Genomic DNA, 56,734 nt, shown 5'->3' with positions numbered 1-56,734 from the left:
CATGCGCATTCCGTTGACGGCTACAGCCGGAAGCGTGTGCCGATGATGTGCCGCGAAGGCGGTGACGCTGACCACCACAGGAGCGCCTGCAGGATCGTGCGGCCCAGGCATCCACGGTGTCAGCAGCGGTGCTCAGCGCGTCCCGGCGCACCGCGCTGGTCAATTGGGCAGAACACCACGATTGCGTGGTCATCGAGGACGACTACGACGCGGAGTTCCGCTACGACCGGGCACCCATCGGAGCGCTCCAGGGACTTGCGCCAGAACGAGTGGCGTACGCCGGATGCGCGAGCAAGATGCTGACGCCCGCACTGCGCCTTGGCTGGATTGTCTTGCCGGGCTGGCTTGTTCAGGATGTGGTTCGGGAAAAACTGCTCGATGACATGGGTACCACCATGCTCGAACAACTGGCGCTCGCGCGCTTCATTGAATCCGGCGGATTGGCTCGGCATCTTCGTCGTGTACGCCCGGTCTATCGCCGCCGACGCGACGCCACCCTCGAGACGCTCTCGACGGCGCTTCCGGGTGCGGTACCGACCGGCGTGGCAGCGGGCCTGCATTTGTACGCGCAACTGCCAAACGGGTGCGACGAATCGGGCCTCGTCGAGACTGCACGTCAGCGGGGCGTCCTCATAGAGGGAGCAAGCGAGCACTGGTCCGATCCACGTTCGGCGCCACCGGCGTTGGTGCTTGGCTACGGTTCGATCGCCGAGTCCGCGATCCGCGACGGGCTGGCGACCCTCGGGTCGGTCTACCGCGCCATGACGTAGTCGGGCAGATCAATCGAATCCGCGGTGGCGAAGAACTTCCTGGCCGCGTACGAGCGGAACGGCCAGCGTTGCATCCACCGCATCACGGCGGCGGTGATCGCGATGTCCGATTTCGACATCGGTGCGTAGCCGTCGAGCCCTGCGGGCAGGTCCTGGCACTTGCCGACGTAGGGCCGCATCACTGTCGCGTACCGCGCCAGCGCGTCGTGCACCCGGCCCGTCGGGAGTCCCGTCTCAGCCGCACCGAGTTCACCGGCCAGCACGTACGCGCCGACCAGAGCCAGGCTGGTGCCCATTCCGGACAACGGCGACGCGCAGTAGCCGGCGTCGCCGCACAGCGTGACCCGGCCGCTGGACCAGGTGTCCATGTGTACCTGCAGGAAGGCGTCGAGGTAGAAGTCATCAGCCTGCGATGCGGCGGCGAGGAGTTCGTCGCTGTGCCACCCCGCTCCTGCGAACCTCTCGGTCAGCATCCGGCGCTGAGACTCGAGGTCGCGACGGTCGTAGTCCAACGGTTCCGATCGGAATGCCAAGCCGGCCTTGCCGATCGCGGGATCGTGCGACGGCCGCATCGACGCGTTGAGTCCGCCCGGCGCCTGGTACATGAGGTACCAGCCGGCCAGCCCGATGTCGTCGGGTGCGGTGAACCACGCGTGGTAGCCGCCAAGCGGTCTGACGAACTGCTCCTCCGGGCCGAACGTCAGGCGTCGCACCGCAGAGTGAGGGCCGTCCGCACCGACCACTAGGTCGGCGCGCACACGGGTGCCGTCGCTCAACTTAGCGTCGACTCCGTCGTCATCCTGGTCGAGTTCTGTGATGCGGGTGTCGAACCGATACTCCGCGCGGTCCTTCGTCGCCTGATAGAGCACGTTAACGAGATCGCCCCGGAGGATCTCGAGCTTGGACACAACGCCGTTGCCGTCGAACGCCTCGACGGGCATCTGCGCGCGCCTCGTCCCGTCGGATCGCACCCAGGCGATGCCGCGCTGGTCGAGTGAGCGATCGACCATCTCGTCCAGCAGACCCATTCGCTCGACGACGCTCCTGCCGGCTCCCCGTAGGTCAACCGTCTGGCCGCCGGGCCGGATACCTGGTGCGAGTTCGACAATCACCACGCGATAGCCGTTGGCGGACAGCCAGTGCGCGAGCGCGGGGCCGGCGATCCCGGCCCCGCTGATCAGAACGGTCGATTCACTCATGGCAGCGAGCGTATGTGCTGAGAATTCGGGTGGCGACGCACGTGCGGCGGGTCGCCGTACGGCTATGCAGTGTCGCGGACGAATCCGGCGATCACCTCGCCGAGTTCCTCACCGCGCTGCTCCTGGACGAAGTGGCCCGCGCCCGTGATCGTGTGATGGCGCATTCCGCGGGCGCCGGGCACCCGGTTCTGAAACACCGTCTCCCAGCCACGCGTGGCGGGGTCGCCGTCCGAGTATGCGGTGAGGAACGGACGGTGCCACCGTTCGAGAGCCGCCATGGTGGCTCGCCCGATCGCGGCGCCCGGGTCGTTGCGCGTGAGTGGCACCAGGGCCGTCATCTGGCGCAGGCCTGCCTGGTGCGCGCGATCGGGGAACGGTGCGTCGTAGGCGGCGAGCACCCCGGCATCGAGCGGCCCGGCCACGGCGTTCAGAAACAGACTGGGGGTGATGTCGGGGGAGCGCTGGTAGAAGCTGATGTAGTCGAGCAGCGTCTCGGAGTGCAGCACCTGATCGGCACCGACGCCGTGGTGTGGCCACGCGAGCTGACCCGCGAGTGCGGGGTCACACGTGTGCAGGATCGTGTTGGTGGCGACGACCCCGGCGAACCTCGAGGGATCCCGGGCGAGGACACTCAACCCCAGTGGGCCGCCCCAGTCCTGGACCACCAGGGTGACCTCCCGCAGGTCCAGCCGGGACACCAGGCAGCCGAGCCAGTCGACGTGGCGCGCGAACGTGTAATCGGTTGGCTCCGTGAGCTTGTCGGATCGACCGAAACCGATGTTGTCGGGCGCGATGACGCGCAGACCCGCTCCGGTCAGCGCGGGAATCACGCTGCGATACAGATACGACCACGTGGGCTGGCCGTGCAGAAGCAGGACGACCCGACCGTCGGACGGGCCCGTGTCGACGTAGTGCATCCGCAGTGGCGCGATCCGACGAGTCTCGACCTCGAGGTAGTTCGGCGGGAAGGGGTAGCCCGGCAGATCCGTGAAGCGATCCTCTGGGGTCCTCAGCACGCTCATGTACCCGCTCCTCGCAGTGGTGTCGCCGAGTCGGCTACGACTCGAGCGCCTGATAGGTCCGCTTGACCCACTTGGGCTGCGCGGACTGCAGCTTCAGCATCGACGTGTTGCCTGCGACGGCCGCGGCCGCGGAGTCCGGGCTGAGGTCGGGCATGTTCTGGACGAGGTAGATCATCACGCGGTCGACCGAGGGGTCGGCCTGCCACCAGGTGCCGTACGCGCCGGGCCAACCGAATGTGCCGAGCCCACCGGGACCGAACAACTGGCGGGACTGCGCCGGATCCGTGACCACCGACAGGTTCAGCCCGAAGCCGCGCCCGCGCCAGAACGGCATCCCCAGGAAGGGGTGGCGCTTCTGCTCGGTGGTGAGCCGGTCGGTGCGCATCAGGTCGACGGACCTCTCCGAAAGGACCCGGACCCCGTCGAGTGTTCCGCCGGCGAGCAGCATCCGTGCGAAGGCCAGGTAGTCGTCGGCGGTGGACCACAGTCCCGCGCCACCGGCGCAGAACGTCGGCGGTGTCACCGGAGCCGGGCCCATGACATCGTCGCGGAGCGTGCCATCGGCTTCTATCTTGTACATCGTGGCGGCCCGTCGACGGCCCTCGTGGCTGACTGCGAAACCGGTGTCGGACATACCGAGGGGCTCGAAGATCCGGGTGGCCAGGACGTCACCGAGGGGCTTGCCCTCGATACGGGACAGCGCGATGCCGAGGACGTCGGTGGCGTGGCTGTAGGTCATACGCTCGCCGGGCTGGTGGGCCAGCGGCAGCGCTGCGAGCTCGGTGAGCCAGCGGTCCTGGTCCTGGCGGAACATCAGTTTCCCGTACGCCCGGCTCAATGGCGCTCCCACCGAGAACGCGTATGCCAGCCCGCTGCGGTGGGTCATCAGATCGTCGAACGTGATGGGCCGCTGCGCGGGCACGGTCCGTTCCAGCGGTCCGGCAGGGTCTGCCATCACCCGCATGCCCGCGAGTTCGGGTAGCCACTCGGTGACGGGGTCCGACAGCGTGAACCGGCCCTCCTCGAGCAGCGACATCGCGGCGGCCACCGTGACGGGCTTGCTCATCGAGGCGATGCGGAAGATCGTGTCGCGCTGCATCGGCAGTTTCGCGGAGACGTCGCGGTGGCCGAGTTCGTTGACCTGCAGCACGCTGCCGCCCTGCCACACCATCGTGACCGCGCCGGCGAGCAGCCCTGCGTCGATCACCTCTTGGATGGATGCCTGGTTCCCGTCGAGCTTCATTCGGCTCAGCGTAGCCAGCGTTCCCGCGGCGGTGGCCTCGGCCGGGGTGCGCCCGCGCTGGTGATAGAGTCTGCCGCAGTTTGGCATCCTTTAACGATCCGTCCGGTGAGGCGGAGAAGGAGGTCCGGGTCAACCATGTCTGGCTCAGTCACCCCCAGTCCCGACCGGGAATTGTTGTCCGCGTCGGATGTGAGCCGGACCGTCTCCCGCATCGCACACCAGATCATCGAGAAGACCGCCCTCGACGGCGCCGACGCGCCTCGGGTGGTCCTGCTGGGCATTCCGACAAGAGGCGTGACGCTGGCGACACGGTTGGCGCGCAACATCACCGAGTTCTCCGGTGTCGAGGTCTCCGCCGGGGCACTGGACGTGACCCTCTACCGTGACGACCTGATGTCCAAGCCGCCAAGAGCGCTGGCCGTGACGACGATCCCCGACGGTGGCATCGACGGCTCGATCGTCGTACTCGTCGACGACGTGCTCTACTCCGGGCGCACCGTGCGAGCCGCACTGGACGCGCTGCGCGACGTTGGCCGGCCACGCGCCGTGCAACTTGCGGTGTTCGTGGACCGCGGGCACCGCGAGCTGCCGATCCGCGCCGACTACGTCGGCAAGAACGTCCCCACCTCCCGCACCGACAACATCATGGTGCGGCTGGCCGAGCTGGACGACCAAGACGGGGTGTGGATCGCGAGTACCGGAGGTCCGACGAGATGACCAGACACCTGCTCGCTGCGGGCGACCTGACACGCGACGAGGCCACCGCGATCCTCGACGACGCCGACCGGTTCCGCGAGGCGCTGCTGGGCCGCGAGGTCAAGAAGCTGCCGACGCTGCGCGGCCGCACCATCATCACGATGTTCTACGAGAACTCGACTCGCACGCGGGTGTCATTCGAGGTCGCGGGCAAGTGGATGAGCGCCGACGTGATCAACGTCAGTTCCTCGGGCAGCTCTGTCGCCAAGGGAGAGTCGTTGCGCGACACGGCACTCACGCTGCGTGCGGCGGGCGCGGACGCCCTGATCATCCGCCATCCCGCATCCGGTGCGGCCCAGCAGTTGGCTGAGTGGACGGCCGAGCCGGACGGCCGGCGGGCAGGAGCGGAGCGACTCGGGGAATTGACCGGGGGGCCTGCGGTGATCAACGCAGGGGACGGCACCCACGAGCACCCGACGCAGGCGCTGCTCGACGCACTGACCATCCGCCAGCGCCTGGGGTCGATCGAGGGCAAGCGGGTCGTCATCGTCGGCGACGTGCTGCACAGTCGGGTGGCGCGGTCCAACGTGCTGCTGCTCGCGACGCTGGGCGCCGAGGTGGTGCTGGTCGCACCGCCCACCCTGCTTCCGGTCGGGGTGTCGTCCTGGCCCGTGACGGTGTCGCACGATCTCGATGCCGAACTGCCTGCCGCCGACGTCGTGCTGATGCTGCGGGTACAGGCCGAGCGTATGAACGGCGGCTTCTTCCCGTCGGCACGGGAGTACTCGGTCTTCTACGGGCTCTCGGACAAACGGCTTGCCACGCTGTCCGAGGGGGCAGTGGTCCTGCACCCCGGCCCGATGCTGCGCGGTATGGAGATCGCATCGTCGGTCGCCGACTCCTCGCAGTCCGCGGTGCTCCAACAGGTGTCCAATGGTGTCCACGTCAGGATGGCGGTCCTGTTCCATCTGTTGGTGGGCGCGGGCAGTGAAGCGGTAGAGGTGAGTGCATGACGTCTGACAATCCCGGGTCGCCGGTGCCGCTCCTGATTCAGGGCGTCCGCTTGTACGGCGAGGGTGACGCGGTCGACGTGCTCGTCGACGGCGGTCAGATCGCGGAGATCGGCCCCGACCTGTCGGTGCCCGACGGCGGCGTCGTCGTCGACGCGCACGGCCAGGTGCTGCTGCCCGGCTTCGTCGACCTGCACACGCATCTGCGCGAACCCGGCCGCGAGTACGCCGAGGATATCGAGACCGGTTCTGCCGCAGCGGCACTCGGTGGATACACCGCCGTCTTCGCGATGGCCAACACCGACCCCGTCGCCGACAGTCCGGTGGTCACCGACCACGTGTGGCACCGCGGCCAGCAGGTCGGCCTCGTCGACGTGCACCCGGTCGGAGCCGTCACCGTCGGATTGGCGGGCAAGCAGCTCACCGAGATGGGCCTGATGGCCGCGGGTGTGGGCCGGGTCCGGATGTTCTCCGACGACGGCATCTGCGTGGACGACCCGCTGCTGATGCGACGTGCGCTGGAGTACGCCACGGGCCTCGGGGTGCTCATTGCCCAGCACGCCGAGGAGCCGAGGCTGACCGTCGGCGCCATCGCCCACGAGGGTGCCAACGCGGCCCGCCTGGGTCTCGCGGGCTGGCCGCGGGCCGCCGAGGAGTCGATCGTGGCGCGCGACGCGCTACTGGCCCGCGACGCCGGAGCCCGCGTGCACATCTGCCACGCATCGACGGCGGGCACCGTCGAACTCATCAGATGGGCCAAGGAACAGGGCATCTCGATCACCGCCGAGGTGACGCCGCACCATCTGCTGCTGGACGACACACTGCTGGGGAGTTATGACGGACGCAACCGGGTCAACCCCCCGCTGCGCGAGTCCAGCGACGCCGTGGCGCTGCGGCAGGCCCTCGCTGACGGCGTGATCGACTGTGTGGCAACCGATCATGCGCCACACGCCGCACACGAGAAGATGTGCGAGTTCGCCTCGGCTCGGCCCGGCATGCTGGGTCTGCAGACGGCGCTGTCAGTGATCGTCGAGACGATGGTGGCGCCAGGCCTGATGACGTGGCGCGACGTCGCCCGGGTGATGAGCGAGGCCCCGGCCGCGATCGTGGCGCTACCTGATCAGGGCCGACCGCTGGAGGTGGGCGAGCCGGCCAACCTGACCGTCGTCGATCCCGACGCCACCTGGACGGTCAGCGGCGCCGACCTGGCCAGCCGTTCGGACAACACGCCGTACGAGACCATGACGCTGCCCGCCACGGTCACGCTGACGGTGTTGCGCGGCAAGGTCACTGCGCGGGATGGGAAGAGTCCGGCAGCGACCGGGGGTTCAGCACAGTGAACACCCCGACGCTCGTCATATCGCTGATCATGGCCGCGGTGCTGGTGCTGCTGATCGCCTTCTTCATCCGGCAGATGATGCGCGGCTGGCTGCGGCGCGCCCAGCGGCAGGTCGAGATGATCGGTGCGTTACCGCCGCTTCCCGACACGGTCGGCCCGGCGATCATCCCGGCGACTCGGGGTCTGTACGTCGGCAGCACCATCGCGCCGAGCTGGCAGGACCGCATCGCGGTGGGCGATCTCGGCTTCCGCAGCAAGGCCGTGCTCACCCGCTACCCGGAGGGCATCATGGTGCAGCGCACCGGAGCCGGCCCCATCTGGATTCCCGACGAGTCGATCACCGCGCTGCGCACCGAGCGCGGTATCGCAGGCAAGGCACTCACCTATGACGGCATCCTGGCGATTCGCTGGAAGCTGCCGTCGGGCACCGAGATTGACACTGGGTTTCGCAGCGATGACCGCCGTGAACTCGCCAACTGGATTCAGGAGGAGACAGCGTGACGGCCAGCGGGCAGCGAAGCGCATCGCGCAGAGGTGGAGTGGCCGTACTGGTCCTCGAGGACGGCAGAGTTTTCACCGGCACCCCGTTCGGTGCGATTGGGCAGACTCTGGGCGAGGCGGTGTTCTCCACCGGTATGTCCGGCTATCAGGAGACGCTGACCGATCCGAGCTATCACAGGCAGATCGTGGTCGCCACGGCACCGCAGATCGGCAACACCGGATGGAACGGTGAGGACAGTGAGAGTCGCGGAGACAAGATCTGGGTGGCGGGCTACGCCGTGCGCGACCCGTCGCCGCGGGCGTCCAACTGGCGTGCCACCGGCACGCTGGATGACGAACTGATCCGCCAGGGCATCGTCGGCATCGCCGGTATCGACACGCGTGCGGTGGTACGCCACCTGCGCACCGCCGGATCGATGAAGGCCGGTGTGTTCTCCGGTGACGCCCTGGCACCGACCGACGAGCTGCTTGATCGGGTGCGAGACCAGGCGTCGATGCTCGGCGCCGACCTTGCAGGCGAAGTCAGCACCGACGACGTCTATGTGGTGGAACCCGAAGGCGCCCAGCGGTTCACCGTCGCCGCGCTGGACCTCGGCATCAAGACCAACACACCGCGCAACTTCGCCCTCCGGGGTGTCCGCAGCCACGTGCTGCCGTCGGCGGCAACGTTTGACCAGATCGCCGACCTCAAGCCCGACGGGGTGTTCCTGTCCAACGGTCCCGGTGACCCGGCGACCGCCGACCACGTCGTCAGCGTCACGCGGCAGGTGCTGGAGGCGGGGATTCCGTTGTTCGGCATCTGCTTCGGCAACCAGATCCTCGGTCGGGCGCTTGGCCGGTCCACCTACAAGATGGTGTTCGGCCACCGCGGCATCAACATTCCCGTGATGGACCACACCACCGGCAGGGTCGCCGTCACCGCACAGAACCACGGTTTCGCGCTGGAGGGTGAGGCGGGCGAGGAGTTCGACACGCCGTTCGGCCGTGCCGTCGTCAGCCACACCTGCGCCAATGACGGTGTCGTCGAGGGCATCAAGCTCGTCAACGGCCGGGCCTTCTCGGTGCAGTACCACCCGGAGGCGGCTGCGGGACCACACGACGCGAACTATCTGTTCGACCAGTTCGTCGACCTCATGGCAGGAGAGAAGTAGATGCCACGTCGCCCAGATCTCAACCACGTCTTGGTGATCGGTTCGGGACCGATCGTGATCGGACAGGCCTGCGAGTTCGACTACTCGGGCACCCAGGCCTGCCGCGTGCTGCGCGCGGAGGGCCTGCAGGTCAGCCTCGTCAACTCGAACCCGGCGACCATCATGACCGACCCGGAGTACGCCGATCACACCTACGTCGAGCCCATCACGGCCGAGTTCGTCGAGAAGGTCATCGCCCAGCAGGCCGAGCGCGGCAACAGGATTGACGCGGTGCTGGCCACGCTCGGCGGCCAGACGGCCCTGAACACCGCCGTCGCACTGTACGAGGGCGGCGTGCTCGAGAAGTACGGCGTCGAGATGATCGGCGCAGACTTCGACGCCATCCAGCGCGGCGAGGACCGACAGAAGTTCAAGGACATCGTTGCCAAGGTCGGTGGCGAGTCCGCCAAGTCGCGGGTCTGCTTCACGATGGACGAGGTCCGCGACACCGTCGCGGAGCTGGGCCTGCCGGTCGTTGTTCGGCCCTCCTTCACGATGGGTGGGCTCGGCTCGGGCATGGCGTACAGCGTGGAGGACGTCGAGCGGATGGCAGGCGAGGGCCTGGCCGCATCGCCCACCGCCAATGTGCTCATCGAGGAGTCGATCTACGGCTGGAAGGAGTTCGAGCTCGAGCTGATGCGCGACCACCGTGACAACGTCGTGGTGGTCTGCTCGATCGAGAACTTCGACCCCATGGGCGTGCACACCGGCGACTCGGTGACCGTCGCGCCCGCCATGACGCTGACCGACCGCGAGTACCAGAAGATGCGCGACCTGGGCATCGACATTCTGCGTGAGGTCGGCGTCGACACCGGCGGCTGCAACATCCAGTTCGCGATCGACCCGGCCGACGGTCGACTGATCGTCATCGAGATGAACCCGCGGGTGTCGCGCTCGAGCGCGTTGGCATCCAAGGCGACGGGCTTCCCGATCGCAAAGATCGCCGCCAAGCTGGCGATCGGCTACACGCTCGACGAGATCGTCAACGACATCACCAAGGAGACGCCGGCCTGCTTTGAGCCGACGCTGGACTACGTCGTGGTGAAGGCGCCGCGGTTCGCGTTCGAGAAGTTCCCCGGCGCCGACCCGACCCTGACCACCACCATGAAGTCGGTGGGCGAGGCGATGTCGCTGGGCCGCAACTTCATTGAGGCGCTCGGCAAGGTGATGCGGTCGCTGGAGACCGACCGCGCCGGGTTCTGGACCGGCGCCGACCCCGAGGGCACGGTCGACGATCTGCTGCTGCGTCTGCGCACGCCCACCGATGGCAGGCTCTACGACATCGAGATGGCGCTGCGGCTGGGCGCCAGCGTGGAGCAGGTCGCTGAGGCGTCCGGCGTCGACCCGTGGTTCATCGAGCAGATCGACGGTCTGGTGGGGCTGTGGGCCGAGCTTCGGGACGCCCCTGTGCTCGACGAGGATCTGCTGCGCAGGGCCAAGTACAGCGGACTGTCCGATCGTCAGATCGCCGCGCTGCGTGCCGAGCTCGCCGGTGAGATGGGTGTCCGTTCGCTGCGCCAGCGGCTCGGCATCCACCCCGTGTACAAGACGGTGGACACCTGCGCCGCTGAGTTCGAGGCCAAGACGCCGTACCACTACAGCACCTACGAACTCGATCCCGCCGCCGAGACCGAGGTGGCCCCGCAGATCGAGAGGCCCAAGGTGCTGATCCTGGGCTCCGGGCCGAACCGGATCGGTCAGGGCATCGAGTTCGACTACAGCTGCGTGCACGCCGCGACGACGTTGAGCGAGGCGGGTTTTGAGACCGTCATGGTCAACTGCAATCCCGAGACGGTGTCGACCGACTACGACACCGCCGACCGGCTGTACTTCGAGCCGCTCACCTTCGAGGACGTGCTTGAGGTCTACCACGCCGAACAGCGCTCCGGCGCAGGCGGTCCCGGTGTCGTCGGGGTGATCGTGCAGCTCGGCGGACAGACCCCACTGGGTCTGGCGCAGCGACTGGAGGACGCAGGGGTGCCGATCGTGGGCACGCTGCCCAAGGCGATCGACCTGGCCGAGGATCGCGGCGCGTTCGGCGAGGTGCTCAACCGGGCCGGGCTGCCCGCGCCGCGGTTCGGCACCGCGACGAGCTTCGATCAGGCCCGCAAGATCGCCGCCGAGATCGGCTACCCGGTGCTGGTCCGGCCCTCCTACGTGCTCGGTGGGCGCGGTATGGAGATCGTCTACGACGAGGCCACGCTCGAGGGCTACATCACCCGGGCCACCCAGTTGTCGCCCGAGCATCCTGTGCTTGTCGACCGCTTCCTCGAGGACGCCATCGAGATCGACGTCGACGCACTGTGCGACGGCAGTGAGGTCTACATCGGCGGCGTGATGGAGCACATCGAGGAGGCGGGCATCCACTCCGGTGACTCCGCGTGTGCGCTGCCGCCGGTCACACTGGGCCGCCAGGACATCGAGTCCGTGCGACGGGCCACCGAGGCGATCGCGTTCGGCGTCGGCGTGGTCGGCCTGCTCAATGTGCAGTACGCCCTCAAGGACGACGTGCTCTACGTGCTGGAGGCGAACCCGCGCGCGAGCCGCACCGTGCCGTTCGTGTCGAAGGCCACCGCCGTGCCGCTGGCCAAGGCGTGCGCCCGCATCATGCTCGGCGCCACCATCGCCCAACTCCGCGAGGAGGGTGTGCTGGCGAAGACCGGTGACGGCGCCAGCATCGCGTCCAATGCCCCGATCGCGGTGAAGGAGGCGGTGCTGCCCTTCAACAGGTTCCGCAGGACCGACGGGTCGCAGGTCGACTCGCTGCTGGGGCCCGAGATGAAGTCGACGGGCGAGGTCATGGGCATCGACCGCGACTTCGGCACCGCGTTCGCCAAGAGTCAGACCGCGGCGTACGGGTCGTTACCCTCCACCGGCACGGTGTTCGTCTCGGTGGCCAATCGGGACAAGCGCTCGCTGGTCTTCCCGGTCAAGCGGCTGGCCGACCTGGGGTTCCGGGTGTTGGCCACCGAGGGCACCGCGGAGATGCTGCGCCGCAACGGCATTCCGTGCGACGAGGTGCGAAAGCACTTCGAGGAGGCGACACCGGATCGGCCCGCGATGTCGGCCGTCGAGGCCATCCGAGCCGGTGAGGTCGACATGGTGATCAACACGCCGTACGGCAACTCGGGGCCTCGCGTCGACGGCTACGAGATCCGTTCCGCGGCGGTGACGATGAACATTCCCTGCGTCACCACCGTTCAGGGTGCATCGGCGGCGGTGCAGGGTATCGAGGCCGGCATCCGCGGAGACATCGGCGTGCGGTCGCTGCAGGAGTTGCACAGCGCACTCGGCGCAACGAAGTGAGCGGGTTCGGGGCGCGACTGGCCGCGGCGGTCGCCGATCGTGGGCCACTGTGCCTCGGCATCGATCCGCACCCCGAACTTCTGGTGGCGTGGGGGCTGAGCGCCGACGCCACCGGCCTGCGCACCTTCGCCGAGATCTGTGTCGAGGCCTTTGCCGGGTTCGCCGTCGTCAAACCGCAGGTCGCGTTCTTCGAGACGTATGGCGCGGCGGGGTATGCCGTGTTGGAGGACACCATCACCGCGCTTCGCGCCGCGGGGGTTCTGGTGCTCGCCGACGCCAAGCGTGGGGACATCGGCACGACCATGGCGGCCTACGCCGCAGCATGGGCCGGTGAATCGCCGCTGGCGAGTGACGCCGTGACGGCGTCGCCCTATCTGGGCTTCGAGTCGCTGCGTCCGCTGCTGGACACCGCGGTGGCCAATGACCGCGGTGTGTTCGTGCTGGCCGCCACGTCCAATCCGGAGGGTGCGCAGGTGCAGCGCGCGATCTCCGATGGGCGGACGGTGGCGCAGACGATCGTCGACCAGGTCGCGGGCGAGAACCGGGGCGCGGGTGCGGGATCGGTGGGTGTCGTGATCGGAGCAACACTGTCCGACGTGCCCGACCTGGCAAACCTGGGCGGGCCGGTTCTGCTGCCCGGCGTCGGGGCGCAGGGGGGACGGCCCGAGGGGCTGGCCGGCCTCGGCGGGGCCGCCCCGGGAACCCTTTTGCCCGCGGTGTCGCGCGACGTGCTGCGGGCCGGCCCCGACGTCGCTGCGATCCGGGCCGCGGGGGAGCGGATGCGCGACGCCGTCGCTCACCTCTGCCCCTAGCGCAACGGTGGGCGGACCGCCCACGGGCGACCCGCCGCACCGTGTTCGCCCTCTCTACAACGGGATCCACGTACCGAGGAACCAGAAGCCCCACCCCTGGCCGTTTCCGTCGCGCATCGGATGGACCTGCTGACCGTTCCAGTTGAACGGTTCGTGGTCCCGGCGTGCCTGATCGATGCCGCGGCCCTGCCAGTTCCCCTCGGCCTGAGCGGGGCCGCGATCGCCGCGATCATCGCGGTGCTGCTCGCAGGCGGGGGTGCCCGGCCGACCGCAGCCGGGCCCCGGCTCGGCGCTCGCTGTTGTGAGGCCCAGACCGAACAGACCGGCGAGTCCGATGCCTGCGGCAATCGTCGACGCGCATACGGCTCGTGTCGTTCTGGTCCTCGTTGTCGTTCGTGTAGTCGTTGTCGAGGTCATTCCCGTACTCCACATCTCATCGATGCAGCCGGACGGCCACATCGCACCGACGCTATGGCGGTGCGATGGGACGGCTCTGTGGCGGCGATGTGTGCGGGCTGTGGAAGCGATAACGGAACGAAATCCATTGACCATCAAGAAGATTGCGGCAGGCGTGCGGCCAGGAAGGGCACGGCGAACGGCAGCGTGAGTGCGATGGCCAGCATGACGTCGCCGCCAGCAGGGTGCTTGCCCTCCGCGGTGGAGTGGGTCAACTTCCCTCGCGTTGCCTCGCGCGTCTACTACGGGACGTCGTTGAGTCGGTGGTGGTCGGCAATGACGTGCGGCCGGCGATGTCGCCATCACCGGCCGCACGTGCCTCATTCAAGTTCGGGTCAGGCCGACTGCCGGGGCGGCCCCGTCGGGACCCGTCAGGACCCCGTGGGTCCGGGAACGACCGCTTGGCCCGGGGGAACAGCGGAGACCACCCGCCAGGCCAGCTGCGGCCCTCGTGGAGGGTCGGGACGGTGTCCTGAGACCGATCGACCCGACAGGCGCACGCTATCCAGCGGGGCTGTGGAACGGCTTTGGCCAGCGTGTGAGATCTCCGCGAGTGACCAGAGTGACGCATGTAACGGGAGTGGCAGGCGTTGTGTAGCGGATTGGTCGGTGAAGCGTCACGACACGCCCGACACGCGGTGACCAGCGAAAATTTCTCGACAGCACCCCCGAACCGGGCCCGCCGCTGGCTGTGAATGTCCCGGTCGTGGACTTCGGCAGCCGCCCGGTTGCGCGAAAACCCGCCGTATGCAGGCACATCAGAGTTCCGCCTGCTGGACGACGCGAAGCCGGGCCCCGGGATCGAGCGCGAGGCGGTCTCCCTCGCGGGCACTACACGCTGGGGATTCAGCCCGATAACGCGGGGGTGGGGTTAGCTTTCGTCAGCCAGCGTGGGTACGGTCGTCGACGCTGGCTGGTTCTACCAGTCAAGACACAACAAGATGACGGCGAGAGACGGAGGAAACCCGTGGCCCTTCCCCAGTTGACCGACGAACAGCGCGCGGCAGCGTTGGAGAAGGCTGCTGCCGCACGTCGAGCACGAGCTGAGCTCAAAGATCGGCTCAAGCGCGGCGGCACCAACCTCAAGCAGGTCCTCAAGGATGCTGAGTCCGATGAGGTCTTGGGCAAGATGAAAGTCTCCGCACTTCTGGAGGCCCTTCCCAAGGTCGGCAAGGTCAAGGCGCAGGAGATCATGACCGAACTGGAGATCGCTCCGACCCGCCGCCTTCGCGGCCTCGGCGATCGCCAGCGAAAGGCCCTCCTGGAGAAGTTCGACTTCACCAGCGATTAGGCACAGAGTTTGAATGCCGGCCGAGGGGCCGGACGGCGATGACGCGTGTCGTCGTGCTGTCCGGTCCCTCTGCCGTCGGCAAATCCAGCGTGGTGCGATGTCTCCGCGATCAGATTGCTGACCTGCACTTCAGCGTCTCCGCCACGACCCGGTCGCCAAGACCGGGCGAAGTGGACGGAGTCGACTACTTCTTTGTCACACCAGAGCAGTTTCAGCGGTTGATCGACGACGGTGAGCTGCTGGAGTGGGCTGAGATCCACGGTGGACTGCATCGATCAGGCACCCCTGCCGGCCCAGTCCGGGAAGCCGTTCGGGCCGGGCATCCGGTTCTGATCGAGGTCGACCTGGCCGGCGCGCGGGCGGTCAAAGCCGCGATGCCGGAGGCACTGAGCGTGTTCCTCGCCCCCCCGAGCTGGGAGGCGCTCGAAAGCCGACTCGTCGGCCGCGGCACCGAGAGCGCCGAGGTCATGGCACGTCGACTCGACACCGCAAGAGCCGAGCTGGCCGCCCAGGACAGCTTCGACACGGTGGTTGTCAACGCTCAATTGGAGTCAGCGTGTGCCGAATTGGTATCCTTGCTGGTGGGCCACTGATCATCCGGGCGCCAGCGGACACCCGGACCCCACCCGAAACATCCAGCCCCAAATGAAATGCCAGGAGAATTCTTCGTGAGCACCCCTGTCGAGAGCCTCGACTCCGACGCCACCATTGCCTACGACACACCGTTGGGTATCACCAACCCCCCGATCGATGAGCTGCTCGACCGCGCATCGAGCAAGTACGCCCTGGTCATCTACGCGGCCAAGCGTGCACGTCAGATCAACGATTACTACAACCAGCTCGGCGACGGCATCCTCGAGTACGTCGGACCGCTGGTCGAGCCGGGTCTGCAGGAGAAGCCGCTGTCGATCGCGATGCGTGAGATTCACGCCGACCTCCTCGAGCACTCCGAGGGCGGCGAGGGCTAGGTCCCGCGCGCAGGTGACTGGCCTCCTGGGCGAAGAGCGCACATGACCGAGCAGAAGCGGATCGTCGTCGGCGTCGCCGGAGGTATCGCGGCCTATAAGGCGTGCACGGTCGTCCGCCAGCTCACCGAGGCGGGTCACTCCGTCCGGGTCGTCCCCACTGAGTCGGCGCTGAAGTTCGTCGGTGCCGCCACCTTTGAGGCGTTGTCCGGCAACCCCGTGCACACGGGCGTCTTCGAGAACGTCGACGAGGTACCGCACGTCCGCATCGGGCAGAACGCCGACCTCGTGGTCGTCGCACCGGCCACGGCGGATCTACTTGCCCGTGCCGTCGCCGGACGTGCCGATGATCTGCTGACCGCCACGCTGCTGACGGCGCGCTGTCCGGTGATGTTCGCCCCGGCGATGCATACCGAGATGTGGTTTCACCCCGCCACCGTCGACAACGTGGCCACGCTGCGTCGCCGGGGTGTCGTGGTGCTCGAGCCGGCGTCGGGACGGCTCACAGGCGCCGACAGCGGCGCAGGTCGTCTGCCGGAGGCAGAGGAGATCTCCACCCTGGCGCACCTGCTGCTGGAACGCGGTGACGCTCTCCCGTACGACATGTCGGGTGTGAAGGTCCTCGTCAGTGCCGGTGGCACCAGGGAGACGATCGACCCGGTCCGGTTCATCGGCAATCGCAGTTCCGGCAAGCAGGGGTATGCCGTGGCGCGCGTCGCCGCACAGCGCGGCGCCGACGTCACCCTGATCGCCGGTAACACCGCGGGCCTGGTGGATCCCGCCGGCGTCGAGGTCGTGCACATCGGCTCGGCCAGCCAGATGCAGGACGCGGTGTCCAAGCATGCACCCGACGCCCACGTCCTGGTGATGGCCGCCGCGGTCGCGGACTTCCGGCCCACGCACGTGGCCACCAGCAAGATCAAGAAGACCCATGACCCCGGGACGGCCTCGGATGCGCCGATCATCGAACTCACGCGTACCGACGACATTCTCGCGGGGGCGGTTCGGGCGCGCTCGGACGGACAACTTCCGAACATGCACGCGATCGTCGGCTTCGCGGCCGAGACGGGTGACGCGAACGGTGACGTGCTGTTCCACGCCCGCGCCAAACTGCAGCGCAAGGCCTGTGATCTCCTCGTCGTCAACGCGGTCGGCGAGGGCCGGGCATTCGAGGTGGACAGCAACGACGGCTGGCTACTGGCCTCCGACGGCACCGAGGTTGCGCTGGAGCACGGGTCGAAGACGTTGATGGCCAGCCGCATCGTGGATGCGATCGGAGCTTTCCTGCAACATCGCGGCGGGTGACCAGACGCACCGAACATCCCGCGGCTAAGGGTTGCGCGTCACACCTGCGCACGCTTGGCTGCAACAAGGCACAGATATGATTTGCCTAACTAAGTATCGGAAAGGGATTAGACAGTGAGCAAAGCCCGGCTGTTTACCAGTGAGTCGGTCACCGAAGGCCACCCCGACAAGATCTGTGACGCCATCAGCGACTCGGTGCTCGACGCGCTGCTCGCTCAGGATCCCAAGTCCCGCGTTGCGGTGGAGACCCTCGTCACCACCGGCCAGGTTCACGTCGTCGGCGAGGTGACGACGTCGGCCAAGGAGGCCTTCGCCGATATCACCAACACTGTGCGGGAGCGCATCCTCGAGATCGGGTACGACTCGTCCGAGAAGGGCTTCGATGGCGCAACCTGTGGCGTCAACATCGGTATCGGTGCGCAGTCGCCCGATATCGCCCAGGGCGTGGACACCGCCCACGAGACTCGCGTCGAGGGTACTGGCGACCCGCTTGACCTGCAGGGCGCCGGCGATCAGGGCCTGATGTTCGGCTACGCCATCAGGGACACCCCCGAACTCATGCCGCTGCCAATTGCGTTGGCCCACCGGCTGTCCCGCCGGCTCACCGAGGTCCGCAAGAGTGGCGTGCTGGACTACCTGCGCCCGGACGGCAAGACGCAGGTCACCGTGCAGTACGACGGCGTCACGCCCGTCCGTCTGGACACCGTGGTGCTGTCCACACAGCACGCCGACGGAATTGACCTACTCACGACCCTCACCCCCGACATTCGGGAGAAGGTCGTCAACACCGTCCTGGCCGACCTGAACCACGACACCATGGACACCTCCGACTTCCGGCTGCTGGTCAACCCGACCGGGAAGTTCGTTCTCGGCGGGCCGATGGGTGACGCCGGCCTGACAGGCCGAAAGATCATCGTCGACACCTACGGCGGCTGGGCCCGCCACGGTGGCGGCGCCTTCTCCGGCAAGGATCCGTCGAAGGTGGACCGTTCCGCGGCATACGCGATGCGCTGGGTGGCCAAGAACGTCGTAGCGGCCGGCCTGGCCGAGCGCGTCGAGGTTCAGGTGGCCTACGCCATCGGCAAGGCCGCCCCCGTCGGCCTGTTCGTTGAGACCTTCGGCACCGAGACTGTCGATCCGGCCCGGATCGAGAAGGCCATCACCTCGGTCTTCGACCTGCGTCCCGGCGCTATCGTCCGCGACCTCGATCTGCTGCGTCCGATCTACGCGCCGACCGCGGCCTATGGCCACTTCGGTCGCACGGACATCGACCTGCCGTGGGAGCAGCTGAACAAGGTCGACGAGCTGAAGGCCTCCGTCTAGCCCCTTCTGCCGAGCAGTCGCCTAAGCCCCTGAAACCCTAGAGTTTCAGGGGCTTTTGCGACTGTTGGCGCGATTCAGCGTCTGCTCGCCGCTAGGCCTCCAGCCTGGCCCGGATACTTGCCAGCCGTTGTCGGAGCTCGGCTTCGTCGATGACGCCGCGCTGCATCAGCGAGTGCGCCAGGGCCATCAGTTGGTTCTCGGGGTAGGGCAGGCTGGCGTACTTGGTCGCCGATAGCTCGTCCTCCTCATCGCGGCGCTCCTTGAAGGTGAAGTCGAGCTGATCGTCTGTGCTGCAGGAGCGATCGAGCGCGTCGCAGAGTCCGTCCAGGCTGCTCTTCCAAGGCGGTAACGGGTTCTCGACGCCGTACTTCTCGGCCATGATCGGCCAGGATTGGTTGCGCTCCACGATCTCCTCGAGCACCTCGACAGAGGTGCTCTCCGCCGAGTGGGGCTTCCTCTGTGCAGTCATGATGTCGTCTCGGTGATCACTCGACGACCGGACGAACGGCCGGGCGAGTCACCGTGGTGACGTTGGTGGTGACGCCGGGCTTGGGCAGAGCGACTCCGATCAGGCTGTCCCGAGTGACGATCTCGGTCAGCTGGTCCTCAGTCCAGCCGTCGGTGCCCTCCGGACGCATCGGCATGACCATGAAGCGGTGCTTCTGGTTGGAGTCCTCGACCCGGACTTCGACGTCGTTGGGCAGTTCCAGGCCGAACTCGGCGAGCACCGGCCGTGGCCACCGAACGATGCGACGGCGATAGTTGGGGGTGCGATACCACTCTGGGGAGTTGCCGAGAATTGGCCGCGGATAGCATGAGCACAGAGCGCAGACGATCACGTTGTGCACCTCGGGGGTGTTCTCCAGAACCTTGAACGCGTAGAAGTCACTGGGAGTGCCGAACCCCGTCGGTTCCAGCCAGTCGACGCCGACCTCCTTGCTGGCGGCGAGGGCGTCGCTGAGCACCAGCTTCTTGTACTCCGGGTCCAGCCACGATTTGGCGACCATCCGGGCCCCCGGGGTTGGCCCTATCTGCTCGGAGTACTCGGTGAAGGCGCGATGCTGCTCTGCGGTGAACAGACCCTTTTCGATGCACAGCTCGCGCAGGGCAATCTCGAGAACCTCGAAGTCGGTGATCTCATCGACCATTGGCTTGACGGTGCGATCGTGATCGTGATCGTGATTGTGGTCAGACATGAGTTCGGTGTATTCCTTTCGGGCTGAGCATGATTGGGTGCCAGCAGGGTGGATCAGCCGGCGGCCTGCAACCAGCGCTCGGGGATCTCGGTCTGCAGGGTGTCCCTGCTCGGCCCGCTGTAGTTGTCCCACAGGTCGGACTGTTTGAACCGGACGATGTAGAACCACTCCGCCGGGACGTCCTCGCGACCCCACGTCTCATCCTCTGGGGCTGGGCTCTCATAGCTGACGTTCGCGATCACCCCTTCCGCTCCCCGCACGTATTCCGGTGTGCGGGTGTAGAACAGCGCCGGCAGCTCCCGTACTTTGACCCGGTCGCCGCGCTTGAATCGGGCCTCGCCGGCGGTGCCGGCATACATCCCCGGATCGCCCTTGCCGAGCGCCTCGACGTGGTTGCGGTTGCGCGCGACATTGGAGCCGTCACCAACGAACTTGGGCTGGGCGTCGGGAACGCGCCCGTTGAGGCCGCCCTCGTAGCGGTCGGATACCTCGGCCAGGCGATCGGTGAGTTCGCCCCACGTGATGTATCTCTTCTCGATCAGCAGCTTGCCCACCGACCACAGCCAGCGGCAGTAGTAGGGAAGGCCCAGGTAGATCGGAAGTCCCACGTCGACGTTGGCGATTCGCCTGCGCTCCTCGGAGACCCAGATGCCGCCCCAGCCGAGAACCTCACAGAGCACGTAGGTCATTAGCTCCCACTGCTCTTCTTCTTTGTTCGCAAACGTCTCGGGCACGTTCAGCTGGCCACCCTGATCGTGATTCGTCTTCATGTACGCGAGAAAATGCTCATGCGTAACCATGTCCGGAGCGGGCCACTCCGGGACCTCCGGATACGTCGCCTTGAGCCTGGAGATCAAGGCCAGTCGCTTCTCCCGCTCCGCGGCACTACTCATGAGGAGTCCTTTCGTAGCGTGTTCAATTTTTAGGCCATCTAGAGACGGCTCCGGGCCTCATGGGTCGGGCGTCCCGAACACCATTCACCCGCAACGCGTTTCGTTGAATGGCTCGGCATCGTCCCAGAGCACGTACTGCAACCCCAAAATCTTCCTACCACTCAACCCAGCCGACTATCGCCGAATCACTGAGCCGGCATACCGGAGGCCACCCCGTCACGGGTCCGGGGGCGGGGCTACGCGCTGAACTCGTAGTCCCGGATCGGGAACCGTCGACTCCGCACGTAGGCCTCCATCGTGGTGGCCGGCCGCAGCGGGACGTCGCCGTGCTTGTCGAAGTAGTAGCTGTTGGCGAGCTGGCAGCTGTCCTGCCAGAAGATCTGCCGGTGCCGCTTTCTCATCATCTCCGCGAAGTACCGGTCGTTGGCCTCCTGCGACACCTCGACGCGTGTGGCCTGCTCGTCGGCGGCACGGAGCAGACACCGCACGATGTGGTGCGTCTGGTACTCGATGAGCGCGAAGTACGACCCTCCCACGTAGCCGTAGGGTCCCATGACGGTGAAGAAGTTGGGGAAGCCCGGGACGCTGACGCCCTCGTAGGCCTGCATCCGGTTCTGGTCCCAGAAGTCGGCGAGTGAGCGGCCGCCGCTGCCGGTGACCTCGAACGTCAGCGCGTCGACGTCCATCACCTTGAACCCTGTGGCCAGGATCAGCACGTCGACGTCGTGGGTGGTGCCGTCGGTGGTGGTCACGCCCGATGCGGTGACCCGGTCGATGGGCTCGGTGACCAGGTCGACGTTGTCACGGTTGTACGTCGACAGATAGGTGTTGTGGAAGCCTGGGCGCTTGCAGCCCACGGCATAGCGCGGCGTCAGCTTGTCGCGGGTGACGGGGTCTGCGACCTCGCGCCGCAGGTATGACCGGCCCAGTTTCTCGGCGCGATCGGCCAGCGGCAGGACTCCGTAGTACTGCCCGGCGATCGGGAACGTGATCTCGACGTAGGCCTGGCTGATCAGCCGCTGGATGATCTTGCCGCCGGGAATCCGCATCGCCCAGCGCGCGGGGGTGGGGATCGGCACGTCGAGCTTGGGGAAGCACCAGATGGGGGTGCGCTGGAAGACGGTGAGCCGCTCCACGTTGGGCGCGATCTCCGGGATGATCTGCACCGCGGACGCGCCGGTGCCGATGATGGCCACCCGTTTGCCGGTCAGGTCCTGATCGTGATCCCACCGCGCGGTGTGCATCGTGATGCCCGCGAAGCTCTCGACGCCGGCGATGTCGGGCGGCTTCGGCACGGTCAGCACACCGCTGGCGTTGACCAGAAAGCGTGCCGTCAAGGACTCGCCGGTCTCGAGATCGATTCGCCAGCAGTCGGTCTCATCGTCGAACACCGCCGCGGCCACCTGCGTGTCGAACCGGATCCTGCGGCTAAGTCCGTACTTGTCGACGCAGCGATCGGCGTACGCCTTGAGTTCACGGCCTGGCGCATAGGTCCGGGACCAGTCATCGCTCTGCTCGAAGGAGAACTGGTAGGAGAACGACGGGATGTCCACGGCGATACCGGGATAGGTGTTCCAGTACCAGGTGCCACCGGGCTCGGCGCCGGCCTCGATGATCAGATAGTCGTGCAGGCCCGCGCGGTCCAGCTGGATCGCGGTGCCGATACCCGAGAATCCGGCGCCGACGATGATGGTGTGGTAATCCGGTGCTGCTCCCGGCTCGAACCCTGATGTCGCCACGAGCTGCCTCCGTGTCCGTCGATCATGCTCAACCTCCGCCGTTCGGAGAATATCCAGTACCGCGGGTATCGCAGGGCCGTTCGGCGATCTTTGATCGACTACGCAGGGTGCAGCGCGGCCCTCAGCGCGGCCAGGCCGCGATCGGTGGCCTCCGCGGCGACTGGGGACGCCAGCGCCAGGCTCATGTAACCGTGCACCATCGTTGGCTCGTTGCTCAGCTGCACGGGAACACCTGCCGCGACGAGCAACTCGGCGTAGCGGGCACCGTCATCGCGCAGTGGATCGTGCTCGGCGGTACTGATGAACGCGGGCGGCAGGCCTGCGAGCGTTTCGGCGTTGGCGGGCGCGAAGTCGGTGGGCAGCGAGCCCGGTTGCGTGGTGTCCAGATCCGGCACGTACCAGGTCAGGAACGCCGAGATCACGTCTGGATTGAGGATTGGGGCGTCGGCGTTCTCCGTGAACGACGGGGCCGTGGTGTCGCCGACCACGCAGGGGTACCACAGCAGCTGGAAGACCAGCGGGGGACCGCCGGCGTCACGCGCCCGCAGCGCCATGACGGCAGACAGGTTGCCGCCTGCCGAATCGCCTGCCACGGCCATGCGCGACGCGTCGCCGCCGAGTTCGGCCGCGTTCTCGCCGACCCACTGCAGCGCCGCCCAGGCATCGTCGACACCTGCCGGGTATGGGTGCTCGGGGGCCAGGCGGTAGTCGACAGACACCACGATGGCCTCGGCGCCGATCGCATGCGCCCTGGCGACGTGGTCGTGGGTGTCGAGATCGCCGAGCGCCCAGCCGCCGCCGTGGTAGAAGACCACGACGGGCAGGTTCGTGTGGTCGTCGATGGGCGGCCAGTAGATGCGAACCGGTATGTCGTCGAGGTCGCCGTAGCCCACCGTGCGTTCTTCGATTCGCATGTCGGGCAATATCTCTCGCGGCGGTTGCACCGCGCGCAGTTTCTCCCGGGCGACCTCGACGCCATCGGCGATGGTGAACTCCAACGGCATGGCGTCCAGCAGCGCCTTGAGCGCGGGGTCTATGTCGGGCCGTGCTGTCGGGTCATCCGCCATGTGTCCTACGTTAGCGCGGTACGCAATGCGTCGAGGGCACGTTTGACAGCCTCGGTGGCCGCGGGCACGACACCGTCGTAACCGATGTAGCCGTGCACCAGGCTCGCGGCATTGTGCACCTGCACCGGCACGCCCTCCGCGGCCAGCAGTTCGCCGTAGCGGGCGCCGTCATCGCGCAGCGGATCGTGGCCCGCGACGGCGATATAGGCCGGTGGCAGGCCCGCGAACGACTCAGCGCGTGCGGGTATCAGGGTCGGGGGCGCGGTCTTGAGGTCGACGTGGCCTGCGTACCACCGGGAGAAGCCGCCAACGGATGCGGTGCTCAGGATGGGCGCGTCCGCATTCTCGGCGAACGACGGCAGGGAGGTGTCCCACGTCGTCGCGGGGTACCACAGCAGCTGGAACCGCAGTGCGGGCGCTCCGGCGTCACGTGCCATCAGGGCGACGACGGCCGCCAGGTTGCCGCCTGCGGAGTCACCGGCCACCGCAAGGCGGGTCGGGTCGGCACCAAGCTCGGCGGCGTGCTCGGCGACCCACTGGGTGGCTGCCCACACGTCCTCGACGGCGGCCGGGTACGGGTGTTCGGGGGCGAGTCGGTAGTCGACCGAGACCACCAATGCCCCGGTCCCCACCGCGTGCTGCCGGCCAGCGCTGTCGTAGGTGTCCAGATCGCCGACGACCCAACCGCCGCCGTGGAAGAACATCACCACAGGGGGTGCCGGTTCGGCAGGCTCCGGTGGCCAGTACAACCGGATCGGGATCGGACCTGCCGGACCGTCGATCGTCCTGTCCTCGGTGCGCACCTCGGGGTAAAGCGGTACCCGTGGGACGTCGCGGAACCGCTGGCGGCAGGCGTCCGGGCCACCTTCGGTCGTCAACTGGAACGGGACGGCTTCGAGAACCTTCTCCAGTATCGCGTCGAGGGGTTCCGGGCTGGCGAGGGCGTCGTCGGCAGACATGAACTCACCGTACGCAAGCGCCGGACCGCACATCCCCACCGCCATGCGAGGACGGCAACCGGTGTCCGCATAATCTGGAACCCGATGCCGTCGCCGACCCGAAATCCGCTCCGTGTCTGCGTGGGCGTTGCGGGCGTCGTCGCTGCGTTGGCCGCCGCAGCGGGGGTGTTGGCGCACTTCTTCGGGCCCGTGAACACGATCGTCACGCTGACCGCAGCGTTCACGCCCCTCTTCGTCCTGCTTGCGGTGGCGGCGGTCCTGATGCTGGTCGCGGCCCGCCTCTGGGTGGCGGCTGGTGGCGCGTTGCTGGTGGCAGTGCTGGGAGCGGGCACCCAACTGCCGCTCTACATCGGCGAGGACCCGCCGACGGCCACGGACGCGCCGACGCTGAAGCTGCTACAGGCCAACATCCTCTACGGCGGTGCCGACGTTGGCGCGCTGGTGGACCGGGTGCGCCGGGACGGCGTGGACCTTCTCACCGTCTCCGAGCTGACGGTGGCGGCGCGCGACCGACTGGAGGCGGCGGGTGTGTCGGAGTCGCTGCCGTACTCGTACACGAGCGCGCGAAGCGGCGGTTCGGGTGAGGGCATCTACTCGCGGCACCCGCTGCGGGAGACCGAGGAGTTGTCGGGTCTGCCGTTGGCCAATCTGCGTGCCACTGTGGATGTTCCCGGTGCCGTGCCGTACGCCGTGTACGCGCTGCACCCGACGCCCCCGTACCCGGGCCCGGTGCGGCAGTGGGCCGCCGACCTGGATCGGCTGCGCGTGGTCCTGGCTAATGAAACGAGGCCGTTGCTTGTCGGAGCGGACTTCAACGCGACCTACGACCACGAGCGGTTCCGGGCGCTGCTAGCGGCCGGAGAGCGTGACGGTTCGGCGCTGGTCGACGCCGCCGAGTTCACGGGTTCCGGAATCGTCACGACCTATCCGGCGGACCGGAGGTTTTCGGCCGTGGTGGCGATCGACCGGATCCTGACGCGAGGGGGTACGCCGCTGTCGTTCGAACGCGTGGAGATTCCCGGGTCCGATCACCACGGTGTCATGGGCGAGGTGCTGCTGGCCGCGTCGGCGCATCGCTGACGTGGATTGCCGCACCCGGTTTAGTACGTTCGTCCGATGACGACGATTGACGGCCCGGCCACCTCGAGCGTGCACCGGGCCCGCCGACTCTGGATCGCGGCCGCCGTGGTCGCCGCGGCCTACGGCGTCTTCCTCATCGTCACCGCGGTGCGTGTGCCGTCCGGTGCCGAACTCACCGGTCAGTTCGCGCTGCAGCCCGCGGTGAAGGCGTTGACGGCGGTGCTACTCGCGGTCGCTGCGCTCGGTCACCCGATCCGACGGGAACGTCGCTGGTTGATCGCCGCACTGCTGTTCTCCGCGGCGGGGGACTACCTGCTCGCGATGCCATGGTGGGAGCCGTCGTTCGTGCTCGGGCTCGGCGCCTTCCTGATCGCCCATCTGTGCTTCCTTGCCGCGCTCATTCCGCTGGTGCGGCGCAGTACGGGGCGTCTGGCGGGTTGTGCGGTGCTGGTCGTCGCCACGCTCGGCCTGCTGATCTGGTTCTGGCCCCGGCTGATCGCCGAGGGTATGGCCGTGCCGGTGACGCTCTACATGGCGGTGCTGGGTGCCATGGTGTGCGCGGCGCTGCTCGCCGACCTGCCCACCAAGTGGACGGCGCTCGGAGCGGTCTGCTTCGCGGTGTCGGACGGCATGATCGGCATCGGCAAGTTCGGCCTGGCCGCCGGCTCCAACCCGGAGGCGCTCGCGGTGGCCATCTGGTGGGCCTACTCCGCCTCGATCCTGTTGATCACCGCGGGATTTCTGTTCGGCCGCGAGCCGTCGGCGTCGGTCGGTACTGCTAAACCGGCTCAGTGAGCACCACCAGGGAGGCCGCCGAGCACGAGCCGATCGCGCGCGTGCTGCCGATGCTGTCGGTGCCTCATCTGGACCGCGAGTTCGACTACCTCGTCACCACCGAGCAGTCCGACGACGCACAACCCGGCGTCCGCGTCCGGGTGCGCTTCCATGGACGTCTCGTCGACGCCTTCATCCTCGAAAGGCGTTCCGACACCGATCATGTCGGCAAGCTCGGCTGGCTGGACCGGGTGGTGTCGCCCGAGCCGGTGCTGTCCGTCGACGTGCGACGCCTCGCCGAGGCGGTCGCCGCGCGCTACGCGGGCACCCGACCCGACGTGCTGCGTCTTGCGGTTCCACCGCGACACGCCAACGTCGAGAAGCAGGTGGTCGTCACCCCGCCGCCGGCTGTCGCGGTGGCGGTCGATGACACCGCCTGGTCGGTCTACGGGCGTGCCGCGGGGTTCCTCGCCGCGCTCGGTGAGGGTCGCGCCGCACGCGCGGTGTGGCAGGCGTTGCCGGGGGAGCAGTGGGCCGATCGGCTCGCCGAGGCCGCCGCCGTGGTGGTGAACTCCGGTCGTTCGGCGCTGGCCGTGGTCCCGGACCAACGTGACGTCGATGCGTTGTACGCGGCCGCCGCGCGCCACGTCGACCCCACCGCGGTGGTGGCGCTGTCGGCGGGTCTGGGGCCCGCGGAGCGCTACCGCCGGTGGCTGGCGGTGCTGCGGGGACACGCCCGCTTCGTCATTGGCACCCGCAGTGCGGTCTTCGCGCCGGTGGCCGACCTCGGCCTGGTCATGGTCTGGGACGACGGTGACGACACCCTGGCCGAGCCGCGGTCGCCCTACCCGCATGCCAGGGAGGTCGCGATGCTGCGGGCACACCAACTGCGCTGCGGGGCACTGATCGGTGGCTACGCCCGCACCGCGGAGGCCCAGGCGCTGGTGCGCACGAGGTGGGCGCATGACCTCGTCGCCACGCGTCCGACCGTGCGCGGCCGGACACCACGGGTCACCGCCATCGATGACAGCGCGTTCGAGCAGGAGCGTGACGCCGCGTCGCGCACCGCCCGGATGCCGTCCATGGCGTTGGACGCCGCCCGGGCGGCGCTGCGCGCCGAGCGGCCGGTCCTCGTCCAGGTGCCGCGCCGTGGTTACGTGCCGGCGTTGGCGTGCGGCCGGTGTCGGAACATCGCCAGGTGCCGACACTGCACCGGGCCGCTGGCGCTGCACGAACGCGACGCCGCCGGCGCGGTGTGCCGGTGGTGTGGTCGCGAGGAACTCGGGTTGCGCTGCGCGCGGTGCGGTTCCGACGCGGTGCGCGCCGTGGTCGTCGGCGCGCGGCGCACGGCGGAGGAACTCGGCCGCGCGTTTCCCGGCGTCGCCGTGGTGACCTCCGGGGGTGACGCGGTGCTCGCGCAGGTGCCGGGCACCCCCGCGCTGGTGGTCGCCACGCCGGGTGCGGAGCCCATCGCCGAGGGGGGCTACGGCGCGGCGCTGCTGCTCGACGGCTGGTCGCTGCTCGGCAGACAGGATCTGCGCGCGGCCGAGGACGCGCTGCGCCGCTGGATGGCCGCGGCCGCCCTGGTGCGCCCGAGGGGCGATGGCGGCATCGTCGCGGTGGTCGCCGAGTCCGCGATCCCCACCGTGCAGGCCCTGATCCGGTGGGATCCGGTCGCGCACGCCGAACTGGAGTTGGATGCCAGAGCCGAGGTCGGGCTGCCGCCCGCGGTGCACATGGCCGCGCTCGACGGCAGCGGACGGTCCGTGGCCGCGCTGCTCGACATCGCCGACGTGCCGGCTGGGGCCGACATCCTGGGGCCGGTCGACCTGCCGCCGGGGGCACGACGTCCCGCAGGCGAACCGAAGCCCAGTGTCGCTCGGGCCAATGCCGCCGCCGGGGCTGCTCCGCCCGACGACCCCGTCATCCGGATGCTGGTGCGGGTGCCCCGCGACGGCGGTCTGGCTCTGGCCGCGGCGCTGCGCAAGGCGACGGGTGTGATGAGTGCACGCCACGATCAACAACCAGTTCGTGTGCAGATCGACCCCTTGCACATAGGGTAGCCGGCAATCTATCTCTGACCGCTCATAGTCCCTGTGCTGCAACAGCTTTCGCGATCCGCCGTTGCGCTCACCAATCAACTCCGCCTAGGCCGCAATCCGACTATGCTGCTAGGCCAGGTAGGTGAAGGGGTGGGCGGCAACGATGGTATGCAATTTTCGACCGAATCTGGCACGATCTTTAGTCTGCGTACTTGTAGTCGTGGGATTTCTCGTCCCTGGATGCGGAATATTTCGGAATGGCGTGGAAATTACCCGTGACGATCAAATTTCCGGTGGTATGGAACTAGTATCCCAGCACCGGGAGCCTGCTCAACTCCGGAGCCTGACGAATTTTGATTGGGATCAAGTTCATCAATTCTATATGTATGCTCCTGACGAATATATACACGAGGTTGTGGGTGTGCGAATAGACACTGGCCCATATTACGCAGCGTCGTTTAGCATGCTTGTATTTAAGAACAAGGGCCACGTGGTCAAGGCTGTCGCTATCGATGTCGATAGGGGTAACCTGGATTACCAGGATGGGCAGACATGGTCAGCCGATGTGTGGTTGGTGCCAGGGGAAAAGGGCGATCCGGGGCGTGGCCTGCGCCTCATGGAACCGCCATTGTCAAACCATTGAACTTCCCAGGTAAATGTTAGACGACTTGGCTGGGTTGCATAGCCCACGGCCCTGAACGTCAATTATGGCGACGCAAATTGAATCGCTGGTAGAAGGCGGCAACGATGGTACGCAAAATTCGACCGAATCTGGCACGATCTTTAGTCTGCGTATTTGTAGTCGTGGGATTTCTTGGCTCTGTATGCGGAATATTTCGGAATGGCGTGGAAATTACCTTTGATGATCCAATTTCCGGGCGCATGGAACTGGTATACCAGAACCGGGAGCCTGCCCAACTTCGGAGCCTGACGAATTTTGATTGGGATCAGGTTCATCAATTCTATAGGTATGCTCCTGGCGAATATATACACGAGGTTGTGGGTGTGCGAATAGACACTGGCTCAAATTACGTAGCGTCAGATAGCCTGCTTGTGTTCAAAGGCAAGGGTCACGTGGTCAAGGCTGTCGCTATCGATGGTGGCCGCCTGGAGTACCAGGATGGGCAGACATGGTCAGCCGATGTGTGGTTGGTCCCAAGGGAAAAGGGCGACCCGTGGGGTGGTCTGCGCCTCATGGAACCACCATTGTCGAACCATTGAACTTCTCAAACCCGCTTTTTCGGCTCCGTAGATGCATGCTTCAACGAGACTTGGTGCGCCTCGGTGGAGTTCCATTCGATCCTGGCGGTGGCTTTTAGCGGGGACCTCGGCTTGTCCAAGCACCAGCCAAGATCCTTCACCTACCTCGGCCCAAAACACCCAACAACAAACTCCAGGTCATCTTTGCCCTTCCCATGACAGGCCTTGCCTCAAGCTCATCCAGCCGGGCCCGTAGCTCTGGATGCATGGGCCGAATCCGGGCAAGTAGCTTGCGCGCCTTCGACACCTTGATGCTGCCGTACAGGTCGTAGGCGGCGGCCTCGATGGCGGCCAGCACGGCTGGCTGCGACTGCGGGGACCGGCTCAGCCGGTCCAGGATGGGTGCCTTCTCTGGCCACGGCACTGGACCTGAGAATGGCAGCAGATGGGCCAGCCGGGCGTCGTCGGCATCAGCGGTCATCGCACGCCACGCCTCAGCAGCCTCAGCTGGGCTGTCCTCGAAGGGGCCGCGCCACAGCCAGTACAGCACCGGATCCCGCAACCGCTGATCCGGCTCGTCCAACAAAGCACGCAGCTCCGCCCAGAACTGCGGACCCGATGCCCAATGTTGCACGTACATCAGGTTGGCGTAGCACGGCATCACCCGGTACAGCCGGAACGCCAGTGGCAGATCACCTTCCACCAAATCGGAAAGCTCATGGGGCACATCAACACAACCAGCTGACCGCTCGTCGGGCGCGTCGAGGAGCGTCCCAGTGCCCGCAGCCGTCGCCCAGGCGTACTCGCACGCACGCTGAAAGCAATCGGCTCTCACATGGTCGACCAGGTCGGCTAGCTGCACTCCGCAGACAGTACGCACTGACCAGTTCGAGGGGTGCCGCGTGCGTCGCGTGGGTCGATGATCGCATCGAACCGCCCGCGGCCACTGTGGAGTGGCGCCAACAACGGTGGTCCGCGGCCCCATCCACCACCGACCCAGACCTGCCGGGTCTTAATCAAGTCGGTCTCGTGGAGACCGTCAATCGTCATGGCGAGTGAAGCGCTCCGGTCTTGGCCTAGGACCCCGTGTTGCGTGGTCACTGAGGTCAGCAGTCGTCCCGCCCGCCCGGTAGTCATCGACTGTTGCAACTGATCCAGCCAGGCGGGCCCTGGCGGACCGTCGAGCAACGTGTCTCTAATGACCCATTTGAGTAGGTAGAGCCCAGTTCGTGTGCAAATCGATCCCTTGCACATAGGGTAGGGCGAATCCCAGGCGACCTGGGACGACGCGGATCCGGTCCAGGTGAGGCCGAGCCGATCGAGGGGTGACATGCGGCGGGTAATCGGCTGGTTGATTCTGGTGGGTCTCATCGCCATCGGGCTGCTGTGGCCGCTCGTCGGCGGCGGCGCATCCGCGGCCGGGCCGGCCAATGATCCGGTGGTGATCACCAACTTCGACGCTGACTTCGCAGTCACCGAGGACGGCACCCTTGACGCGGTCGAGACGATCACCGGTGAGTTCCCCATCGGCCGGCACGGCATCTTTCGTTACTGGGATGTGGCCAACCAGAACAGCCCCCATGTCCGGCAGACCCCGGAGATCACATCGATCCTGATGGACGGCGAGCCCGCCGGCTACCAGTTGCTGTGGGAGGACGGCGAACGCTTTCGGGTGGCCAAGATCGGCGACCCCGACAGCACGCTGACCCCCGGCGAGCACACCTACGAGATTCGCTACACCATTGCCGGCGTGCTCGATCCCGGTAGCACCGGCGAGGACCGGCAGTTCGCGCGTTCCGTTGGTGAGCCCAACTCGGTGTCGACGTTCTACTGGAATGTCATCGCACCGTCGTGGAACAACTGGATCGAGCGGGCGCACGTTCGCCTCACTCTGCCCGCCGATGTCACCGGTGCGCAGTGCTCGGTCGGGTACGGCGTCGGAGACGCCTGCGCCGGTCTCAGCGTCGACGGAAACACCGTCGAGGTCACCGCCACGGACCTGGCACCGCGCACACCGGTCACGCTGCGCGCCGGGACCGACCTGCCGACACCCGCGCGCACGAGCCTGCCGTGGTCGTGGACCTGGGACCGGATCCTGGGTCAGTCGGTGATCACCGTGGTCTGGCTCCTCGCGCTGTCCGTCGCCGGAGGCGCGATGGCCTACCTGTGGTACCGGACCACCGTCGAACCCGAGCCCGGGTTCCCGGTGCAGTACGCCCCACCGGCCGGCCTCGGCCCGGTGCAGATCGAGTACATCCGCACCGAGAGCGTGCCGAGCAACGGCCTTACCGCGACGTTGCTGTACCTGGCCGAACGCAAACTGGTCGACCTCAAGCAGACAAGCGCCGACCAGTGGGCCATCCGTGGGATCGCGCAGCGTAGCGCGTGGGCGGATGTGGATCCCGTCAGCATCGCCGTCGGCTCCGCGCTGAAGGTGATGAGTTCGGGCGCCGAGTTCGAGGCCAAGCCGACAAAGAGGGCCGGCGAGAAGCTCAGCAAGGCGAAGTCGGACATGGCGGCGGCGGTGAAGAAGTGGGCACTCGACGACGGTCTGATCGTGAAGCGCAAGAAGGAACTGTTGGTGCGCACGGCCAACGCGCTGGCACTGATCCTGGCCGTCTTCGGATTCCTCCGGTGGGGTTTCCCGACCACCCTGTGGGGCCTGCCGTTCGCGGTGTTCTTCGCCTTCACGGTGAAGTCGTGGGCTGACGGCGTGGGCATGCGGCGCACTGCGGCGGGACGCCAACTCTGGTCGCAGGCCGGGGGATTCCACCGACTGCTGTCCACCGACTCCGCCGAGACGCGATTCGACTTCGCGGCCCGCAAGGACCTGTACACCGCCTACATCCCGTTCGCGGTCGCCGCGGGCGCCGCGGCACTGTGGGCCAAGAAGTACCAGGATGCGACCGGCGCGGTTGCTCCGCAGCCCGATTGGTACGGTTCCTCGTCCACTACCAGCTCGAGTCTCTCCGACCACTCTGGTGGGCCTGACTTCGACAGCTTCGACTCGGCGCTATCGTCGTCGATCGGTGCCTACACCGCGTCGCAGGCATCATCGTCATCCTCGAGTGGGGGCGGCGGGTCCAGCGGTGGTGGTGGCGGTGGCGGTGGTGGAGGAGGAGGTGGCTCGTGGTGACCTATCTGTTGGTTCTGGTACTGGTGCTCTTGGTACTGGTCCTGATCGGTTTCGTGCTGGGCTACAACAAGATTCGCACGGCCGACGTGCGGGTGTCTGAGGCGCTGTCCGGTATCGACGTGGAACTGACCCGTCGCGCCTCGCTCATCCCGAGCCTGGTGCACACAGTTGAGACCTTCGCCGGACACGAGAAGGGCATCCTCGACCACGTCACGAACGCGCGAGCAGCGTTGACGTCGGCCACGGGTGGGAAGTCCGTCGCGCAGCGCAGCGTCGCCGCGAAGGATCTCGACACCGCCGTGGGGCAGGTGCTCGCGTTGGGGCAGAGCTATCCGCAGCTGAACTCCTCGAACAACTTCCTCAACCTTCAGGACAACCTCGCAGACACCGAGAACAAGCTGGCGTTCGCCAGGCAGTACTACAACGACGCGGTCGCCACGCTCAACCGTCTCGTCAGCACCATTCCGTGGATGTTCGTCGCGCCGCTGGCCAGGGTGCCGGAGCGCGAGTACTACCAGATTCCAGGCTGAGGTCTATTTTCGTGCGCATTGTCTTCGCGGGCACCCCCGAGCCGGCACTTCCGTCCCTGCAGCGGCTGATCGACTCGCCGCATCATGACGTGGTGGCCGTACTGACGCGGCCCGACGCCGCGTCGGGCCGGCGCGGCAAGCCGACGCCGTCACCGGTCGCCTCGCTGGCCCTCGAGCAGGGCATCCCGGTGCTGAGGCCGGCCAAGCCCAACGGTGACGAATTCGTCGCGGAGCTGGCCGAACTCGCGCCGGACTGCGCTGCAGTGGTGGCCTACGGCGCCCTGCTGCGTGACGGCCTGCTCGCAGTTCCCCGCCTCGGCTGGATCAACCTGCATTTCTCGCTACTGCCCGCATGGCGTGGCGCCGCGCCGGTGCAGGCGGCCATCGCCGCGGGCGACGCCGTCACCGGCGCGACGACGTTCCAGATCGAGCCCAGTCTCGACTCCGGCCCCGTGTTCGGTGTCGTCACCGAGACGATCCGCCCGACCGACACCGCGGGCGATCTGCTGGAGAGGCTGTCGATATCGGGCGCCATGCTGCTCGAGACCACTCTCGACGGGGTGGCCGACGGCTCGCTGACTGCCGTGCCGCAGCCATCCGAGGGTGTGACGCTGGCCCCGAAGATCACCGTCGAGGAGGCTCGGGTGCGGTGGGATCTTCCCGCGCACGTCGTCGATCGGCGAATCCGCGCGGTCACTCCCAACCCGGGCGCGTGGACGACGATCGGCGACCTGCGGGTCAAGCTCGGCCCCGTGACCGTCACGGATTCGGAACCGTTGCCCCCCGGCACTATTCGCGCCGGGCGTGACGGCGTGCTGATCGGCACGGCGACCACACCGGTGGCCCTGACCCTCATCCAGCCGCCCGGCAAGAAGGCGATGGCGGCGGCGGACTGGGCTCGCGGAGCCCGCCTCGACGAGACGGCGGTGGCATCGTGAATCGACCCCAGAATCGACCCCAGAATCGGCGTGGACCACGCCGGAAACCCCTTGACCCGGCCCGGCGGGCGGCGTTCGACGTGCTCCGCGCGGTGACGGAGCGCGACGCGTACGCCAACCTGGCGTTGCCCGCGTTGCTGCGGGAGCGCGGGATCACGGGACGCGACGCCGCGTTCGCGACCGAGCTGACCTACGGCGCGTGCCGCAGCCAGGGCCTGCTCGACGCGGTGATAAGCAGCGCGGCCGGCAGGCCCACCGACCAGATCGACCCCATCCTGCTGGACCTGTTGCGACTAGGCGTCTACCAACTGCTGCGCACCCGCGTCGAGCCGCATGCCGCCGTGGACACCACAGTGGAGCAGGCGGCTATCGAATTCGACTCGGCGCGAGCCGGTTTCGTGAATGGTGTGCTGCGCAACGTCGGCGCACGCGACGAGGCGTCCTGGGTTGCCGAACTCGCGCCGTCTGCCACAAGCGATCCGGTGGGGCATCTGGCATTCACCCACTCACATCCGCGCTGGATCGCCCAGTCATTCGCCGATGCGCTGGGTGCGGACGCCGGCGAACTGGGAGCGCTGCTGGCAAGCGATGACGAACGACCACAGGTGCACCTGGCCGCACGGCCGGGGGTGTTGACCGCGGCCGAGTTGGCCGCGCAGGTGGACGGCACCCCCGGGCGCTACTCGCCGTACGCGGTCTACCTGTCCGGTGGTGACCCCGGCCAACTGGCGTCGATACGCGACGGCTCTGCTCAGGTGCAGGACGAGGGCAGCCAGCTGGTCGCGCGGGCGTTGACACTGGCGCCCGTCGACGGTGACGGGGGCCGCTGGCTTGACCTGTGCGCCGGTCCTGGCGGCAAGACGTCGCTGCTGGCCGCCATCGCCGCCGACACCGGTGCCCGGGTCACGGCGATCGAGCCCGCACCGCACCGCGCGGATCTGGTCGAGCAGAACGTCCGAGGGCTCGACGTCGAGGTGTTGCGCGTCGACGGCCGCGAGAGCGGGCTGCCCGCCGCCTCCTTCGACCGCGTGCTGGTCGATGCGCCGTGCACCGGACTCGGGGCACTGCGACGTCGACCCGAGGCGCGGTGGCGCAGACAGCCCGGCGATGTGCCCGCGCTGGCGAAGCTGCAGCGCGAACTGCTGGCCGCGGCGATCGCGCTGGTGCGGCCGGGCGGGGTGGTGCTGTACGCGACGTGCTCGCCGCACCTGGCCGAGACGGTCGGGGTGGTCACCGACGCGGTGCGCCGTCATCGCGTTGAGGCGATCGACACCCGGCCGCTGTTCGACCCCGGCCTCGACACCGTGCCCGATCTCGGCGCCGGACCGCACGTGCAGCTATGGCCCCACCGGCACGGGACGGATGCAATGTTCGCCGCGGCCCTGCAAGTAGGCTGATGGCCATGGCTCGACCGCTGATTGCACCGTCGATACTGGCTGCCGACTTCGCTCGGCTTGCCGACGAGACCGCCGCGGTGAAGGGCGCCGACTGGTTACACGTCGACGTCATGGACAACCACTTCGTACCCAATCTGACCCTCGGCATGCCGGTGGTCGAGAGCCTGCTTCGGGTCACCGACATTCCGATGGACTGCCATCTGATGATCGAGGACCCCGCCCGATGGGCACCGCCGTACGCCGAGGCGGGCGCCTACAACGTGACATTTCACGCCGAGGCGACCGATGATCCGCGCGCCGTGGGCCGCGATATCCGGGCGGCGGGCGCGAAGGCGGGTCTGGCCGTCAAGCCGGGTACGCCGATCGACCCCTACCTGGAGATCCTGCGTGACTTCGACACACTTCTGGTGATGTCGGTTGAGCCCGGTTTCGGTGGGCAGAAGTTCATCCCGGAGGTGTTGGCCAAGGTGGGCATCGTTCGGCGGCTCGTCGACGCCGGTGAACTGACGATCTTGGTGGAGATCGACGGTGGCATCAACGCCGACACGATCGAGGCCGCTGCGGAAGCCGGTGTGGACTGCTTCGTCGCGGGCTCGGCGGTCTACAGCGCGTCGGACCCGGCCGCGGCCGTGGAGGCGCTGAGGCGGCAGGCTGCCGCGGTGTCCCCGCACCTGTCGTGATCACGCCCGAGGCCGCCATGCGGTTGGCCATCGACCTGTCCGATCAGGTCAAGGGCACCACCTATCCCAACCCGCCCGTTGGCGCGGTAATCCTGGACCGCGACGGTGACGTCGCAGGCGTTGGAGCGACGGCGCCGCAGGGTGGCCCGCACGCCGAGGTACTCGCGTTGCGTCGGGCGGGGGAGCGGGCCGTGGGCGGCACCGCCGTCGTGACGTTGGAGCCGTGCAATCATCACGGTCGTACCCCGCCGTGCGTGGATGCCCTTCTCGCCGCCGGTGTCTCGGCCGTCGTGTACGCCGTGGCCGATCCGAACCCGCTGGCCGCAGGCGGTTCCGCGAGGCTGACCGGCAGCGGTGTCGACACCGTGTCGGGCGTGCTGGCAGACGATGTGACCGGCGGCCCGCTGCGCGAGTGGTTGCACAAGCAGCGCACCGGCCGCCCCCACGTCACGTGGAAGTACGCGACGAGCGTGGACGGGCGCAGTGCCGCGGCAGATGGCAGCAGCCAGTGGATCACCAGCGAGGCCGCACGCGCCGACGTGCACCGGCGGCGAGCGGTGGTCGATGCGATCGTGGTCGGCACCGGCACCGTGCTGTTCGACGACCCCACGTTGACGGCGCGACTACCCGACGGCAGCCTGGCCGAACGTCAGCCGCTCCGCGTTGTCGTCGGCGAACGCGAAATATCCTCGGATGCAAGAGTTTTGAACGATGACTCGCGGACGATGGTGATCCGCACCCGCGACCCGCACGAGGTGATCCGGGCCCTGTCGGACCGCACCGATGTGCTGCTCGAGGGAGGCCCGACCCTGGCCGGCGGATTTCTGCGGGCCGGCGTGATCGACAGGATCCTGGCCTATGTGGCGCCCATCCTGCTGGGTGGACCGATCGTCGCCGTCGATGACATCGGGGTGCCGAGCATCACCCACGCCCAGCGGTGGCGTTTCGACGGCACCGAACGGATCGGCCCCGACCTTCGGCTCAGCCTGGTGCCCGGCTGAGCCGCTTGGGTGAGATCTGGAATTCCTCTCCGCGCCAATGTGACTGGCGTCACGCATATTCAGCGTCCGTTGGGTGACTCGTTACCGGTTTGAGACGTCGAGCGCGGGATGGAGGCCGGTCTGGGCGGGCGGGCGCCCGTAGAATCGAAGACATGTTCGGGCCATTGGAGCCCGTCACGCGTATCGCGCCTTACCAACGACGTTCGCGCGCAGGTAAGCACGAACAAAGGACAGGAACATGACTGCCCTGCAGGACTGGCTCGGTATTCGCCCAGTCGATCAGAGCACCATCAAGGAAATGGTCTGCCGGCCGCTGCGTGCGGTGCTGAGTGGCCCCGGCCCCAAACGCCACGAGTTCAGATTGCAGACGCCCGGTATCGAGCGCTGCTGAGAGGGCCGGCCGGGTCTACCGGTTGGCCTCGATGACCTCGGCCGGATCGGGATCGGGATCGGCGTCGGGAGCATCGGCGACCTCATGCCTGCCGCTGATGAACAGCCCCAACAGCGCGCCCACGATGCACACGATCGCCGTGATGCCGAAGATCTCGCCGTACTGAAGTGCGTACGCCTCGACGGACGCCTTCGCCACACGCGTGACTCCGGCAACCAACTGGCCGCCAGGTGTGTCGGCCGACGGCGCAGGCTGCGCTGCCAGGCGCTCCGCCAGGTGTTGATTGAACCGATAGATCCCCCACGCGGACAGTGCCGCCACACCGACGAGCATTCCCGTCATGCGAGCGACCACCACTGCCGACGAGGCGATGCCGTGCTGTATCGACGGAACCACGCGCAGTGCCGCCGAGGTGAGTGGGCCGATCACCAGGCCGAGACCGATTCCGGCCAGGGCGAGATCGGTGTCCATCGCGGGCAGCGTGAAGATGCCCAGATCGTGACGCGCTGCCAGCAGGTCGACGGGCCAGTGTGAGATGAGCCAGTACGCGTACGCCGCGATGAGTAGTCCGACGAACGCGACGATGCGGTCACCGACCCTGGTGGCGACCCAGCCGCCCACTAGGGCGCCGATGGGCAGCGCGACCAGGAAGCGCATCAGCAGGAAGGCGGCCTGGTTCTGGTCGAGCCCCAGCACCGCCTGGCCGAAGAGCTCGACGTTGACGAGCGTCACCATGAGTGCGGCGCCTGCGGCGAACGAGGCACCGAGTGCGCACAGGAACGGTCGGAAGTGCACGCCCGCCGGGTCGATGAGCTTGGTCTTGGCGAACTTCTCCCACGTGAAGAAGGCGACTGTGGCAACCGCCGCCCCGCATAGCAGTATCCAACCGCCCTCCGGAAGCACGTGCTCGCCGTCCGGGGCGGGGTTGTAGAGACCGAACACCACGAGCACCAGGACCAGCGCCAGCAGAAGTCCGCCGACGACGTCGACCTTCTCGGCCGGGCCCTCGCGCTTCTGCCGCGATGGGATGCTGAAGTGGATCATCACCATGGCGATGATGGCCATGGGGACGTTGATCCAGAAGACGTCGCGCCAGCTGTTGAGCGCCCACACCACCGCGATGCCGTACAGCGGGCCGAGCACGCTGCCGAGTTCCTGCGCGGCACCGATACCGCCGAGCACGGCAGCGCGTTTGCGCTCCGACCACAGGTCGGCGGCCAGCGCGAGCGTGACGGGCAGCAGTGCACCGCTGGCGATGCCCTGCACGATGCGGCCGATCACCAGGACCGTCAGATCGCCCGACATCGCGGTGATGATGGATCCGACGGCGAAGCCGACGAGGCTCACCTGCAGCAGCAGTTTGCGTCCGAACCTGTCTGACGCACGTCCCAGAAGTGGCATCGCCGCGATGTAGCCCACGAGATAGCCGGTGATGATCGGCGCGACCTGCTGGATCTGGTTGATCGGGATCTGAATGTCGATCATGATGTCGCGGATGATCGTGATCACGACATAGGTGTCGAGGGCGCCGAGCAGCACGGCGAGACCGCCCGCACTGATTGCGATCCGACGGCTGTTGGCCGAACCTGTTGAGGTCTGCGACATCTGGTGTGTCCTTACACCGCGGGCTTGGTGACGGTGACGGGCTTACCCCAGTCGGACATCGTCATCTGGACGGTGTTGCCGGGTGTCGGCTCCAGCTTGGCCTGGATGAGCTGATGGTCACCCTCCTCCTGGATCCAGGCGGTGGCGGGCACGGGGCCGGTGGCGCCGATCTGCGGAGCGATCTTGTTGACGGCGTCGGCGCTGACGGTTCCGGTCACCTTCACGGTGTCCACGCCATTGACGTTCTCCCGCCCCTCGGCCTTGGGGTCGGAGAAGTTGGCGACGATGTTGGCCAGCCCGGTGTCGGGCTTAAGGATCGCCGCCACGTCGTAGATGTCGACGGCGGGACCAAAGTCCTGCCAGCTGCCCGGCGTGATGGCGCCCCACAGCGTGTCGTCAAGCACGACGAACTCGACACCCTCGAGCTTCTGGCCGAGGAAGATGATGTCGGCCTTGCCGGAGGCCGCGACCGCCGGAGTCAGGGTCAGATCACCGGTCAGCGAGGCGATGGGCAGTGCCTTGATCTCGCCATTGACCGACAGCTGCAGGTGGACACTCTTCTGGGCCAGTGTGGTCTTCGTCGCGTCCGCCACCAGCGTTGCCGCGTCGGGCAGCGGTTCGGTCGACTCCTTGCTGGACGAGGAGCATCCCGCGACCAGCACGGTGGCGGTCAGGATTGCTGTAAGGGCTGATACGAGGACGGCAAGCCGGGGGCGCGTCTGCATGATTTGCATCGTAGAGGGTGTCGCGGGGTGGACCGCGGGTCCGGTGGGCTGGAATCGGTCGACTCGTGGTTTCTGACCTTGACATTCTCGCGAAAAAGGTTCATCGGGGTGTCGCTGTTTCGCTGGTGAGGGCGGCGCGCGGGACGACCGGCGGGCGCTCGGGCGGTGGCAAGGGTGGCGTCGTAGCCTTGTTCGGTGTTCACCGGAATCGTTGAAGAGCTTGGTGAGATCGTCGGCAAGGAGGATCTCGTGGATGCCGCGCGATTCGTCATCCGCGGTCCACTCGTCACCACGGACGCCGGGCATGGCGACTCAATTGCCGTGAACGGCGTGTGTCTCACCGTGGTGGACGTGCTGCCCGACGGTGCGTTCACCGCCGACGTGATGGCCGAGACCCTCAACCGGTCCAGTCTGCGCGGTGTTGACGTGGGTAGCCGGGTCAACCTGGAACGCGCCGCGGCCGTCAACAGCCGGCTCGGCGGACACATCGTGCAGGGCCACGTCGACGGCACCGGCCACGTGATCTCTCGGGCCCCGTCGCAGAACTGGGAGGTGGTGCGCGTCGCACTGCCCCCGGAACTGGCTCGCTACGTCGTCGAGAAGGGGTCGGTCACGGTCGACGGTGTGTCGCTCACGGTGTCCGCGCTCGGCGTTGACAATTCCGGGGACGACGCATCGGGGGACTGGTTCGAGGTGTCGCTCATCCCGACCACGCTGGAGATGACGACCCTGGGCCGCGCCGCTGTCGGCACCCCGGTCAACCTGGAGGTGGACGTGATCGCCAAGTACGTCGAGCGGCTGCTTTTACATAAAGACGGCGGCGACGCCGACCCAGCGCCCACTGTGTAGCCGCTACGGACGCGTACCTCCCTGCGGCTGTCCGGGAATCCACACCAGAAGATCCTGAACACCATCGTTGTAGACGACGCTGTTCGGCACAGGGCCGACGACGTCGAAGAAGATCGTGCCGGGCACCGAGCCGCCGATAACGGGGTAGATCGCCCCGTCCTGCGCGCGGGCGTTGAAGAACGGCATGAACGGATTCCCGCCCTCGACGGTCACATTTGCTTCATACAACTGGCCGTTGTGCGGTACCGGGGCGGAACTCGGATTCAGCCCGTGAACGATGTAGGTGACCTGCGGGGCACCGTTAGGGCCGATCAGTGTCTCCGGCTGACCGAACGGTTTGATGTTGCTGGCCGCCGACGCAGGTCCAAGCGTGCTGGCAGCGACGCCGACCGCGACCGCGACGATGCCAATCGATGTCGCTAGCTTGTTGAGCTTCACCTTGACTCCCCTCGTGTGACAACGTTGTCCACAGAGCGAAATTCCCCTCCGAATCGCTGGTGAAACGCGAAATCGCAGCACCAAGGCGTCGGCGTTCCAGAATTTGAGCCCATGCCCGGAAGCAGGCCCAGATTGCCGTCACCCATTTCATTCGCGGCTTGAACGCCACGGCGGTTTACACGCATTTGCGCACCGCCTGCCCCGCTGGTCGGGAGCGGGCAATAACCCGGGCGTCAGCGTGGTTCATACTGAAGTCGATTGATTGGTCCCCGGCGAGTTCGAGCGCTGACCCGCGATACGCGTGGTCGCGCGCACCGAAATCGCCTACCTGGAGTAGGTGGCAAACAGATGACGAGGCTTGATTCCGTCGAGCGGGCGATAGCCGACATCGCCGCGGGTAAGGCCGTCGTCGTCATCGACGACGAGGACCGCGAGAACGAGGGCGACCTCATCTTCGCCGCCGAGAAGGCCACGCCCGAGTTGGTGGCGTTCATGGTGCGCTACACCTCGGGATACCTGTGCGTACCGCTGGATGGCGATGTCTGCGACCGACTGGGCCTCCTGCCGATGTATGCGATCAACCAGGACAAGCACGGCACCGCCTACACCGTCACGGTCGACGCGAAGGCCGGCGTCGGAACCGGCATCTCGGCGTCCGATCGCGCCACGACGATGCGTCTGCTTGCCGATCCCACGGCCGTCGCCGGCGACTTCACCAAGCCCGGCCACGTCGTGCCGCTGCGCGCCAAGGACGGTGGCGTGCTGCGCAGGCCCGGACACACCGAGGCCGCCGTCGACCTGGCGCGGCTCGCCGGTCTGCAGCCTGCGGGCGCGATCTGTGAGATCGTCAGCCAGAAGGACGAGGGCTCGATGGCCCAGACCGACGAGTTGCGCGTCTTCGCCGACGAACATGACCTCGCACTGATCTCCATCGCCGATCTCATCGAGTGGCGTCGTAAGCACGAACGTCACATCGAGCGGATCGCCGAGGCGCGGATCCCCACCCGGTACGGCGAGTTCCGCGCCGTCGGCTACACCAGCATCTACGACGATGTCGAACACGTCGCGCTGGTCCGCGGCGATCTCTCGGGCACCGAGGCCGACGGCCACGATGTGTTGGTCCGGGTGCACTCCGAGTGCCTCACGGGCGATGTTTTCGGTTCCCGCCGCTGCGACTGCGGGCCCCAGTTGGACGCCGCGATGGCCATGGTCGCGCGCGAGGGCCGTGGCGTTGTGCTCTACATGCGGGGGCATGAGGGCCGGGGGATCGGCCTGATGCACAAGCTGCAGGCCTACCAGCTGCAGGATGCCGGCGAGGACACCGTCGACGCGAATCTCAAGCTTGGCCTGCCCGCCGACGCGCGCGACTACGGTATCGGCGCGCAGATCCTGGCCGACCTCGGCGTCAAGTCGATGCGCCTGCTCACCAACAACCCGGCCAAGCGGGTCGGGCTGGACGGCTATGGGCTGCACATCATCGAGCGGGTGCCGTTGCCCGTGCGCGCGAACTCCGAGAACATCCGCTACCTGATGACCAAGCGCGACCGGATGGGTCACGACCTGGCCGGGCTGGATGACTACGAAGAGGCGGTCAAGATGGACGGCTACGACGAGGCCGTCTATCTGCTGGGTGATCGGCTTCCACCGACCGCCGACGAGCCCGGCGGCGCGTCATGAGCGGCGCGGGCGTTCCGGACTTCCCGGTCGTTGACGCCTCGGGTATCCGCCTGGCCATCGTGGCGAGCACGTGGCACGACCGCATCTGCGACGCGCTGCTCGACGGTGCGCTGCGCACCGCGAAGGACTGCGGTGTCGAGTCGCCCACCGTGGTGCGCGTGCTGGGGGCAATCGAGATTCCGGTGGTGGCACAGGCATTGGCTGCGCAGTACGACGCGGTGGTGGCGTTGGGCGTGGTGATTCGCGGCGGGACCCCACATTTCGACTACGTGTGCGATGCCGTCACCCAGGGGCTCACCCGGGTGTCGCTGGATGAGTCCACCCCGGTGGCCAACGGCGTGCTGACGGTCAACGACGAACAGCAGGCCCTCGACCGCGCCGGCTTGCCGGGGTCTGCGGAGGACAAGGGTGCGCAGGCCGCCGCGGCTGCCTTGGCGACGGCGCTGACGCTCCGCGATATCGCGAACTCATGACCACATCGGCGGAGTGGGATCTGGAGGTGCGGCCACACCTCACGCCGTACTTCGCCTACGGCGCGGCGTTTCTCATCGCGGCCGCTCACATCGCGGTCGGCTTCCTGCTCAAGGTCGGGTCCAGCGGAGTGATCTTCCAGACCTCCGACCAGGTGGGCATCGGCACCCTGGGCGTGATCATCGCCTGCGTTGTGCTGCTGTTCGCGCGGCCGCGGCTTCGGGTCGGGCCATCGGGGATCGCGGTGCGAAATCTATTGGCATACCGCCTGATCCCGTGGTCCGACGTCGTCGACGTGTCGTTCTCCGACGGCGCCCGGTGGGCCCGGGTCGACCTACCCGACGACGAGTACATACCCGCCATGGCCATCCAGGCGGTGGACAAGCAACGCGCCGTCGACTCGATGGACCGGGTCCGCGAACTCATGCAGCGGTATCGCAGCGACGTCAGCTGACGACCAGACGCATCGTGACCTCGCCGTCGCGCCTGCGGGCCGCGGCGGGATCCACGGCGAACCCGAGGCCCTCATAGACGCTGCGGGCGGCGTCGTTGCCGGTGTTGACGCGCAGCGTGACGGCCTTCACCCGCTCGTCGCGAGCCCATGTCACCGCCGCCTCCAACAGGTGGTGTGCCAGACCGCGGTGCCGCACGGCGGGCTCGAGCCACAGCGAGTACAGGTACACCGAATCCAACGTCTCGCGCTGAGCCCCGATCAACCCCACCATCCGGTCGTCGACAAGCAGCGCGAACTGGGCGTGCTCGCGCAGCCTGCGTCGCCATTGCGCGGCCGTGAACGTGACCTCGTGCCGGTACTGGGAATCGTCGCCGCCCAGCGTGTCCTCGAGCGCGCGCAACCTCAGCATCGCGAACGCGCGCCACTGCGATTCGCTCACCCTGACTACCCTCGGTGCGCTCATGCGGTATCTGATGGCTCCTCGCGCAAGCGCTCGTCGGTGAGTAGCGGGCCCATTCGTCGCGTGCGATAGAATGCCCTGATAGTGACCGATTTTCGCATGGCAGCGCCGTCGCCGACGTTGGACGTTTCGCCCACGGACGATGTGCCCACGCCGACACACGGATTACAGGGAATCGATACTCCGCTTCTCCCTGTGACGCAAGTCATCACACGCCCCGGGGGCAACCCGACGATCACCCTGCCCATCCGCACTGGTGTCGCGCCCGACGTCGAGAGCCTCTGGCACTACCTGGCCGAACCCGCGGAGTTCTTCGGTATCCCGATGCCCGACCGGTCAGCCCTTCGCGACGCGGTGGCCGACTTCCGGGGTGCGGTGTCCGCCGCCGCGCCACACGCCGTCGCCGCCGCCGCGGTCACGGTGCTGGACGTCGACGATCGGGCCCGCGTCGTCGTGACCGGCGATGTGATCCGACCGGTGCGCCCCGAGGCCGTTCGTGTGGCGGGCACCGACGCACCCCTGCCGACAGCCCGGTCCGGCGACCCGCACTGGCGGCGGATGGCGGCCCGCACCACCAGCAAGGGCCAGGCCGATCAGGTCCAGCGGTGGCTCGCCGGCCAGGGCTGTGCCGACACCGTCACGATCCGAACGGGTCGCCGGGGGATTCCGTTCCTCGGTGCGCTGGTGTTCGAGACCGCCGGTGGACTCCGGGGTGTCGACAATCGCGAACCCGTCTCGATCCTCGATCAGATGCTGGCGTGCGGGCTGATCGACGCCGTTGAGCGGGTGGATGAGTGTCCCGCCGACGCTGCGCGCGCGTGGTGGATCTCACCGCACTTCGAGACGCACCCGGTGCTCGGCATCGACGGAACCGACTACCCGGTGGACACTTCGGTGAACCCGCCGTTCACGAGGCAGCCATGACCGAACCCTTCGCACCCGAGCAGTACCGGGTCTTCACCATCGACGGCTATGACCTCGTCGACGGACGATTCGCCGCGCACTACGCGCTGCGCGGCACGGATCCCGCCGCCGATGTGACCTTCACCGAGACCGTCGACTTCGGGTCGGACCTGGCGCGCGTGCCCGACGACCGGCTGTTGCGTCTATTGGCCCTGACCTGCTCGCCGAGCTACTACAAGGCCGCGGCGCCGCCGCGCATCGAGATCGCCTTCCCGACATTCGATTTCGAGAAGGACTACCTGCGCGAGCTGATCGCCGGCGGCCTGGGCGAGTTCGCGTACCGTGCCTCACTGCCCGCCGCCCTGACCCCCGAGGTGACGGGGCCGACGGCGGCTCCGGACGGCGCAGCTGCACCCGAGGACTTCGACGAGAACCGTCCACCGCTCGTGCCCGTGGGCGGCGGCAAGGACTCGGTGGTGACCATCGAGGCGCTCAAACGCCACGGATTCGACCCAGTGCTGTTCAGCGTCAACAAGTTCGACCCCATCGACCGGTGCATCGAGATAAGCGGCCTGACGAGCACGCGGGTCACCCGATCGATCGACCGCGGCCTGATCGAGGTCAACGCGAGGGGCGCGCACAACGGCCACGTGCCGGTGACCGCGATCAACAGCGTCATCGGGCTGATCGTCGCCGATGCCCGCGGCCTGGGACCGGTGGTCTTTTCCAACGAGCGGTCGTCCAACGTCGGCAACGTGTCGTGGATGGGTCGCGACGTCAACCACCAGTGGTCCAAGAGCATCACCTTCGAGACCCTGCTGCGGAACACGTTGGCGCAGCACGGTATGAACCCCGGTCGATACTTCTCACTGCTGCGCGGTCTCTCGGAGTCCGAGATCGCCGACCGGTTCCGCGCGTGTCCCGAGTACTTCGACGCGTTCATCAGTTGCAACCGGCCGTTCGCGATCGACGCGGGACGCCGCGGCGCGACGTGGTGCGGGCACTGCCCGAAGTGCCTCTTCGTGTTCCTGCTCATGGCGCCGAGGCTCGGGCGTACCCGCCTCGAGGAGATCTTTGGCCAGAACCTGTTCGCGGTCGGCGACAATCAGCCGGGTATCGAGGACATCGTCGGGTTGGGCGTGCACAAGCCCTTCGAGTGCGTCGGTGAGTACTACGAGGCGGCCGAGGCGCTCCTCGCGGTCCTCGATGACAGGGAATGGCAGGGCCTTCCGATCGTCGAGGCGCTGCGTGCGCGCCACGACGAACTGATGGCGGTCGCCGCCACAGACGATCAGACCGGCACCGCGGTCCACTACGTGCCCGCGCGGTACGCGGTGAGCCTGGAGGAGCTGGACGAGCTGGATGACCAGAATCGTCGGGATGACCGTGCCCCAGCCTGATCTCGCGGGACGGGTCGTCGGCATCTGGGGATTCGGCCGCGAGGGTATCTCCATGGCGCGCACCGCCGCTGCTGCCGGTGCCGCGCGCATCGACGCGGTCGACGACGTCGGTCGCAGACCGTTCGAGACGCCCGACGGCATCGAGGGTCTCACGGTGTTCCGTGGCCCGGAGCACCTCGGCCGACTGAGCGAATGCGACATCGTCTTCGTCAGCCCCGGGGTGCCGTGGCACCAACCCTTCTTCGCCGAACTCCGGCAGTCCGGCGTCCGAATCTCCAGTGCCGCAGACTGGTTCGTATCCCGGTGGGGTGCGCAGACGATCGGCGTGACAGGTACCAAGGGTAAGTCGACCACCGCGTCGTTCATCGGTCACCTCCTCGGCTCGATGGGCGTCAAGGCCGTTGTGGCGGGCAACATCGGCACCCCGCTGTCAGATCTGTCACCTGATGACGATGTGGTGGTGGTCGCCGAACTGTCCAGCCAGCAGGCGGCGTTGCTCACCGCATCGCCCGCGGTTGCGGTCATCACCAACCTGTACGAGGACCACCTGGACTGGCACGGAAGTACCGATTCGTACTACGCGGCGAAGGCCAACGTCTTTCGGTTCGGGTCCCGTTCGCTGGTGTGCACCCCAGAGGTGGTGACGAGGCTGGCGGGCATCGGCATCACCGACCTGCCGCCGTCGCTGCGGCTGATCGACCCCGCGACCGTGGTCTCGGCAGTGTCGGGGTCGGTGATGGGCTTCGCGCACAACGCCGTAAACGGCGCGTTGGCCGTGGCTGCGATCACGGAGATGACGGGTGCGCCTGTGCCACAGGCCGATTTCGACGCTGCGGCGGGCACCTTCGGTGGCTTGCCGCACCGGCTGCAGACTGTTCGTTCCACTGGCGCCATCTCGTGGATCGACGACACCCTGGCGACCACGGGCGAGAGCGTGGTCGCGGCACTGCGGGCCATGCGGCCAGAGGCCAATGTCGCGCTGATCGTCGGCGGCATGGACCGGCAACTCGACTACGACCAGGTTGATGACTACCTGTGTAGCGGTGCGCGCCGGGTGACGCTGATCCAAGCGCCCTCCAACGGCGTCGCGATCGGCCGCGGGTTCGCCAGGGAACATCCCGGCCAGACCCGGGTCGTCGCCGACCTTGAGGAGGCCGTGCGCGCGGCGGCCGCCGTGCCCGAGGTCGATGTCGTCCTGCTGTCCCCGGGTGCTGCGAGCTACGACCTGTACGCCAACTACGAGGCCAAGGCCGCGGCGTACTGCGGTTTCATCGACGCTCTGGCCGGCCGGACCACTAGCCCTTCGGGCGACGTCGCCCCGTCGAACTAACCTGGAACCCGTGCCTGATCCATCGACGTACCGGCCCGCGCCCGGGTCCATCCCGGTCCAACCGGGCGTCTACCGGTTCCGGGATACGCACGGCCGGGTGATCTATGTCGGCAAGGCCAAGAGCCTGCGCAGCCGGTTGACGTCCTACTTCGCCGACATCTCCAGCCTCGCCCCCCGGACCAGGCAGATGGTGACCACCGCGGGCAGCGTCGAGTGGACCGTCGTCAGCACCGAGGTCGAGGCGCTTCAGCTCGAGTACAACTGGATCAAGGAATTCGACCCGCGGTTCAACATCCGGTACCGCGACGACAAGACCTACCCGGTGCTGGCGGTCACCCTCAACGAGGAGTATCCGCGGCTTTTCGTCTACCGCGGGCCGCGTCGCAAGGGCGTCCGCTACTTCGGGCCCTACTCGCACGCATGGGCCATCAGGGAGACCCTCGACCTGCTCACCCGGGTGTTCCCGGCGCGCACCTGCTCGGCCGGAGTGTTCAAGCGACACAACCAGATCGGCAGGCCCTGCCTACTGGGCTACATCGACAAGTGCTCGGCGCCGTGCGTCGGGCGGGTCAGCGCCGAGCAGCATCGGGCCATCGTCACCGACTTCTGCGATTTCCTGTCGGGCAAGACCGACCGGTTGGTCCGTGACATGGAGCGGCAGATGAGTGCCGCCGCCGAGGAACTGGACTTCGAGCGGGCCGCCAGGCTGCGCGACAACATCGGTGCGCTTCGGCGCGCACTGGAGAAGCAGACCGTCGTGTTCGGGGACGGTACCGACGCCGACGTGGTCGCCTTCGCCGACGACGACCTGGAGGCCGCGGTGCAGGTCTTCCACGTCCGCGGCGGACGGGTCAGGGGCCAGCGTGGCTGGGTCGTCGAGAAGTCCGGTGAGCCGGGGGAATCAGGCCCGGAGAAATTGGTCGAACAGTTCCTCACGCAGTTCTACGGTGATCAGGCCGAGCTTGGCGGAGCGGCCGACGAGGCCACCAACCCCGTTCCACGCGAGGTCCTCGTGCCCGTGCTGCCCGACAACGCCGAGGAACTGGGCACCTGGTTGAGCGGTCTGCGCGGGTCGCGGGTCTCGCTGCGGGTGCCATACCGCGGTGACAAGCGGGCATTGGCCGAGACCGTGCAGCGCAACGCGCAGGATGCGCTCGCTCAACACAAGCTCAAGCGCGCGGGCGACTTCAACGCGAGATCGGCTGCACTGCAGAGCATCCAGGACTTTCTCGGCCTGGCGGATGCTCCGTTGCGCATCGAGTGCGTGGACATCAGCCATGTGCAGGGCACCGACGTGGTGGCCTCCCTGGTGGTCTTCGAGGACGCGTTGCCGAAGAAGTCGGACTACCGGCACTACGCGATCCGCGAGGCGGCGGGAGACGGCCGCTCCGATGACGTGGCGTCCATCGCCGAGGTCACGCGCCGCCGCTTCGCGAGGCACGTCGCCGACGCTGAGCGGCCGCTCGTTGCCGAGGGTCGGTCGCGACGGTTCGCCTACCCGCCGAACCTGTTTGTGGTCGACGGCGGCGCCCCGCAGGTCAATGCGGCAGCTGCGGTACTCGAGGAACTTGGCGTGACCGACGTCGCGGTCATCGGGTTGGCGAAGCGTCTCGAGGAGGTCTGGGTACCCGCCGAACCGGATCCCGTCGTGATGCCGCGCAATAGCGAAGGTCTCTACCTTCTGCAGCGGGTACGCGACGAGGCACACCGGTTCGCGATCAGTTACCACCGAAGCAAGAGATCCAAGCGGATGACGGCGTCCGCACTGGACTCGGTGCGAGGCCTGGGCGAACACCGGCGCAAGGCGCTCGTCACCCACTTCGGCTCGGTGGCGCGACTCAAGGAGGCAAGTGTCGAGGAGATCACCGCGGTGCCCGGGATCGGCATCGCGACCGCGAAATCGGTGCTCGAAGCCCTCAGTGCCCCCGCCGTGCTCGCCGAAGCCGACGCGGTCGAGGCCGTGATCGGCGATGATCGGGGCGGGGTTTCGGAATGACGGGTCAGGAGATGAGCGAGAACGTGCGGGACAGCGGTGTCAGTGGGCAGGGGGCGGCCGAACATTCCGAGGGTGGCATCGACGTCGTCCTCGTCACAGGGTTGTCCGGCGCAGGCCGCGGAACCGCCGCGAAGGTGCTCGAGGACCTCGGCTGGTACGTGGCCGACAACCTCCCGCCCGAACTCATCGCGCAGATGGTCGAGCTGGGTTTGGCGGCAGGCTCGCGGATCACGCGTCTCGCGGTGGTGATGGACGTTCGGTCTCGAGGCTTCACCGGCGACTTGGACTGGGTCCGCAACGAACTCGCCACGCGCAGCATCACCCCGCGGGTGCTGTTCCTCGAGGCCTCCGACGACATGCTTGTGCGCCGGTACGAGCAGAACCGGCGCAGCCACCCGCTGCAGGGAGCGCATACGCTGGCCGAGGGCATCAGCGCCGAGCGAACGATGCTCGAACCGATACGGGCGGCGGCGGACCTGATCATCGACACGTCGAAACTGTCGGTACATGATCTGCGCGCCAGCGTTGAACGCGCCTTCGGCGGCGAGGCCATCGCGGACACCAGCGTCACGGTCGAGTCGTTCGGGTACAAGTACGGCCTGCCGATGGACGCCGACACGGTGATGGACGTGCGCTTCCTACCCAATCCGCACTGGGTCGACGACCTGCGGCCGCACACCGGGCAGCACCCGGCCGTGCGGGACTACGTCCTGGGTCAACCGGGAGCGGGTGAGTTCCTCGACACCTACCATCGTCTGCTGGAGGTCGTGATCGACGGCTATCGCCGGGAGGGGAAGCGGTACATGACGGTCGCCATCGGATGCACTGGTGGCAAGCACCGCAGTGTGGCCATCGCGGAGGCCCTCGCTGCGCGTCTGGAGCGTGGCGACCACGTCACCGCGCGCGTGCTGCACCGAGATCTGGGGCGTGAATGAGTTCACGCATCGTTGCCCTCGGGGGTGGCCACGGGCTGTACGCGACGCTGTCTGCGGCGCGGCGCCTCACCCCTCACGTCACCGCGGTGGTCACGGTGGCAGACGACGGTGGATCCTCAGGGCGGCTGCGCAGCGAACTCGACGTGATACCACCGGGTGATCTGCGAATGGCACTGGCGGCGTTGGCATCCGACAGCCCGCACGGTCAGCTGTGGGCGACCATCCTGCAACACCGCTTCGGCGGCAGCGGCGCGCTGGCGGGCCATCCGATCGGCAACCTGATCCTGGCCGGACTCAACGAGGTGCTGGCCGACCCGGTGGCCGCACTCGATGAACTCGGCCGTGTCCTGGGCCTCAAGGGCCGGGTTCTGCCGATGTGTCCCATCGCATTGCAGATCGAGGCCGACGTCGCCGGGCTGGACGCGGACCCGCGGATGAGCCGGGTGATCCGCGGCCAGGTCGCCGTGGCCACCACAGTCGGCAAGGTGCGACGCGTCCGGTTGCACCCGGGCAATCCGCCAGCAACCCGGCAGGCCGTCGACGCGATCATGGCAGCCGACCTGGTGGTGCTCGGCCCGGGTTCGTGGTTCACCAGCGTCATACCGCACGTGCTGGTGCCGCAGCTCGCCGCCGCGTTGCAGGCCACCACGGCACGACGGGCCCTGGTGCTCAACCTGGTGTCGGAGCCGGGGGAGACCGCCGGCTTCTCCGCCGAGCGCCACCTGCATGTGTTGGCCCAGCATGCACCCGGTTTCACCGTGCACGACATCGTGGTCGACGCCGCGAGCGTGCCCAGCGAGCGGGAGCGCGAACAGCTCAGGCGAACGGCCGCGATACTAGACGCCGCAGTCGAGTTTGCCGAGGTGTCCCGACCTGGTACACCATTACATGACCCTGCGAGACTGGCAGCGGCTCTGGAGCGGGTGAGACTACGGGGGAACGGGTCCAACCGCACACAGCAGGAGCAAACGATTCCTACACCCGCCGCCTGGCCGGTCGACGAGAGGTGAGAATTTCGTGGCGATGACTGCCGAGGTCAAGGACGAACTGAGTCGGCTGGTGATCACTTCGGTGACTGCGCGGCGCGCCGAGGTGGCGTCACTGCTGCGCTTCGCCGGGGGACTGCACATCGTCGCCGGCCGTGTGGTGGTGGAGGCCGAGGTCGATCTCGGCATCATCGCCCGCCGGCTGCGCAAGGACATCCACGACCTGTACGGGTACAACGCCGTCGTGCACGTGCTGTCGGCCTCGGGCCTCCGCAAGAGCACGCGCTACGTCGTGCGCGTCGCGCAGGACGGTGAGGCCCTGGCCCGCCAGACCGGCCTACTGGATCTGCGCGGACGACCCGTTCGCGGACTGCCCGCCCAGGTGGTGGGCGGCAGCGTCGGTGACGCCGAAGCCGCCTGGCGTGGTGCGTTTTTGGCGCATGGATCCCTCACCGAGCCGGGCCGGTCGTCGGCGCTGGAGATCAGCTGCCCGGGGCCGGAGGCGGCGCTGGCGCTTGTCGGTGCGGCGCGGCGTCTGGGTGTGGGCGCAAAGGCGCGTGAGGTACGCGGAGCCGACCGAGTGGTGGTGCGCGACGGTGAGGCGATCGGAGCGCTGCTGACCCGGATGGGTGCCCAGGACACGCGGCTGACCTGGGAGGAGCGCCGGATGCGGCGCGAGGTCCGGGCCACGGCCAACCGACTCGCCAACTTCGACGACGCCAACCTGCGGCGCTCTGCGCGTGCGGCGGTGGCTGCCGCCGCACGGGTCGAGCGGGCGCTGCACATCCTTGGCGACACCGTGCCGGATCACCTGTCTGCCGCAGGCAGGCTGCGCGTTGAGCATCGCCAGGCCTCGCTGGAGGAGCTGGGCCGGCTGGCCGAACCGCCGATGACGAAAGACGCTGTGGCCGGCCGGATTCGACGACTGCTGTCGATGGCCGACCGCAAGGCCAAACAGGATGGGATTCCCGACACGGAGTCCGCGGTCACCGCGGACCTGCTCGACGACGCCTGACCGCCCGGCGCCCGGTTGCGCACGAGTGTCCGACAAGCGCCGAGTGTGGGGCTTCTCGTCGAGAATCGGCCGACTTGTCGACGACAAGCGCCACAGTCGAGGCGGGCGAATTCCTCGGCGTGGCCGCCTGCACTGACCAGCCTGCACGGACTCATCCGTTCGCTACTAGGCTGTTCGCGGGCAGTTCATCACCGACTAAGGAGACATGCGTGACCATCCGCGTAGGCGTTAACGGCTTCGGTCGCATTGGACGGAACTTCTTCCGGGCACTCGACGCGCAGAAGGCCGCGGGTGCCAACACCGACATCGAGATCATCGCGGTCAACGACCTCACCGACAACGCGACGCTCGCTCACCTGCTGAAGTTCGACTCGATCCTGGGCCGGCTGCCCTACGAGGTCAGCCTCGAGGGCGAGGACACCATCGTCGTCGGCGACACCAAGATCAAGGCACTCGAGGTCAGGGAAGGTCCGGCGGCGCTGCCCTGGGGCGACCTCGGCGTCGACGTCGTCATCGAGTCCACCGGCATCTTCACCAAGCGCGACAAGGCCCAGGGGCACCTGGACGCGGGCGCCAAGAAGGTCATCATCTCCGCTCCCGCGAGCGATGAGGACATCACGATCGTTCTCGGCGTGAACGATGACAAGTACGACGGCAGCCAGAACATCATCTCCAACGCGTCGTGCACCACGAACTGCCTCGGCCCGCTGGCCAAGGTGCTCAACGATGAGTTCGGCATCGTCAAGGGCCTCATGACCACGATCCACGCCTACACCCAGGATCAGAACCTGCAGGACGGTCCGCACAGCGACCTGCGCCGTGCGCGCGCCGCCGCGCTGAACATCGTGCCGACCTCCACGGGTGCCGCCAAGGCCATCGGCCTGGTGCTCCCGGAGCTGAAGGGCAAGCTCGACGGCTACGCGCTGCGGGTGCCGATCCCCACGGGTTCGGTCACCGACCTGACCGCCGAGCTCGCGAAGTCGGCCAGCGCCGCGGATATCAACGCCGCGATGAAGGCCGCCGCCGAGGGCAAGCTCAAGGGCATCCTGAAGTACTACGACGCGCCGATCGTCTCGAGCGATATCGTCACCGACCCGCACAGCTCGATCTTCGACTCGGGCCTGACCAAGGTGATCGACAACCAGGCGAAGGTTGTGTCCTGGTACGACAACGAGTGGGGCTACTCCAACCGTCTCGTCGATCTCGTCGCGCTGGTCGGCAAGTCGCTCTAGGGCGAGCGAAGCAACGGGAGGACAGGCACTCGCATGGCCGTCAAGACGCTTGACGATTTGCTGGCCGAGGGCGTCGAGGGTCGGGGTGTGCTGGTGCGCTCCGACCTCAACGTCCCGCTCGACGACACTGGCGCCATCACGGATCCGGGGCGGATCATCGCCTCGGCGCCGACGCTGAAGGCACTCGCCGATGCCGGAGCCAAGGTCGTGGTCACCGCCCACCTCGGTCGTCCGAAGGGCGGGCCGGATCCGAAGTTCTCGCTGGCTCCGGTCGCGGCGGCGCTCGGCGAACACCTGGGCAGGCACGTGCAGCTGGCCGGTGATGTGGTCGGCACCGACGCGCTGGCCCGAGCCGAGGGTCTGACCGACGGCGATGTCCTCCTGCTGGAGAACATCCGCTTCGACCCACGGGAGACCAGCAAGGACGACGCCGAGCGACTCGCACTGGCCAAGGCGCTCGTCGAACTCGTCGGTGATGACGGTGCCTTCGTCTCCGACGGCTTCGGTGTGGTGCACCGCAAGCAGGCGTCGGTGTATGACGTTGCGACGCTGCTGCCGCACTACGCGGGGACGTTGGTGGCCACCGAGGTGAAGGTGCTCGAGCAGCTGACCAGTTCGACGGAGCGTCCCTACGCCGTCGTGCTGGGCGGCTCGAAGGTGTCGGACAAGCTGGCCGTCATCGAGAACCTGGCCACCAAGGCCGACAGCATCGTCATCGGCGGCGGAATGTGCTTCACATTCCTTGCGGCACAGGGTGTTTCGGTGGGGACCTCGCTGCTGCAGGAGGAGATGATCGACACCTGCCGCAAGCTCCTCGAGGAGTACGGCGATGTCATCCATCTGCCGGTGGACATCGTCGTCGCCGAGCGCTTCGCCGCCGACTCACCGGCGGAGACGGTAGCCGCCGATCAGATCCCCGAGGGCAAGATGGGACTGGACATCGGCCCGGAGTCGGTCAAGCGATTCACCGCGCTGCTGTCCAACGCCAGGACGGTGTTCTGGAACGGGCCGATGGGTGTGTTCGAGTTCCCGGCGTTCGCCGCAGGCACCAAGGGTGTCGCGGAGGCCATAATCACCGCCACCGGCAAGGGCGCGTTCAGTGTTGTCGGCGGTGGCGACTCAGCCGCAGCGGTGCGCCAACTCGGACTTCCCGAGGATGGCTTCTCGCACATCTCGACCGGTGGCGGCGCATCCCTGGAATACCTTGAGGGCAAGGACCTGCCCGGTATCGACGTCCTTCAGTAACACCGACGTCCTTCAGTAGTACAGACCAACGAGGAGTCACACGTGAGCCGCAAGCCGCTGATCGCCGGCAACTGGAAGATGAACCTCAATCATTTCGAGGCCATCGCACTGGTACAGAAGATCGCATTCTCGTTGCCGGACAAGTACTTCGACAAGGTCGATGTCACCGTCATCCCGCCGTTCACCGATCTGCGCAGCGTTCAGACGCTTGTTGACGGCGATAAGCTGCGGCTCACCTACGGTGCGCAGGACGTGTCGCAGCACGACTCCGGTGCATACACCGGCGAGATCAGCGGTGCGTTCCTGGCCAAGCTCGGGTGCACGTTCGCCGTCGTCGGGCACTCCGAGCGTCGGACGTATCACAACGAGGACGACGCGTTGGTGGCCGCCAAGGCCGCCGCGGCGCTCAAGCACGGTTTGACCCCGATCGTCTGCATCGGGGAGGGCCTGGAGATCCGCGAGGCCGGTGACCACGTTGCCTACAACGTGCGCCAACTCAAGGGCTCGCTGGCGGGCCTGTCGGCCCAGCAGATCGCCGCGGTGGTCATCGCCTACGAGCCGGTGTGGGCGATTGGCACCGGACGAGTCGCCAGTGCAGCCGACGCCCAGGAGGTGTGCGCGGCGATCCGGACCGAACTCGCAGAACTCGCCTCGGCCGATATCGCGGCAACGGTGCGGGTCCTGTACGGCGGTTCGGTCAGCGCGAAGAACGTCGGCGAGATCGTCGCCCAGGGCGATGTCGACGGTGCCCTGGTCGGCGGGGCGTCACTCGACGGCGAGCAGTTCGCGATCCTGTCCGCGATCGCCGCGGGCGGACCTCTGCCCTGACCTGCGGCTGCCGCCTCGGACTCGGTCCTGCGGTAGGCGAGGCGGTTTCCGGCTGACGGCGCCAGGACTGTACTCTGGTCGCCATGTTCCTGGCTCTGCAGATCACCCTCGTCGTCACCAGCCTGTTGGTGGTGTTGCTGGTGTTACTGCACCGTGCCAAGGGTGGCGGCCTGTCAACCCTGTTCGGTGGCGGCGTGCAGTCCAGCCTCTCGGGCTCGACCGTGGTCGAGAAGAACCTGGACCGGTTGACCTACTTCGTCACCGGCATCTGGCTGGTGTCGATCATCGGCGTTGGACTGCAGATCAAGTACGGCGTCTAGCTGCACTGACCACGGCCGCTGGCGCACCCTATTTCGGTGGGTGGAAGCCGCCGATGCTCTGTTCCAGTAGTTCGGCCAGCCGCAGTGGGGTGCGGTCCTCGAACATCGGGCCGATGAGCTGAACTCCCACCGGTAGGCCCTCGGGTGAGCGTCCCGCTGGTATGGCGGTGGCGGGCAGGCCGGGCATGGTCGCCAGGCCGGCCCAGACGAATTGGTCGGCGAACGGGTACTCGACGCCGTCGATGTCGATGTGCCGCTCCGCCAGGGTGAGTTCGTGGTCGTGGGGGAACGCGGGAGTGGGCGTTATCGGGCACACCAAGGCGTCGAACTGGGCGAAGAGCTGGCGCCAGCGGTGGCGGTGGAGTTCGCGACGGTTGTTCGCCTCGATCCAGTCGCGGTGGCTGAACACCGGGC

General features: G+C 67.4%; 55 protein-coding genes (2 of these 55 running past the window's edge). 38 read left to right on the top strand and 17 right to left on the bottom strand.

The window, feature by feature from the left end:
- A protein-coding gene (locus ABIA65_RS16100; protein WP_354524164.1) for a hypothetical protein crosses the window boundary here: on the bottom strand, window positions 1-111 show its start. It extends 261 nt beyond the left edge of the window; the window shows 111 of its 372 coding nt (coding positions 1-111); it begins with the start codon at window positions 109-111; its stop codon lies beyond the left edge, outside the window.
- 5 nt (window positions 112-116) lie between these two features.
- On the opposite strand from ABIA65_RS16100, the gene ABIA65_RS16095 reads away from it, so the two are divergent.
- Window positions 117-770: an aminotransferase-like domain-containing protein gene (locus ABIA65_RS16095; protein WP_354524163.1), complete on the top strand. Its 654-nt coding sequence runs from the start codon at window positions 117-119 to the stop codon at window positions 768-770.
- Here ABIA65_RS16095 and ABIA65_RS16090 read toward each other — a convergent pair.
- The 3 genes from ABIA65_RS16090 to ABIA65_RS16080 form a co-directional block, all read right to left on the bottom strand.
- Window positions 752-1,969: an FAD-dependent monooxygenase gene (locus ABIA65_RS16090; protein WP_354524162.1), complete on the bottom strand. Its 1,218-nt coding sequence runs from the start codon at window positions 1,967-1,969 to the stop codon at window positions 752-754. The genes ABIA65_RS16095 and ABIA65_RS16090 overlap by 19 nt on opposite strands.
- A 62-nt stretch (window positions 1,970-2,031) precedes the next feature.
- Window positions 2,032-2,991, bottom strand: a complete 960-nt coding sequence (locus ABIA65_RS16085) for a haloalkane dehalogenase (RefSeq protein WP_354524161.1) — start codon at window positions 2,989-2,991, stop codon at window positions 2,032-2,034.
- Window positions 2,992-3,025: 34 nt separating this feature from the next.
- Window positions 3,026-4,234 (bottom strand): serine hydrolase domain-containing protein, encoded by a 1,209-nt coding sequence (locus ABIA65_RS16080; RefSeq protein WP_354524160.1) that lies wholly within the window; start codon window positions 4,232-4,234, stop codon window positions 3,026-3,028.
- 135 nt (window positions 4,235-4,369) lie between these two features.
- Between ABIA65_RS16080 and pyrR the strand changes: the two genes are divergently transcribed.
- Genes pyrR through pyrF form a run of 7 tightly spaced genes read left to right on the top strand, consistent with a single transcriptional unit; the run spans window position 4,370 to window position 13,088 of the window.
- Window positions 4,370-4,951, top strand: a complete 582-nt coding sequence (gene pyrR, locus ABIA65_RS16075) for a bifunctional pyr operon transcriptional regulator/uracil phosphoribosyltransferase PyrR (RefSeq protein ID WP_241399219.1) — start codon at window positions 4,370-4,372, stop codon at window positions 4,949-4,951.
- Window positions 4,948-5,943 (top strand): aspartate carbamoyltransferase catalytic subunit, encoded by a 996-nt coding sequence (locus ABIA65_RS16070; protein WP_354524159.1) that lies wholly within the window; start codon window positions 4,948-4,950, stop codon window positions 5,941-5,943. The genes pyrR and ABIA65_RS16070 overlap by 4 nt, the downstream gene beginning before the upstream one ends.
- Window positions 5,940-7,280, top strand: a complete 1,341-nt coding sequence (locus ABIA65_RS16065; RefSeq protein WP_371746796.1) for a dihydroorotase — start codon at window positions 5,940-5,942, stop codon at window positions 7,278-7,280. Before ABIA65_RS16070 ends, ABIA65_RS16065 begins: the two co-directional genes overlap by 4 nt.
- Window positions 7,277-7,780: a PH-like domain-containing protein gene (locus ABIA65_RS16060; protein ID WP_241399217.1), complete on the top strand. Its 504-nt coding sequence runs from the start codon at window positions 7,277-7,279 to the stop codon at window positions 7,778-7,780. The genes ABIA65_RS16065 and ABIA65_RS16060 overlap by 4 nt, the downstream gene beginning before the upstream one ends.
- Window positions 7,777-8,931 (top strand): glutamine-hydrolyzing carbamoyl-phosphate synthase small subunit, encoded by a 1,155-nt coding sequence (gene carA / locus ABIA65_RS16055; RefSeq protein WP_354524158.1) that lies wholly within the window; start codon window positions 7,777-7,779, stop codon window positions 8,929-8,931. The genes ABIA65_RS16060 and carA overlap by 4 nt, the downstream gene beginning before the upstream one ends.
- Window positions 8,932-12,276, top strand: a complete 3,345-nt coding sequence (gene carB / locus ABIA65_RS16050; protein ID WP_241399215.1) for a carbamoyl-phosphate synthase large subunit — start codon at window positions 8,932-8,934, stop codon at window positions 12,274-12,276.
- Complete coding sequence (gene pyrF, locus ABIA65_RS16045; RefSeq protein ID WP_354524157.1) at window positions 12,273-13,088, top strand: orotidine-5'-phosphate decarboxylase; 816 nt, start codon at window positions 12,273-12,275, stop codon at window positions 13,086-13,088. The genes carB and pyrF overlap by 4 nt, the downstream gene beginning before the upstream one ends.
- Window positions 13,089-13,142: 54 nt before the next feature.
- Here pyrF and ABIA65_RS16040 read toward each other — a convergent pair whose 3' ends face one another.
- A complete protein-coding gene (locus ABIA65_RS16040) occupies window positions 13,143-13,505 on the bottom strand; it encodes a hypothetical protein (RefSeq protein WP_354524156.1) in 363 nt (120 codons plus the stop codon).
- 1,006 nt (window positions 13,506-14,511) lie between these two features.
- Between ABIA65_RS16040 and mihF the strand changes: the two genes are divergently transcribed.
- From mihF to metK, 5 genes are all read left to right on the top strand, one after another.
- A complete protein-coding gene (mihF, locus tag ABIA65_RS16035; protein WP_029116997.1) occupies window positions 14,512-14,835 on the top strand; it encodes an integration host factor, actinobacterial type in 324 nt (107 codons plus the stop codon).
- Window positions 14,836-14,873: 38 nt separating this feature from the next.
- Complete coding sequence (gene gmk, locus ABIA65_RS16030; protein ID WP_241399212.1) at window positions 14,874-15,428, top strand: guanylate kinase; 555 nt, start codon at window positions 14,874-14,876, stop codon at window positions 15,426-15,428.
- A gap of 75 nt (window positions 15,429-15,503) precedes the next feature.
- Window positions 15,504-15,803, top strand: coding sequence for a DNA-directed RNA polymerase subunit omega (rpoZ, locus tag ABIA65_RS16025; RefSeq protein ID WP_241399211.1), 300 nt, complete (start codon window positions 15,504-15,506; stop codon window positions 15,801-15,803).
- A 42-nt stretch (window positions 15,804-15,845) separates the two neighbouring features.
- Complete coding sequence (gene coaBC / locus ABIA65_RS16020; protein WP_241399210.1) at window positions 15,846-17,105, top strand: bifunctional phosphopantothenoylcysteine decarboxylase/phosphopantothenate--cysteine ligase CoaBC; 1,260 nt, start codon at window positions 15,846-15,848, stop codon at window positions 17,103-17,105.
- A gap of 114 nt (window positions 17,106-17,219) precedes the next feature.
- Window positions 17,220-18,428, top strand: a complete 1,209-nt coding sequence (metK, locus tag ABIA65_RS16015) for a methionine adenosyltransferase (RefSeq protein ID WP_241399209.1) — start codon at window positions 17,220-17,222, stop codon at window positions 18,426-18,428.
- 91 nt (window positions 18,429-18,519) lie between these two features.
- Here metK and ABIA65_RS16010 read toward each other — a convergent pair whose 3' ends face one another.
- The 6 genes from ABIA65_RS16010 to ABIA65_RS15985 all read right to left on the bottom strand — a co-directional run bounded on the left by ABIA65_RS16010 (window position 18,520) and on the right by ABIA65_RS15985 (window position 24,282).
- Window positions 18,520-18,897 (bottom strand): thiocyanate hydrolase, encoded by a 378-nt coding sequence (locus tag ABIA65_RS16010; RefSeq protein WP_354524155.1) that lies wholly within the window; start codon window positions 18,895-18,897, stop codon window positions 18,520-18,522.
- Window positions 18,898-18,913: 16 nt separating this feature from the next.
- A complete protein-coding gene (scnC, locus tag ABIA65_RS16005; protein WP_241399207.1) occupies window positions 18,914-19,624 on the bottom strand; it encodes a thiocyanate hydrolase subunit gamma in 711 nt (236 codons plus the stop codon).
- Between the two features lie 53 nt (window positions 19,625-19,677).
- A complete protein-coding gene (locus ABIA65_RS16000) occupies window positions 19,678-20,517 on the bottom strand; it encodes an SH3-like domain-containing protein (protein ID WP_354524154.1) in 840 nt (279 codons plus the stop codon).
- Between the two features lie 236 nt (window positions 20,518-20,753).
- On the bottom strand, window positions 20,754-22,256 hold the full coding sequence (locus ABIA65_RS15995; protein ID WP_354524153.1) for a flavin-containing monooxygenase: 1,503 nt from the start codon (window positions 22,254-22,256) through the stop codon (window positions 20,754-20,756).
- A gap of 98 nt (window positions 22,257-22,354) precedes the next feature.
- Window positions 22,355-23,323 (bottom strand): alpha/beta hydrolase, encoded by a 969-nt coding sequence (locus tag ABIA65_RS15990; RefSeq protein WP_241399204.1) that lies wholly within the window; start codon window positions 23,321-23,323, stop codon window positions 22,355-22,357.
- Between the two features lie 5 nt (window positions 23,324-23,328).
- Window positions 23,329-24,282, bottom strand: coding sequence for an alpha/beta hydrolase (locus ABIA65_RS15985; RefSeq protein WP_241399203.1), 954 nt, complete (start codon window positions 24,280-24,282; stop codon window positions 23,329-23,331).
- A gap of 84 nt (window positions 24,283-24,366) precedes the next feature.
- Between ABIA65_RS15985 and ABIA65_RS15980 the strand changes: the two genes are divergently transcribed.
- The 3 genes from ABIA65_RS15980 to ABIA65_RS15970 are packed head-to-tail and all read left to right on the top strand — an operon-like array spanning window position 24,367 to window position 28,199.
- A complete protein-coding gene (locus ABIA65_RS15980; RefSeq protein ID WP_354524152.1) occupies window positions 24,367-25,362 on the top strand; it encodes an endonuclease/exonuclease/phosphatase family protein in 996 nt (331 codons plus the stop codon).
- 36 nt (window positions 25,363-25,398) lie between these two features.
- Window positions 25,399-26,157 (top strand): lysoplasmalogenase, encoded by a 759-nt coding sequence (locus tag ABIA65_RS15975; RefSeq protein ID WP_241399201.1) that lies wholly within the window; start codon window positions 25,399-25,401, stop codon window positions 26,155-26,157.
- Entirely contained in the window at window positions 26,154-28,199 is a 2,046-nt protein-coding gene (locus tag ABIA65_RS15970; protein ID WP_354524151.1) for a primosomal protein N', read from the top strand. The genes ABIA65_RS15975 and ABIA65_RS15970 overlap by 4 nt, the downstream gene beginning before the upstream one ends.
- 1,336 nt (window positions 28,200-29,535) lie before the next feature.
- Here ABIA65_RS15970 and ABIA65_RS15965 read toward each other — a convergent pair.
- The gene (locus ABIA65_RS15965; RefSeq protein ID WP_354524150.1) at window positions 29,536-30,240 is read right to left on the bottom strand and encodes a hypothetical protein; all 705 of its coding nucleotides are present in this window, start codon (window positions 30,238-30,240) and stop codon (window positions 29,536-29,538) included.
- Window positions 30,241-30,708: 468 nt separating this feature from the next.
- Here ABIA65_RS15965 and ABIA65_RS15960 point away from each other — a divergent pair, with 468 nt between their 5' ends.
- The 7 genes from ABIA65_RS15960 (at window position 30,709) to ABIA65_RS15930 (ending at window position 37,451) form a co-directional block, all read left to right on the top strand.
- Complete coding sequence (locus ABIA65_RS15960; protein WP_354524149.1) at window positions 30,709-32,514, top strand: DUF2207 domain-containing protein; 1,806 nt, start codon at window positions 30,709-30,711, stop codon at window positions 32,512-32,514.
- Window positions 32,508-33,044 carry a LemA family protein gene (locus ABIA65_RS15955; RefSeq protein ID WP_241399198.1) on the top strand — a complete coding sequence of 179 codons (537 nt, stop codon included), beginning with the start codon at window positions 32,508-32,510 and terminating at the stop codon, window positions 33,042-33,044. Before ABIA65_RS15960 ends, ABIA65_RS15955 begins: the two co-directional genes overlap by 7 nt.
- An 11-nt stretch (window positions 33,045-33,055) precedes the next feature.
- Window positions 33,056-33,982: a methionyl-tRNA formyltransferase gene (gene fmt / locus ABIA65_RS15950; RefSeq protein WP_354524148.1), complete on the top strand. Its 927-nt coding sequence runs from the start codon at window positions 33,056-33,058 to the stop codon at window positions 33,980-33,982.
- Window positions 33,979-35,379: an RsmB/NOP family class I SAM-dependent RNA methyltransferase gene (locus ABIA65_RS15945; protein ID WP_354524147.1), complete on the top strand. Its 1,401-nt coding sequence runs from the start codon at window positions 33,979-33,981 to the stop codon at window positions 35,377-35,379. Before fmt ends, ABIA65_RS15945 begins: the two co-directional genes overlap by 4 nt.
- A gap of 5 nt (window positions 35,380-35,384) precedes the next feature.
- Window positions 35,385-36,059: a ribulose-phosphate 3-epimerase gene (gene rpe, locus ABIA65_RS15940; protein ID WP_354524146.1), complete on the top strand. Its 675-nt coding sequence runs from the start codon at window positions 35,385-35,387 to the stop codon at window positions 36,057-36,059.
- Window positions 36,059-37,060 (top strand): bifunctional diaminohydroxyphosphoribosylaminopyrimidine deaminase/5-amino-6-(5-phosphoribosylamino)uracil reductase RibD, encoded by a 1,002-nt coding sequence (gene ribD, locus ABIA65_RS15935; protein ID WP_354524232.1) that lies wholly within the window; start codon window positions 36,059-36,061, stop codon window positions 37,058-37,060. The genes rpe and ribD overlap by 1 nt, the downstream gene beginning before the upstream one ends.
- A 238-nt stretch (window positions 37,061-37,298) precedes the next feature.
- On the top strand, window positions 37,299-37,451 hold the full coding sequence (locus ABIA65_RS15930; protein ID WP_241399194.1) for a hypothetical protein: 153 nt from the start codon (window positions 37,299-37,301) through the stop codon (window positions 37,449-37,451).
- Between the two features lie 15 nt (window positions 37,452-37,466).
- On the opposite strand, the gene ABIA65_RS15925 is transcribed toward ABIA65_RS15930, so the two are convergent.
- Entirely contained in the window at window positions 37,467-39,056 is a 1,590-nt protein-coding gene (locus ABIA65_RS15925) for an MFS transporter (protein ID WP_241399193.1), read from the bottom strand.
- Between the two features lie 11 nt (window positions 39,057-39,067).
- Window positions 39,068-39,781 (bottom strand): LppX_LprAFG lipoprotein, encoded by a 714-nt coding sequence (locus tag ABIA65_RS15920; protein ID WP_354524145.1) that lies wholly within the window; start codon window positions 39,779-39,781, stop codon window positions 39,068-39,070.
- Window positions 39,782-39,976: 195 nt separating this feature from the next.
- On the opposite strand from ABIA65_RS15920, the gene ABIA65_RS15915 reads away from it, so the two are divergent.
- Window positions 39,977-40,630: a riboflavin synthase gene (locus ABIA65_RS15915; RefSeq protein ID WP_354524144.1), complete on the top strand. Its 654-nt coding sequence runs from the start codon at window positions 39,977-39,979 to the stop codon at window positions 40,628-40,630.
- A 3-nt stretch (window positions 40,631-40,633) separates the two neighbouring features.
- Here the strand turns inward: ABIA65_RS15915 and ABIA65_RS15910 are convergent, their stop codons facing one another.
- Complete coding sequence (locus tag ABIA65_RS15910; RefSeq protein WP_241399190.1) at window positions 40,634-41,068, bottom strand: DUF1942 domain-containing protein; 435 nt, start codon at window positions 41,066-41,068, stop codon at window positions 40,634-40,636.
- Between the two features lie 348 nt (window positions 41,069-41,416).
- On the opposite strand from ABIA65_RS15910, the gene ABIA65_RS15905 reads away from it, so the two are divergent.
- The 3 genes from ABIA65_RS15905 to ABIA65_RS15895 are packed head-to-tail and all read left to right on the top strand — an operon-like array spanning window position 41,417 to window position 43,670.
- A complete protein-coding gene (locus ABIA65_RS15905; protein ID WP_354524143.1) occupies window positions 41,417-42,745 on the top strand; it encodes a bifunctional 3,4-dihydroxy-2-butanone-4-phosphate synthase/GTP cyclohydrolase II in 1,329 nt (442 codons plus the stop codon).
- A complete protein-coding gene (gene ribH / locus ABIA65_RS15900) occupies window positions 42,742-43,218 on the top strand; it encodes a 6,7-dimethyl-8-ribityllumazine synthase (protein ID WP_354524142.1) in 477 nt (158 codons plus the stop codon). Before ABIA65_RS15905 ends, ribH begins: the two co-directional genes overlap by 4 nt.
- Window positions 43,215-43,670 (top strand): PH domain-containing protein, encoded by a 456-nt coding sequence (locus ABIA65_RS15895; protein WP_354524141.1) that lies wholly within the window; start codon window positions 43,215-43,217, stop codon window positions 43,668-43,670. The genes ribH and ABIA65_RS15895 overlap by 4 nt, the downstream gene beginning before the upstream one ends.
- Here ABIA65_RS15895 and ABIA65_RS15890 read toward each other — a convergent pair.
- Entirely contained in the window at window positions 43,663-44,133 is a 471-nt protein-coding gene (locus tag ABIA65_RS15890; protein ID WP_354524140.1) for a GNAT family N-acetyltransferase, read from the bottom strand. The genes ABIA65_RS15895 and ABIA65_RS15890 overlap by 8 nt on opposite strands.
- Window positions 44,134-44,325: 192 nt before the next feature.
- Here ABIA65_RS15890 and ABIA65_RS15885 point away from each other — a divergent pair, with 192 nt between their 5' ends.
- The 11 genes from ABIA65_RS15885 (at window position 44,326) to secG (ending at window position 56,320) form a co-directional block, all read left to right on the top strand.
- Window positions 44,326-45,054, top strand: a complete 729-nt coding sequence (locus tag ABIA65_RS15885) for a hypothetical protein (RefSeq protein ID WP_354524139.1) — start codon at window positions 44,326-44,328, stop codon at window positions 45,052-45,054.
- Window positions 45,051-46,433: a MurL-like N-terminal domain-containing gene (locus ABIA65_RS15880; protein ID WP_354524138.1), complete on the top strand. Its 1,383-nt coding sequence runs from the start codon at window positions 45,051-45,053 to the stop codon at window positions 46,431-46,433. Before ABIA65_RS15885 ends, ABIA65_RS15880 begins: the two co-directional genes overlap by 4 nt.
- The gene (locus tag ABIA65_RS15875) at window positions 46,396-47,763 is read left to right on the top strand and encodes a Mur ligase family protein (protein WP_354524137.1); all 1,368 of its coding nucleotides are present in this window, start codon (window positions 46,396-46,398) and stop codon (window positions 47,761-47,763) included. Before ABIA65_RS15880 ends, ABIA65_RS15875 begins: the two co-directional genes overlap by 38 nt.
- A gap of 10 nt (window positions 47,764-47,773) precedes the next feature.
- Window positions 47,774-49,759, top strand: a complete 1,986-nt coding sequence (gene uvrC, locus ABIA65_RS15870; RefSeq protein ID WP_354524136.1) for an excinuclease ABC subunit UvrC — start codon at window positions 47,774-47,776, stop codon at window positions 49,757-49,759.
- Between the two features lie 11 nt (window positions 49,760-49,770).
- The gene (gene rapZ / locus ABIA65_RS15865) at window positions 49,771-50,694 is read left to right on the top strand and encodes an RNase adapter RapZ (RefSeq protein WP_371746794.1); all 924 of its coding nucleotides are present in this window, start codon (window positions 49,771-49,773) and stop codon (window positions 50,692-50,694) included.
- The gene (gene yvcK, locus ABIA65_RS15860) at window positions 50,691-51,704 is read left to right on the top strand and encodes a uridine diphosphate-N-acetylglucosamine-binding protein YvcK (RefSeq protein ID WP_354524135.1); all 1,014 of its coding nucleotides are present in this window, start codon (window positions 50,691-50,693) and stop codon (window positions 51,702-51,704) included. The genes rapZ and yvcK overlap by 4 nt, the downstream gene beginning before the upstream one ends.
- Before the next feature lie 13 nt (window positions 51,705-51,717).
- Window positions 51,718-52,695, top strand: coding sequence for a DNA-binding protein WhiA (whiA, locus tag ABIA65_RS15855; protein WP_241405683.1), 978 nt, complete (start codon window positions 51,718-51,720; stop codon window positions 52,693-52,695).
- Window positions 52,696-52,904: 209 nt separating this feature from the next.
- A complete protein-coding gene (gene gap / locus ABIA65_RS15850) occupies window positions 52,905-53,927 on the top strand; it encodes a type I glyceraldehyde-3-phosphate dehydrogenase (protein WP_241399169.1) in 1,023 nt (340 codons plus the stop codon).
- 33 nt (window positions 53,928-53,960) lie between these two features.
- Window positions 53,961-55,172: a phosphoglycerate kinase gene (locus ABIA65_RS15845; RefSeq protein ID WP_354524134.1), complete on the top strand. Its 1,212-nt coding sequence runs from the start codon at window positions 53,961-53,963 to the stop codon at window positions 55,170-55,172.
- 42 nt (window positions 55,173-55,214) lie between these two features.
- Window positions 55,215-56,000: a triose-phosphate isomerase gene (gene tpiA / locus ABIA65_RS15840; protein ID WP_241399167.1), complete on the top strand. Its 786-nt coding sequence runs from the start codon at window positions 55,215-55,217 to the stop codon at window positions 55,998-56,000.
- A gap of 83 nt (window positions 56,001-56,083) precedes the next feature.
- Window positions 56,084-56,320, top strand: coding sequence for a preprotein translocase subunit SecG (gene secG / locus ABIA65_RS15835; RefSeq protein WP_241399166.1), 237 nt, complete (start codon window positions 56,084-56,086; stop codon window positions 56,318-56,320).
- Window positions 56,321-56,348: 28 nt separating this feature from the next.
- Here secG and ABIA65_RS15830 read toward each other — a convergent pair whose 3' ends face one another.
- On the bottom strand, window positions 56,349-56,734 hold the 3' end of the coding sequence (locus ABIA65_RS15830) for an amidase (protein ID WP_354524133.1). 1,066 nt of this gene lie beyond the right edge of the window; 386 of the gene's 1,452 nt are visible here — the last part of the coding sequence; its start codon lies beyond the right edge, outside the window; it ends in the stop codon at window positions 56,349-56,351.

The organism is Mycolicibacterium sp. 624, assembly GCF_040548615.1.
Lineage (GTDB): Bacteria > Actinomycetota > Actinomycetes > Mycobacteriales > Mycobacteriaceae > Mycobacterium.
This window is presented reverse-complemented; position numbering and strand designations above follow the sequence as displayed.

What these genes read in the sequence shown, in the direction of transcription:
- ABIA65_RS16090 (WP_354524162.1), bottom strand. Translation starts at nt 1,969, where the DNA reads ATGAGTGAATCGACCGTTCTGATCAGCGGGGCCGGGATCGCCGGCCCC.
- ABIA65_RS16085 (WP_354524161.1), bottom strand. Translation starts at nt 2,991, where the DNA reads ATGAGCGTGCTGAGGACCCCAGAGGATCGCTTCACGGATCTGCCGGGC.
- ABIA65_RS16080 (WP_354524160.1), bottom strand. Translation starts at nt 4,234, where the DNA reads ATGAAGCTCGACGGGAACCAGGCATCCATCCAAGAGGTGATCGACGCA.
- pyrR (WP_241399219.1), top strand. Translation starts at nt 4,370, where the DNA reads ATGTCTGGCTCAGTCACCCCCAGTCCCGACCGGGAATTGTTGTCCGCG.
- ABIA65_RS16070 (WP_354524159.1), top strand. Translation starts at nt 4,948, where the DNA reads ATGACCAGACACCTGCTCGCTGCGGGCGACCTGACACGCGACGAGGCC.
- ABIA65_RS16065 (WP_371746796.1), top strand. Translation starts at nt 5,940, where the DNA reads ATGACGTCTGACAATCCCGGGTCGCCGGTGCCGCTCCTGATTCAGGGC.
- carB (WP_241399215.1), top strand. Translation starts at nt 8,932, where the DNA reads ATGCCACGTCGCCCAGATCTCAACCACGTCTTGGTGATCGGTTCGGGA.
- ABIA65_RS16040 (WP_354524156.1), bottom strand. Translation starts at nt 13,505, where the DNA reads ATGACCTCGACAACGACTACACGAACGACAACGAGGACCAGAACGACA.
- gmk (WP_241399212.1), top strand. Translation starts at nt 14,874, where the DNA reads ATGACGCGTGTCGTCGTGCTGTCCGGTCCCTCTGCCGTCGGCAAATCC.
- coaBC (WP_241399210.1), top strand. Translation starts at nt 15,846, where the DNA reads ATGACCGAGCAGAAGCGGATCGTCGTCGGCGTCGCCGGAGGTATCGCG.
- ABIA65_RS16010 (WP_354524155.1), bottom strand. Translation starts at nt 18,897, where the DNA reads ATGACTGCACAGAGGAAGCCCCACTCGGCGGAGAGCACCTCTGTCGAG.
- scnC (WP_241399207.1), bottom strand. Translation starts at nt 19,624, where the DNA reads ATGTCTGACCACAATCACGATCACGATCACGATCGCACCGTCAAGCCA.
- ABIA65_RS16000 (WP_354524154.1), bottom strand. Translation starts at nt 20,517, where the DNA reads ATGAGTAGTGCCGCGGAGCGGGAGAAGCGACTGGCCTTGATCTCCAGG.
- ABIA65_RS15990 (WP_241399204.1), bottom strand. Translation starts at nt 23,323, where the DNA reads ATGGCGGATGACCCGACAGCACGGCCCGACATAGACCCCGCGCTCAAG.
- ABIA65_RS15985 (WP_241399203.1), bottom strand. Translation starts at nt 24,282, where the DNA reads ATGTCTGCCGACGACGCCCTCGCCAGCCCGGAACCCCTCGACGCGATA.
- ABIA65_RS15980 (WP_354524152.1), top strand. Translation starts at nt 24,367, where the DNA reads ATGCCGTCGCCGACCCGAAATCCGCTCCGTGTCTGCGTGGGCGTTGCG.
- ABIA65_RS15975 (WP_241399201.1), top strand. Translation starts at nt 25,399, where the DNA reads ATGACGACGATTGACGGCCCGGCCACCTCGAGCGTGCACCGGGCCCGC.
- ABIA65_RS15960 (WP_354524149.1), top strand. Translation starts at nt 30,709, where the DNA reads ATGCGGCGGGTAATCGGCTGGTTGATTCTGGTGGGTCTCATCGCCATC.
- rpe (WP_354524146.1), top strand. Translation starts at nt 35,385, where the DNA reads ATGGCTCGACCGCTGATTGCACCGTCGATACTGGCTGCCGACTTCGCT.
- ABIA65_RS15930 (WP_241399194.1), top strand. Translation starts at nt 37,299, where the DNA reads ATGACTGCCCTGCAGGACTGGCTCGGTATTCGCCCAGTCGATCAGAGC.
- ABIA65_RS15925 (WP_241399193.1), bottom strand. Translation starts at nt 39,056, where the DNA reads ATGTCGCAGACCTCAACAGGTTCGGCCAACAGCCGTCGGATCGCAATC.
- ABIA65_RS15920 (WP_354524145.1), bottom strand. Translation starts at nt 39,781, where the DNA reads ATGCAGACGCGCCCCCGGCTTGCCGTCCTCGTATCAGCCCTTACAGCA.
- ABIA65_RS15905 (WP_354524143.1), top strand. Translation starts at nt 41,417, where the DNA reads ATGACGAGGCTTGATTCCGTCGAGCGGGCGATAGCCGACATCGCCGCG.
- ribH (WP_354524142.1), top strand. Translation starts at nt 42,742, where the DNA reads ATGAGCGGCGCGGGCGTTCCGGACTTCCCGGTCGTTGACGCCTCGGGT.
- ABIA65_RS15895 (WP_354524141.1), top strand. Translation starts at nt 43,215, where the DNA reads ATGACCACATCGGCGGAGTGGGATCTGGAGGTGCGGCCACACCTCACG.
- ABIA65_RS15890 (WP_354524140.1), bottom strand. Translation starts at nt 44,133, where the DNA reads ATGAGCGCACCGAGGGTAGTCAGGGTGAGCGAATCGCAGTGGCGCGCG.
- ABIA65_RS15880 (WP_354524138.1), top strand. Translation starts at nt 45,051, where the DNA reads ATGACCGAACCCTTCGCACCCGAGCAGTACCGGGTCTTCACCATCGAC.
- ABIA65_RS15875 (WP_354524137.1), top strand. Translation starts at nt 46,396, where the DNA reads ATGACCAGAATCGTCGGGATGACCGTGCCCCAGCCTGATCTCGCGGGA.
- rapZ (WP_371746794.1), top strand. Translation starts at nt 49,771, where the DNA reads ATGAGCGAGAACGTGCGGGACAGCGGTGTCAGTGGGCAGGGGGCGGCC.
- yvcK (WP_354524135.1), top strand. Translation starts at nt 50,691, where the DNA reads ATGAGTTCACGCATCGTTGCCCTCGGGGGTGGCCACGGGCTGTACGCG.
- whiA (WP_241405683.1), top strand. Translation starts at nt 51,718, where the DNA reads ATGACTGCCGAGGTCAAGGACGAACTGAGTCGGCTGGTGATCACTTCG.
- ABIA65_RS15845 (WP_354524134.1), top strand. Translation starts at nt 53,961, where the DNA reads ATGGCCGTCAAGACGCTTGACGATTTGCTGGCCGAGGGCGTCGAGGGT.
- secG (WP_241399166.1), top strand. Translation starts at nt 56,084, where the DNA reads ATGTTCCTGGCTCTGCAGATCACCCTCGTCGTCACCAGCCTGTTGGTG.